The 56,613-nt window shown below is 67.0% G+C and carries 49 protein-coding genes (2 of these 49 running past the window's edge); 27 read left to right on the top strand and 22 right to left on the bottom strand.

The window, feature by feature from the left end; translation table 11 throughout:
* From RZE77_RS27020 to RZE77_RS27005, 4 genes are all read left to right on the top strand, one after another.
* On the top strand, positions 1-910 hold the 3' portion of the coding sequence (locus RZE77_RS27020) for a glycosyltransferase family 4 protein (RefSeq protein WP_405546688.1). The gene continues 323 nt to the left of window position 1, outside the view; 910 of the gene's 1,233 nt are visible here — the last part of the coding sequence; its start codon lies off the left edge, out of view; it ends in the stop codon at positions 908-910.
* A 128-nt stretch (positions 911-1,038) separates the two neighbouring features.
* On the top strand, positions 1,039-1,617 hold the full coding sequence (locus RZE77_RS27015) for a class I SAM-dependent methyltransferase (protein WP_319440034.1): 579 nt from the start codon (positions 1,039-1,041) through the stop codon (positions 1,615-1,617).
* 12 nt (positions 1,618-1,629) lie between these two features.
* A complete protein-coding gene (locus tag RZE77_RS27010; protein WP_319440033.1) occupies positions 1,630-2,793 on the top strand; it encodes a DegT/DnrJ/EryC1/StrS family aminotransferase in 1,164 nt (387 codons plus the stop codon).
* 5 nt (positions 2,794-2,798) lie between these two features.
* The gene (locus RZE77_RS27005; RefSeq protein ID WP_319442420.1) at positions 2,799-3,395 is read left to right on the top strand and encodes a sugar transferase; all 597 of its coding nucleotides are present in this window, start codon (positions 2,799-2,801) and stop codon (positions 3,393-3,395) included.
* A 211-nt stretch (positions 3,396-3,606) separates the two neighbouring features.
* Here RZE77_RS27005 and RZE77_RS27000 read toward each other — a convergent pair whose 3' ends face one another.
* The 7 genes from RZE77_RS27000 to RZE77_RS26970 all read right to left on the bottom strand — a co-directional run bounded on the left by RZE77_RS27000 (position 3,607) and on the right by RZE77_RS26970 (position 11,626).
* The gene (locus tag RZE77_RS27000) at positions 3,607-3,921 is read right to left on the bottom strand and encodes an energy transducer TonB (RefSeq protein WP_319440032.1); all 315 of its coding nucleotides are present in this window, start codon (positions 3,919-3,921) and stop codon (positions 3,607-3,609) included.
* Positions 3,922-4,266: 345 nt separating this feature from the next.
* A complete protein-coding gene (locus RZE77_RS26995) occupies positions 4,267-8,175 on the bottom strand; it encodes a pilus assembly protein (protein WP_319440031.1) in 3,909 nt (1,302 codons plus the stop codon).
* A 42-nt stretch (positions 8,176-8,217) separates the two neighbouring features.
* On the bottom strand, positions 8,218-8,826 hold the full coding sequence (locus tag RZE77_RS26990; RefSeq protein ID WP_124959126.1) for a pilus assembly protein PilX: 609 nt from the start codon (positions 8,824-8,826) through the stop codon (positions 8,218-8,220).
* Positions 8,827-8,925: 99 nt separating this feature from the next.
* The gene (locus RZE77_RS26985; RefSeq protein WP_319440030.1) at positions 8,926-10,065 is read right to left on the bottom strand and encodes a PilW family protein; all 1,140 of its coding nucleotides are present in this window, start codon (positions 10,063-10,065) and stop codon (positions 8,926-8,928) included.
* Position 10,066: 1 nt separating this feature from the next.
* Entirely contained in the window at positions 10,067-10,534 is a 468-nt protein-coding gene (locus tag RZE77_RS26980; RefSeq protein ID WP_319440029.1) for a type IV pilus modification PilV family protein, read from the bottom strand.
* Positions 10,528-11,139 (bottom strand): GspH/FimT family pseudopilin, encoded by a 612-nt coding sequence (locus RZE77_RS26975; protein WP_021013048.1) that lies wholly within the window; start codon positions 11,137-11,139, stop codon positions 10,528-10,530. The genes RZE77_RS26980 and RZE77_RS26975 overlap by 7 nt, the downstream gene beginning before the upstream one ends.
* Positions 11,140-11,146: 7 nt before the next feature.
* The gene (locus RZE77_RS26970) at positions 11,147-11,626 is read right to left on the bottom strand and encodes a type IV pilin protein (protein WP_319440028.1); all 480 of its coding nucleotides are present in this window, start codon (positions 11,624-11,626) and stop codon (positions 11,147-11,149) included.
* A gap of 157 nt (positions 11,627-11,783) precedes the next feature.
* Between RZE77_RS26970 and RZE77_RS26965 the strand changes: the two genes are divergently transcribed.
* Complete coding sequence (locus RZE77_RS26965; protein ID WP_319440027.1) at positions 11,784-13,481, top strand: PglL family O-oligosaccharyltransferase; 1,698 nt, start codon at positions 11,784-11,786, stop codon at positions 13,479-13,481.
* Positions 13,482-13,484: 3 nt separating this feature from the next.
* Here RZE77_RS26965 and moaC read toward each other — a convergent pair whose 3' ends face one another.
* A complete protein-coding gene (gene moaC / locus RZE77_RS26960; RefSeq protein ID WP_319440026.1) occupies positions 13,485-13,970 on the bottom strand; it encodes a cyclic pyranopterin monophosphate synthase MoaC in 486 nt (161 codons plus the stop codon).
* Positions 13,971-14,025: 55 nt separating this feature from the next.
* Between moaC and RZE77_RS26955 the strand changes: the two genes are divergently transcribed.
* The gene (locus RZE77_RS26955) at positions 14,026-15,591 is read left to right on the top strand and encodes a M48 family metalloprotease (RefSeq protein ID WP_319440025.1); all 1,566 of its coding nucleotides are present in this window, start codon (positions 14,026-14,028) and stop codon (positions 15,589-15,591) included.
* Positions 15,592-15,628: 37 nt separating this feature from the next.
* Here the strand turns inward: RZE77_RS26955 and RZE77_RS26950 are convergent, their stop codons facing one another.
* The 3 genes from RZE77_RS26950 to RZE77_RS26940 form a co-directional block, all read right to left on the bottom strand.
* Entirely contained in the window at positions 15,629-15,982 is a 354-nt protein-coding gene (locus RZE77_RS26950; protein WP_125965381.1) for a phage holin family protein, read from the bottom strand.
* Positions 15,983-16,066: 84 nt separating this feature from the next.
* Positions 16,067-16,531, bottom strand: coding sequence for a hypothetical protein (locus RZE77_RS26945; protein ID WP_319440024.1), 465 nt, complete (start codon positions 16,529-16,531; stop codon positions 16,067-16,069).
* Between the two features lie 29 nt (positions 16,532-16,560).
* Positions 16,561-17,310, bottom strand: a complete 750-nt coding sequence (locus tag RZE77_RS26940) for a TerC family protein (RefSeq protein ID WP_319440023.1) — start codon at positions 17,308-17,310, stop codon at positions 16,561-16,563.
* Between the two features lie 490 nt (positions 17,311-17,800).
* Here RZE77_RS26940 and RZE77_RS26935 point away from each other — a divergent pair, with 490 nt between their 5' ends.
* Both RZE77_RS26935 and RZE77_RS26930 read left to right on the top strand, forming a co-directional pair.
* A complete protein-coding gene (locus tag RZE77_RS26935; RefSeq protein ID WP_125965383.1) occupies positions 17,801-18,265 on the top strand; it encodes a DUF3717 domain-containing protein in 465 nt (154 codons plus the stop codon).
* Between the two features lie 13 nt (positions 18,266-18,278).
* Positions 18,279-18,584, top strand: a complete 306-nt coding sequence (locus tag RZE77_RS26930; protein ID WP_015867910.1) for a putative signal transducing protein — start codon at positions 18,279-18,281, stop codon at positions 18,582-18,584.
* A 1-nt stretch (position 18,585) separates the two neighbouring features.
* Here RZE77_RS26930 and RZE77_RS26925 read toward each other — a convergent pair whose 3' ends face one another.
* The 4 genes from RZE77_RS26925 to purB all read right to left on the bottom strand — a co-directional run bounded on the left by RZE77_RS26925 (position 18,586) and on the right by purB (position 24,055).
* Complete coding sequence (locus RZE77_RS26925; protein WP_319440022.1) at positions 18,586-19,146, bottom strand: YaeQ family protein; 561 nt, start codon at positions 19,144-19,146, stop codon at positions 18,586-18,588.
* Positions 19,147-19,180: 34 nt separating this feature from the next.
* Positions 19,181-21,319: a TonB-dependent receptor family protein gene (locus RZE77_RS26920; RefSeq protein WP_319442419.1), complete on the bottom strand. Its 2,139-nt coding sequence runs from the start codon at positions 21,317-21,319 to the stop codon at positions 19,181-19,183.
* 78 nt (positions 21,320-21,397) lie between these two features.
* Entirely contained in the window at positions 21,398-22,540 is a 1,143-nt protein-coding gene (locus tag RZE77_RS26915) for a PepSY-associated TM helix domain-containing protein (protein ID WP_319440021.1), read from the bottom strand.
* Between the two features lie 135 nt (positions 22,541-22,675).
* A complete protein-coding gene (purB, locus tag RZE77_RS26910) occupies positions 22,676-24,055 on the bottom strand; it encodes an adenylosuccinate lyase (RefSeq protein ID WP_319440020.1) in 1,380 nt (459 codons plus the stop codon).
* Positions 24,056-24,176: 121 nt separating this feature from the next.
* Between purB and RZE77_RS26905 the strand changes: the two genes are divergently transcribed.
* The gene (locus tag RZE77_RS26905; protein ID WP_124959114.1) at positions 24,177-24,788 is read left to right on the top strand and encodes a glutathione S-transferase N-terminal domain-containing protein; all 612 of its coding nucleotides are present in this window, start codon (positions 24,177-24,179) and stop codon (positions 24,786-24,788) included.
* 289 nt (positions 24,789-25,077) lie between these two features.
* On the opposite strand, the gene RZE77_RS26900 is transcribed toward RZE77_RS26905, so the two are convergent.
* Positions 25,078-25,683: a glutathione peroxidase gene (locus RZE77_RS26900; protein ID WP_319440019.1), complete on the bottom strand. Its 606-nt coding sequence runs from the start codon at positions 25,681-25,683 to the stop codon at positions 25,078-25,080.
* Positions 25,684-25,813: 130 nt separating this feature from the next.
* Between RZE77_RS26900 and RZE77_RS26895 the strand changes: the two genes are divergently transcribed.
* The 4 genes from RZE77_RS26895 to RZE77_RS26880 all read left to right on the top strand — a co-directional run bounded on the left by RZE77_RS26895 (position 25,814) and on the right by RZE77_RS26880 (position 29,586).
* A complete protein-coding gene (locus RZE77_RS26895) occupies positions 25,814-26,671 on the top strand; it encodes a ferritin family protein (RefSeq protein ID WP_319428196.1) in 858 nt (285 codons plus the stop codon).
* A gap of 39 nt (positions 26,672-26,710) precedes the next feature.
* Entirely contained in the window at positions 26,711-27,592 is an 882-nt protein-coding gene (locus tag RZE77_RS26890) for an RNA polymerase sigma-70 factor (protein WP_319440018.1), read from the top strand.
* A gap of 91 nt (positions 27,593-27,683) precedes the next feature.
* Complete coding sequence (locus tag RZE77_RS26885; RefSeq protein ID WP_319440017.1) at positions 27,684-28,151, top strand: carboxymuconolactone decarboxylase family protein; 468 nt, start codon at positions 27,684-27,686, stop codon at positions 28,149-28,151.
* 82 nt (positions 28,152-28,233) lie between these two features.
* Entirely contained in the window at positions 28,234-29,586 is a 1,353-nt protein-coding gene (locus RZE77_RS26880; RefSeq protein WP_319440016.1) for a HipA domain-containing protein, read from the top strand.
* Here the strand turns inward: RZE77_RS26880 and RZE77_RS26875 are convergent.
* Both RZE77_RS26875 and glnE read right to left on the bottom strand, forming a co-directional pair.
* A complete protein-coding gene (locus RZE77_RS26875; protein WP_319440015.1) occupies positions 29,583-30,752 on the bottom strand; it encodes a septal ring lytic transglycosylase RlpA family protein in 1,170 nt (389 codons plus the stop codon). The genes RZE77_RS26880 and RZE77_RS26875 overlap by 4 nt on opposite strands.
* Positions 30,745-33,540: a bifunctional [glutamate--ammonia ligase]-adenylyl-L-tyrosine phosphorylase/[glutamate--ammonia-ligase] adenylyltransferase gene (gene glnE, locus RZE77_RS26870; protein WP_319440014.1), complete on the bottom strand. Its 2,796-nt coding sequence runs from the start codon at positions 33,538-33,540 to the stop codon at positions 30,745-30,747. The genes RZE77_RS26875 and glnE overlap by 8 nt, the downstream gene beginning before the upstream one ends.
* A gap of 25 nt (positions 33,541-33,565) precedes the next feature.
* On the opposite strand from glnE, the gene RZE77_RS26865 reads away from it, so the two are divergent.
* From RZE77_RS26865 to RZE77_RS26850, 4 genes are read left to right on the top strand one after another with little or no spacing between them, the layout of a single operon-like run.
* Positions 33,566-37,750, top strand: a complete 4,185-nt coding sequence (locus tag RZE77_RS26865; RefSeq protein ID WP_405546679.1) for a YhdP family protein — start codon at positions 33,566-33,568, stop codon at positions 37,748-37,750.
* A 16-nt stretch (positions 37,751-37,766) separates the two neighbouring features.
* Positions 37,767-38,582: a carbon-nitrogen hydrolase family protein gene (locus tag RZE77_RS26860; RefSeq protein WP_319440012.1), complete on the top strand. Its 816-nt coding sequence runs from the start codon at positions 37,767-37,769 to the stop codon at positions 38,580-38,582.
* Positions 38,583-40,637: a two-component system sensor histidine kinase NtrB gene (locus RZE77_RS26855; RefSeq protein WP_319440011.1), complete on the top strand. Its 2,055-nt coding sequence runs from the start codon at positions 38,583-38,585 to the stop codon at positions 40,635-40,637.
* A gap of 42 nt (positions 40,638-40,679) precedes the next feature.
* Positions 40,680-41,306 (top strand): response regulator transcription factor, encoded by a 627-nt coding sequence (locus RZE77_RS26850; RefSeq protein ID WP_319440010.1) that lies wholly within the window; start codon positions 40,680-40,682, stop codon positions 41,304-41,306.
* Between the two features lie 116 nt (positions 41,307-41,422).
* Here the strand turns inward: RZE77_RS26850 and RZE77_RS26845 are convergent, their stop codons facing one another.
* From RZE77_RS26845 to RZE77_RS26835, 3 genes are all read right to left on the bottom strand, one after another.
* Complete coding sequence (locus RZE77_RS26845; protein ID WP_319440009.1) at positions 41,423-41,986, bottom strand: OmpA family protein; 564 nt, start codon at positions 41,984-41,986, stop codon at positions 41,423-41,425.
* Between the two features lie 95 nt (positions 41,987-42,081).
* Entirely contained in the window at positions 42,082-42,741 is a 660-nt protein-coding gene (locus RZE77_RS26840; protein WP_319440008.1) for a YiaD family glycine zipper/OmpA-like lipoprotein, read from the bottom strand.
* A 197-nt stretch (positions 42,742-42,938) separates the two neighbouring features.
* Complete coding sequence (locus RZE77_RS26835) at positions 42,939-43,103, bottom strand: hypothetical protein (protein ID WP_319440007.1); 165 nt, start codon at positions 43,101-43,103, stop codon at positions 42,939-42,941.
* On the opposite strand from RZE77_RS26835, the gene mltA reads away from it, so the two are divergent.
* The gene (gene mltA / locus RZE77_RS26830; protein WP_319440006.1) at positions 43,102-44,238 is read left to right on the top strand and encodes a murein transglycosylase A; all 1,137 of its coding nucleotides are present in this window, start codon (positions 43,102-43,104) and stop codon (positions 44,236-44,238) included. The genes RZE77_RS26835 and mltA overlap by 2 nt on opposite strands.
* A gap of 99 nt (positions 44,239-44,337) precedes the next feature.
* The gene (locus RZE77_RS26825) at positions 44,338-46,587 is read left to right on the top strand and encodes a PhoX family protein (protein WP_319440005.1); all 2,250 of its coding nucleotides are present in this window, start codon (positions 44,338-44,340) and stop codon (positions 46,585-46,587) included.
* Positions 46,588-46,630: 43 nt separating this feature from the next.
* On the opposite strand, the gene RZE77_RS26820 is transcribed toward RZE77_RS26825, so the two are convergent.
* Positions 46,631-47,116, bottom strand: coding sequence for an Lrp/AsnC family transcriptional regulator (locus tag RZE77_RS26820; protein WP_021013018.1), 486 nt, complete (start codon positions 47,114-47,116; stop codon positions 46,631-46,633).
* Between the two features lie 105 nt (positions 47,117-47,221).
* Between RZE77_RS26820 and mdeB the strand changes: the two genes are divergently transcribed.
* The 8 genes from mdeB to otnI all read left to right on the top strand — a co-directional run.
* Positions 47,222-49,888 (top strand): alpha-ketoglutarate dehydrogenase, encoded by a 2,667-nt coding sequence (gene mdeB / locus RZE77_RS26815; RefSeq protein WP_319440004.1) that lies wholly within the window; start codon positions 47,222-47,224, stop codon positions 49,886-49,888.
* A 67-nt stretch (positions 49,889-49,955) separates the two neighbouring features.
* A complete protein-coding gene (locus RZE77_RS26810; RefSeq protein ID WP_319440003.1) occupies positions 49,956-50,732 on the top strand; it encodes a FadR/GntR family transcriptional regulator in 777 nt (258 codons plus the stop codon).
* 175 nt (positions 50,733-50,907) lie between these two features.
* Entirely contained in the window at positions 50,908-52,230 is a 1,323-nt protein-coding gene (locus tag RZE77_RS26805; protein WP_319440002.1) for an MFS transporter, read from the top strand.
* Positions 52,231-52,246: 16 nt separating this feature from the next.
* A complete protein-coding gene (gene ltnD, locus RZE77_RS26800; protein ID WP_319440001.1) occupies positions 52,247-53,170 on the top strand; it encodes an L-threonate dehydrogenase in 924 nt (307 codons plus the stop codon).
* Positions 53,171-53,191: 21 nt separating this feature from the next.
* A complete protein-coding gene (gene denD / locus RZE77_RS26795) occupies positions 53,192-54,220 on the top strand; it encodes a D-erythronate dehydrogenase (protein WP_319440000.1) in 1,029 nt (342 codons plus the stop codon).
* A gap of 3 nt (positions 54,221-54,223) precedes the next feature.
* A complete protein-coding gene (otnK, locus tag RZE77_RS26790; RefSeq protein ID WP_319439999.1) occupies positions 54,224-55,492 on the top strand; it encodes a 3-oxo-tetronate kinase in 1,269 nt (422 codons plus the stop codon).
* A gap of 359 nt (positions 55,493-55,851) precedes the next feature.
* On the top strand, positions 55,852-56,520 hold the full coding sequence (locus RZE77_RS26785) for a class II aldolase/adducin family protein (protein ID WP_319439998.1): 669 nt from the start codon (positions 55,852-55,854) through the stop codon (positions 56,518-56,520).
* Positions 56,521-56,545: 25 nt separating this feature from the next.
* Positions 56,546-56,613: the 5' portion of a 2-oxo-tetronate isomerase gene (gene otnI / locus RZE77_RS26780; RefSeq protein ID WP_319439997.1), read on the top strand. Its footprint extends 751 nt past the window's final position; 68 of the gene's 819 nt are visible here — the first part of the coding sequence; the start codon lies at positions 56,546-56,548; its stop codon lies beyond the right edge, outside the window.

Here is a 56,613-nt window from a genome sequence, read left to right as displayed (position 1 = left end):
GATCGCTTCCAGCACATATCCGATGGATTTTTGGGCCGCTCGTCGCATCGCTCGTTATTGTGGGGCCAAGCTCGTCTACGAGGTGCACGACTTGTGGCCGGCCTCACTGATTGAATTGACCGGCATGTCCGCCTTTCATCCTTTTGCCTTGTTGTGCCAGAAGGCCGAGAACGACGCCTATCGCGATGCCGACGCCGTGGTTTCAATGCTACCGAGGGTCGCCGAGCACATGCAGGCACACGGGCTAGACCTGCGGCGCTTGCATATTGTTCCAAACGGTATCGCCTTGGATGATTGGCAAGACGAAGGTGGCGAGCTCGAGCCAGATTTGTCGGGGCAGTTGCGTGACTTCCAAAAGGCCGGGAAAACCATCGTGGGCTACGCGGGATCTCACGGAATGCCAAATGCGCTAGATACGCTCCTTGATGCAGCTACATTGCTGCGTGACCAGGCGATCGCATTCGTTCTTGTTGGCGATGGCCATGAAAAGCAAAGACTCGCGCAGCGTGTCTTTGATGAGGGCCTGTCCAACGTCGCCTTATTTCCACCGATTGGAAAATCGCAGATTCCTTCCTTTCTTAGGAGGCTCGATATCGCCTATATCGGATGGAAGCGTGTATCGATTTATCGATTCGGCATCTCCCCGAATAAGCTCATGGACTACATGATGGCGGGATGTGCCGTCCTGCATTCTGCGGATGCGGGCAACGACCCAGTAGCAGAGGCAGAGTGCGGGCTGACCGTTGCCCCCGAATCGGCTATCGCCGTTGCCGAAGGAGTCAAGGCGCTTGCCGTATGCTCAGCTGAAGAGCGAGCCGCTATGGGAGCGCGCGGGCGGGCTTTCGTCATTTCCCGGCACAGCTATCGAATGTTGGCGCAGCAGTTTATTAGTGCGGTTCGCTCATCATGATGGATAAGGAGGATCATGATGAGCTGTTGAGCGTTGTGCAACGCTATGCGCGGCGTCTCAGAGTTGATGGCAGGTACAGCATGCTTAAGTCTGATGTGTGGCATACAGTGCACGAACGACAGCGTGCCATGATTGCCCTGTTTTTAACACTCGGATGGTTTGATCTGGAGAGAAGGCGACTGATTGAAGTGGGTAGCGGAAGCGGGGGCAACTTGCTCGAACTCTTGCGCCTGGGTTTCGATCCCTCGAATTTGAGAGGTGTCGAGCTACTGCCTGAACGCCATGCGCAAGCGCGCCGTTTTTTGCCTGAAGCCATCGCATTGCACCTTGGTGATGCCATGAAGCTCCCGGTCGATGCTGAGTCGCATGATGCCGTGCTGGTGTCGACGGTTTTTTCCTCGATCCTGGATGACGTGTTTCAGCAGCAGCTCGCTGACACTCTGTGGGGTTGGGTGAAACCCGGAGGCGGGGTGCTCTGGTACGACTTCACCCTCAACAACCCGCGCAATCCCGATGTACATGGCGTTCCATTGCGCCGCGTGAGGGAACTGTTTCCCCGTGGCCGCGTGGTGTCCCGGCGCGTTACCCTTGCGCCCCCTATTGCGCGCCGTGTTACACGCGTGCACCCCTCCCTCTACACCTTCTTCAACGCCATTCCGTTGCTGCGTACGCACGTATTGGCGTGGATCGAGAAACCTTTACCTTGATCGACCGCATCCATGCCGTCAGAACTTCCTTTCCTGCCTTTTGCATTGCCCGATACTGGTGAAGAAGAAATCGCAGAGGTTTCCGAGGCCATTCGTTCCGGCTGGATCACAACGGGGCCGAAGGCGAAGCGCTTCGAGCGTGACTTCGGCATGTTCCTTGGAGATACCCAGCTGCATTGCATGGCTGTCAATTCTGCAACGGCGGGCCTTCACTTGGCCTTGGAGGCGCTCGGCGTTGGTCCAGGTGACGAAGTCATCACCACAACGCATACCTTTACCGCCACTGCAGAAGTAGTTCGTTATCTCGGTGCCGATGTGGTGCTAGTTGATGTCGACTGTCGCACGCTATGCATCGATGTGCGGCAACTAGAAGCAGCAATCACGACACGCACGAAGGCAGTCATCCCTGTTCACTATGCTGGGCTCTCTGCGGACATGACTACGGTGATGGCAATTGCGCGTAAACACGGACTCAAGGTAGTGGAGGACGCTGCGCATGCACTTCCTACAACATCCGACGGTCGGCTTGTAGGAACACTTGATTCTGATATCACTGTGTTCAGTTTTTATGCCAATAAGACCATCTCTACCGGCGAGGGAGGCATGGTGGTGACTCGGGATACGAGCTTGGCCGAGCGTATCAAAGTCATGCGCCTGCACGGCATCAATAGAGATGCATTCGATCGCTTCCGCTCGACCAAGCCTGCTTGGTACTACGAGGTGATTGCTCCCGGCTTCAAGTACAACATGACGGACATAGCTGCTGGAATGGGAATTGCGCAGCTCGCAAAGCTGCCGCGCTTCGTTGCGCGTCGGCAGTATCTGGCCGAGCGCTATGGCGAACGACTGGCTTCATTGCCGTTGTTGCTTCCTGCCTTACCTCCGCCCGGTGAAATACACGCATGGCATCTGTACGTCATCCGCCTTACGGAGAATGCAACCATATCGCGCGATGCCCTAATCCAAGCCTTGTCGGACAAGGGCATCGGGACCAGCGTGCACTACATACCGCTTCATCGCCAGCCCTACTGGCGCGATCGTTATGGGCTGAATGCGCAGATGTTTCCTCATTCGGAAGCCGCGTATCAGCGGATGCTCAGCATCCCTCTGTTTACCGCCATGGATGATTCAGACCAAGATCGGGTGATCGCAGCGCTGCACGAGCTATTGAGTTGAAGTTGATGGCTAAACGGGCATTCGATATCGGCGTGGCAATGGCGGCTCTGCTGGTCTTATCACCGATTCTCGCAGCCGTAGCTATCTGGATCAAACTCGACTCGCCAGGCCCCGCGCTGTTTCGTCAGGAGCGGGTTGGCTTGGGAGGTAGGTGCTTCCAGATCCTCAAGTTCCGCACTATGCGTCAGGACTCTCAGACCTACGGATCCCTGATCACGGTCGGCGAAGATGCGCGTATTACACGGGCTGGGTCATTCTTGAGGCGATACAAGCTAGACGAGCTTCCGCAGTTTTTTAATGTCTTGCGTGGCGAGATGAGTGTGGTGGGTCCTCGGCCTGAGGTGTCGCGTTATGTCGCACTCTATTCATCGGACGTGAAGAACATCGTCTTGAGTGTTCGGCCCGGCATCACCGATCCGGGATCCTTGGCGTTCAGAGAAGAGTCCTCACTGCTCGCGAAAGCGCCTGATCCGGAATCGCACTACATAAATGTGGTGGTGCCGATCAAACTCGCACATAGCATTCAGTACGTGCGGACGAGAAATCTCTGGAGCGACATCCAAATCATTGGAAGAACACTAGCAGCGATTTTTCGCGGATAGAACGAATCGCAGGGCCTGCGGGGTGGCTTGATCTCGCAGATATGTGTCCTGCATTCGTGTAAGCCTATGGCAGGGCGGATCAAGTGACGCTGCCCACAAGGTCGCGCATACGTATCGATGCACAGTTGCCAAGGGGACATCAATATCGTATTGCGCATCGCTGGCGCGATCAACGCGCCGAAAGGCCCCGCTTGCGAAGCGCAGGCGTGCATCAGGGCGCGTAGTCGAAAACCACTTCGACCCGCTGGTGCGACTTGACGGCACGGCCATCGACTTCGCCAGGAGAAAACTCCGCGGCCATGAAGGCCTCGCGAGCCACTTGCTCGAAAGCGGGAGGGAGTGCCGGCTCCTCGGCATCCACGCGCTGCACGCGACCTTGTTCGTCAATGAAGAGCGACAGAATTCCGACAAGACGGCCGGTCGCTAGCTCGCCGGGCGGCGGTTCGAGGACGATGGCCGTCTTGGCAACAGGCGGCATCGATAGTTGATTGCGTGGCACGTAGCCGTCGCTTTCAACCTCGACCATGACTGCGGGAGGAGACGCAACAGGCGAGGCGTCCGTCGACCGTTCCTCCTCGGACGCGGATGCACGGCCGGACGTATGAACCACTTCGGCCGCCTGAAGGGACTCACGGGTCGGTAAAGGCAAAGGCGGGGGCGGCGCAGGAAGAAGGGGGACCGTTCGCACCCGCATGGAGGAGGCAGCGTCTCCGATCACACCGGTCGGCGCACCTTTCGGGGCGACAGGCGAAATTCGCGACGAAAGCACTGCAGCGTGAAGCGCCAACGAAAGCGCCGCGCTCGCAAGAAGTACGTATCGCATCCTTGTCTGGCCCGGCGCATGCCGGGCCAAGACCGCTTTCATCGAAGTTCAGTCCACCAGCTCGCGCCAGGAGGTTCTATGCACGCTGCCGGAGCCGGACGATGTCGCCACCGGCGGCGTCTCGATCACGTTGTCGCCATTGCTCTTCTGGTAAATGATGCGGGCATTGCCGTTGCTGTCCTGCACCCAGGTCATGCCCATGATCAACCCGTCGGTGCTGAAGAGCCCGCCGGCCGGGTTGGTTGTGACAACGCCGCCATTGGCCACATTGAGGTAGTAGCGCCAGGCCGTGCCGCCCGACGCGCAGGCGTCGCCGTTCGGGATGGCGGTGGCAACCGACAGGGTGCTGAACTGCAGGCCCAGGTTGGTATTCACGCGTTCACGCGAATGCGGCAGGTCGATCCACCAACCGCCCTTGGTCGCCCAGTTGACGGACGTGTTGGATACCGAGGCCGATGTCGCAGTTGCCACAGGACCATTCAACGTGAATGTCTGCCTGACGAAGTTTTCAGTGTCGGCGCGCACGTCGCTCCATCCGGTAGCGATCAGCGTGTCCCTCACCGCATAGATGCTTTGCTGTGTCGAATCCGCAATGTCCGACGAACCCAGGTACCGGCCCGTCGCAACCACGACCACCGGCTTGCCTGAAATCTCCACGGTTTCCGGTTTTGTGGTGATGGGTTGCGGCGTCGAGTCGTTGATCTGGAACTTTGCGAGCCGCATCGCTGCCCGGTTGGGTTGCAGGAGCCCGTCGATGTCGAAGCGCCAGAGGTTGCCTTGCTGATCGCCGCCGTAGAAGCGCTTGGCTGTGTTGTCGCTGGAGCTTTCGATCCAGGCGTTGATCTTTGCAAGGCCGCTCGGGGCGGTGCTGCTGCCGTCGCTGGTGGGAATGTCCAGCAGCAGGGCGCCGGTGTTGGCATTCAGAACGTAGAGGTGACCCTTGCCGTCGCCGCTGGTGTTGTTGTAGCCGGAAGCAAAGGCAACGATCCAGGTGCCGTCGCCGCGCTTTGCAATCACCGGGTTGCCGAAGCTCAGGCCCAGGTTGGGATCGGTGAACTCCCAAAGAGCCTTGGGATCGCTGGGGTCGGTAATGTCCAGTGCGTAGTAACCGCGGCCGCCGCTGTTCAGGCCGCCAACAACAATGGTCTTCCAGGTGGTGCCGACCTTGATGTCGCCCATGACCGGTGCTCCGTCCACGGAGTATTGGTGCTTCGAACCATAGCTCGTGTCAGCCATCTTGTAGAGGTTGGGCATGACGGCGCCTGGAACATAGGCCCAGAGTTCGGTGCCGCCTGCACTGCCGGTGGCGGCCGAGAAGGCGTGCAGCATGCCGTCGTTCGAGCCAACGTACACCACGGGTGCGCGGGTCGATTGTGCCGTAACGAAGTCGGCGTAGCCGGCGTCGGCATAGCGGAAGGGCGGCTTTCCGACATAGACCGGGGCGCCGTTGATGATGTCGCCCAGCACGTGTTCGCGTTTGCGATAGAGCGCGGCAATGCTGTTGTTGGACGTGTCGACGCTGGTCGTTTCGTAGGTGCGTACGCCGCGCAGGTAGTCGACGAGGTTGGCGCCATTGTTGGCCAGGGTCTTGTTGCTGTCAGAAAGCACCGAGCACTGCGCGGCAATCAGGGTCTGGCTGCACAGATTGTCGAAGTAACCCCTTTGCGCAGTGCTCAGGTTGCCGTATTCGAAGCTCCGAAGGGCCGAACCGTCGCTGAAATAGATCCTGCGGTCCGAAGCGCCCGTCGCATCGAGCTTTGCCTGCGCAGACCACGTGGCGGTATTCGCAATGACGCCCGTTGAACCGTTGATTGCAAAGGCCTGCAGATCGCCGGTCCACAGCTGCGTGGTGTAGCTGGCACGGAAGACCAGGTTGTTGTCGCCGGCCACCAGTTGGAGCGAACTGGTCGATGCCGTGGCGCCCGAGCCCGAAACCTGCTGCACCGACGTGACGACGCCGTTGATGGCTTCGCTCAGCGCGCCGGCATTGAGTGCCGAGTAATACTGGCCGCGGCCATTGACGGCCGCATGCCACAGGTCATCCACGTTGGTGGCGTTGCCGCCCTGGCCGTCATTCAGGTCCGCGCCCTCCGGCACGGGCCAGTTCAATCGGCCGCTGGTCAGGTCAACATAGGAGCCGGCGGTCTGGGTCAGGTAGTTCTTGTCATAAGGCAAGGTACCACTCACGCCGAGGCCGATGGTGAACGAATTCATGTGCTGCCATGAAGCCCTGTCGCTCCCCACCGGGCGCACGATGTTGCTGCAAACATCCTGGCTGCTGCCGGAACTGCTCGAAGTGCAGTTGCCGAGCGCACTGGTTCGCAGGTCCGTCGCAAAGTAGTACTGGGCAACGTCGGCCAGCGTATTGCCGGTACCCCCTGAGGTGGACTGCGTTTGGGTTGGCGTGCCTGTAACAGGAGCCTGGGCAACCGGCGTCGAGTTGGTTATGGCTGCCGGTGTAGACCATGCGCCCCAGGTTCCTGCGACTGGAACCGAATAGACCGTTACGTTGTCGCCCTTGGCTGTCTGGTAGGTTGTGTTTGCGGTTCCGGCCGTGAAGCTGCTGCTGGCGGTGGGAGGGCCATTGCTTGTGAGCGACTCGGTCGGTGTCGCGGTACTGATCCAGTTGGAAGTGACTGGCGTGCTGGTGCTTCTGGACGTCTCGACACCGTCGGTTGTCACTACCGTCTCGGCGTAGGACAAGGTTGCGGATTGAGGCGTCGTACGGGTTCGGGTTTGCGTCTCGGTGTAGCTCTGATTTGTACGCGTCGTGACAGGATATCTTCCTCTGTTTGAACCGCTGGTGGCTGGCGTTGAAGAAACAGTGGTGGCGGTACGCGTCCAGGTTCTGGTTTGGGTCTGCGTGGAAACCGAGTTTCTCGTCAGCGCCTGGGTGTAGGGCGTCACGGTTGTGACGATGACCTGGGCGTCGTCCCTCATGGGGCGCGCCTCGGTACCGTCTTGCTGCCCGATCTCACTGGTACCGTTGAGCTTCAGGCCCTTGGTCTTGTTCCAGTAGCCGTCCGTCGAGAGGAGCGCATAGTTGCGTTGGCAGGAGTACTGGACGGGGTCGTAGCTCTGATCAGGAGCCTTGTTCGCAAAATACCGTCCCGCCTTGGACAGGGCCGAGCGCAACGGTGTCCACCCGTTCGGCGAGGCACTGTAGAGGCTGTTGTAGAAGTTGGTTTTTTGCGCCAGATCGAAATCTTTGACATCGCGAAAGTAGTTGTCGCCATCCACCGCGGTTCCATCGCTGATTGTGCTGAAGCCAACGCGGTAGCTCGAGTCGAGCGCCGCGATCGCCCGGCCCATGGCGGTACGCATCAACAGGTAGCGCTTGCGGTAGTACGAATACCAATTGGCGTAGTTTTGAGCTTCGGCGGAAGCGCTGGTGACCCTCACCGGGTGAAAGAGCGTGGTCGTTGAGGTGGTCGCGGTTCTGCATTCGTTATAGAACGTGTTCCGGACAGCTCCCTCGCTTGTGTAGGCCCAGCCCATCTTGGGCTGAGTACCGCTGTAGGTGTAATAGACCTGGTCGTTGAGATCCGTGGTGGGATTGGTGGTGGGGTTCGCTGCTTTGTAGCCATCGTCGCGTGCGGCTGTAAAAACCGCATTGGGATAAGACGTTCCGTCCGCATTGAGCGGTGGCGAATAGGTCATGGTGGGGTCGTAGGCCACGCCATTGCATTGCGCGGAACTGTATCCATACCTGCCGCTGGTCATTTGGTCCGGCATGTAGTCGTTGTCCATACTCCCCGAATCGTCCAGAACGAACAACAGGTTCGGCTTGGCTTGAACGGCAGGCAGCGTGGCCAGCGGCTGATTCGACAGGTCTGTGGAGGCCGCCTCGACAACGGGGGCGAACAAACCCACCAGAAATGCACAGACCATCACCGCGCAGCAGATGGCCTGCCTTTGGGGCTTTCGATCGAGGACAGGAGTGAGTCTATTTTTCATGGTGTTGGGTTTTCCGTCTGGCGCCGGATCGGCGCTCCCTCATCAGAAATGGACAATGGTTTCGGTGAAGCTGGCTGTGTTGCGCGCGCCCAGCACGCGCACCACGATGCGGTAGTACGGTCCGGATGCACCACCGGCAAAAGGCTGCTCGGCGTAGTTCATTTCGCCCTTCTTGGTCACGCTGGCACCGCTGCTCGAAATCGGCTTGGCGCAGCTGATGCTTGCATCCGTGAGGTAGTTGCCTGGTTTGGAGCAGAGCCTGAAGATGACGAAGCGTGCGTTGTTGTTGTTGATGGTGCCGGCATCTGCGGTCGTGACGGTGCAGCCGTTGTATGTGCCCGTCGTGGCGGACTGGCAGGTATTGCCGTCCCAGTCGATCAATTGGCGGTTGTTGCTGGCGGCAAGTTGCCGGCCGGTTACATCGATCGGCGGTTTTGCCGTGACCCCGTCGGCAGCAAGCTCCTGCGTGCTTGCGTAGTAGCCGCTCGAAGCAGCGTCGGTGTTCAGGCTGGCGCTGTTGGCAGTCAGCCAGTCGATGGCCTGGCGCGCGGCCTGGTCTGCGGACGAGGTGGCATCCTGCTTGAAACCCATGTTGCCCAGCAGCAGCGTGCTGGTATCGACCGAACGCACCAGCGCCAATGTTGCAAGCAAAAGCGCGACCAGGGTCAGCAGAGCGAAAAGCAGTGAGACGCCGCGCTGAGGGCTCCGGCGTTGGGAAAGATTCGATGGTCTGATTTGCATGGCGATGGCTCAGGAATTCCAGAGAACGTTGCGCAGCGGCACGATCGTGTCGTAGACCTTGAAGCGGTAGTGCTCCCATTCGGGGACGTGGCTCACCTTCAGCCCAAGGCACTTGCTCGCGCCATGGCAGGTCGCAGTGCCTGCGATGGTGGCGTTGGCACCGACGTCCCACTGAGGCGGCCCTGCTGTGACGGCCTCCTTCTCGTATTGGTTGCTGCGCGCTACTACCGCAATACGAATCGCGAGCACTTGCAGCCAGCCGGCGTTGGTGGTGGGCGTGGAGTTGTCGTAGGTGTCGACAACGCCGTCGCCATTGGTGTCCTTGCCGTACATGGCCTGGACGTTGACGATCTGCGGATAGAGCTCCAGCGGCGGGTTCGTCAGCGCCCCGTTTACAGGGGAGCGTTCGACCATCTGGAGGCTGTTGGCGCTACTGACCGAGTAGCTGCGATAGACCATCGAACCCATGTTCAGCAGATAGCTGCCCGACGCGTATCCACTCGTCGGAAATATGCTGTTCTGGTTCCATTTGCTTGCAGCGGTAGCGGCGTGGGGTACGCGTGTAGGGCCCAGTGTCGTGGCTGGAGATGTCGTGTCGTTGGTCACGCTGAACAGCGTGCACCCCATGCCGGTGCCTTGTATTTTTGGCACGGCGATCATCATGTTGCCGACCACCGCGCCGAATGAGGATGCCACCTCGAAGTAGTTGCTGGACTGCGGGTGGTCTTCCTTGAGAACCATGGGGGCCGAAAAGTTCGTGGTCCGGCCTTGCAAGACAGTGATCGTGTCCGGTGCGTTGGTGTCGGTGTCTGTGCCGTTGGTGATGACGACCGGAGCCAGCGGAAAGACGAACGACGCGCCACCCGCGTCGTACTTCCCCGTCACCGGGCAGCCGAGAGCATCCGGGCTGGCTGCTGCACCGTAGCCCGCCATCTGCACATCGCGCTGAAGCGTGAAGAGCGACAACGCGCCATTGACCTGTGCATCGCTGCCCATGGTGATCGAGCGCTTCTTGCCTTCGGCGAGCGCGAGCACCTGGCTGATGACCAGCACTGTGAGCAGACCCAGGACAAGGCCGACCATGAGCTCGACCAGGGTGAAGCCCCGCTGGGAAGGATGCTTGGAGAGGATGTATTTAGCGGTGCGCATCTCAGTTCGCAGCCTTGGAGACGGTGGTGTGCGTGACGTACTGGTGCGTTTCGCCATTCGGCATCGTCCAGCTGATGGTGACGGCGACATCGCCAGAGCTTGCGTTGACAGTGACGGCGCCGGTTCCACCAGGCAGGCTGCTGCTGACCTTTCTCTGCCATTCGCCGCATCGAGCTTGAGAGGCGCAGCCGGTGCCGTTGTAGCTCGCAAGATTGGTGAGGTCGGACCACATGCGTCCATTCAATTCGCTGGCCAGGTAGGTGGCATCGGCGCGCACCTTGGAATCGGTCTGCGCTCGCGTCATCGACGCCTGCAGGCCGACGAGACCGAGCACGCCGAGCATGAAGATCAGCAGCGCAACGAGCACTTCGATCAATGCGACGCCCCGCGTTTTCAGGGCTTGGCGAGGCGTGCACCGCACATGGCGGATTTGGCCGGACGCGCGCGTGCGATTCACTCGGTTCAGCATTTGCGGGGATCCTTTGCCGTGCTGTCGACGATGGCCGGCTCGCACATGCGCACCGAGCCGGAGGGCGAGACAACGATGCGCAGCGCGCGGGTGCCTGTAGTGGTTCCGGTCACGTCGATCTGGCCAATGGCATCGCTATTGGCAATGCGCCCAAAACCATTGAAGGTGACGCTCGTACCCTCGGTCGATCCGTCAGCGGCTTGAACCGCCGCCACAGTGACTCTTCCGCCGGTGTCGCCGGCGGGACGCCCTGTAACGATCATGGGGGAGCTGGTCGTCGACGGGGCGTCGGCGCAATGCCCGATCGGGGAATTCACGCTCACGATCCACGCGCCGCTGGCACCCGAGAGAGAGCAGTCATCGCTCAGCACTGCCGGGTCATCGAGAGACACCAGCCAGAGCGACACATTCTGATTGCGCCGCACAGCCTCGCCGCGCGCCAGTTGGAGCCCGTTCTGCAGCGAATCGGCAACGTTGCGAATGCGGGTGTTTTCCAGCCAGGTGCCGATGCTCGGCATGACGGCGAAGAGGATCAGCGCCAACACCGCGATGGTGACGATCAGTTCGACCAGAGTGAAGCCGCGTTGCCGCATGGTGATCGACATGGTTCGATCAGCAAGCGCTGCTGCTTGTAAGCCAGCACGATTGGGTTACGGTGCTGCCTTTGAACTGGGTGGTCGCGCGGTCGCCATTGTGGTTGAGGGTGTAGGTGTGTCCGACCGCTTGCCCCGCGCTTCCGGTGGCGGTGATGACATAGTTCTGCTGGCTGTTCGAAGTCGAACAGGTGTAGCTGAAGTACTTGACGTTGGGAGGCGAGAAGGCGGCTGCGGCATTGGCGGCGCAATTGGTTCCGGAAGGACCGTAGTTGCGGTTGTCCTGGTAGTACTGCTCCATCGTCGCCCGGTAAGCGGACAGCGTATTGAATGCCTCCGGCAATTGGCCGCGGCGCACATAGTCGTTGTACGCAGGAATCGCGATCGAGGCCAGGATGCCGATGATCGCCACAACGATCATCACTTCGATCAGCGTGAAGCCGGACGAACCGCGCTGCGCCTGGACGGCGCGACGCAGAGAGCTTGCTTGTTTCTTCAAGAGACACCTTTCGGACCGATTCCGGGCCTTCCGCCGGAGGGCGGGCAACAGTTGTAGACAGTTGTCTAAGAATGTCTCCAAATGTGTTTTTCCGCAAAACCGCTCGTCTCCCACCCGCCGCCATTCGTCGGCCCGGCCGGTCGGCACAATTGGCGGAATGACTTCCCGCGCAGCGCCTGCCGAGGCGGCCGCTCTCTCGCCTAAAGCCGTCGGCGCCGTGCGTGCCGGGCTGGTGGCGTTTCCGTTTCTCTGTCCGCTCGTGGCCGGCCCGTCGGTCCAGGCCTGGCAGCTGCTGGCCACCTGGGTCTGCCTGGCGGCGATGCTTCTGGCCATTCCTGCCGCCGTGCCGGCGCGCGGCATCTGGGCCTGGCTGGGCGCTGGAGCGGCGGCGGTCGTGCTTTTTTCCTCCCCGCACACCGGCGCCGCCGCATGGCTGCCGGCGGTGGTCGTGCTCGCCGCCATGGCGGCCGCGGCCTGCGTGGGCGCGGGCATGGTGCGCGGCGGGCCGGGCACCTCGGGGGTGCTGGCGGTGGGCGTGCTGGTGGCCGGCCTCGTCAGCGCGGTGCTCGGCCTGCTCCAGTACTACGGCTTGGCCGAGCCGCTGGTGCCCTGGACCACCACGCCCGCGCTGGGCCAGGCGTATGGCAACCTGCGCCAGCGCAACCAGTTCGCCACGCTGATCAGCATGGCGCTGGTGGCTGCGCTCTGGATCTACGCTGCGCAGCCCTCGGCGCGCATTCGGCGCTGGCTGGTGGCGGCGGCGCTGCTGCTGCTGGTGGCTGCGGCGGCGTCCACTTCGCGCACGGGCCTGCTCCAGCTGCTGTCGATCGTGGGCGTTGCCGCGTTCATTGCGCGGCGGGAGCGCCGCGGCGTGGCCCCGGATGGCGCCGGTACGCCGCCCTTCAGCCTGCCGCCGCCGCTGGTGCTGCTGGCGATGGTGCCGGTCTACTTCGCCATCGCCTGGCTGCTGCCGCAGCTGGCGGCGGGCGAGGTCGAGGGCATGATGCAGCGGCTGCAAGAGGGCGCGCCGGGCGACCACACGCGGATGATCCTGTGGCGCAATGTGCTCTCGCTGATTGCCGCGCATCCGCTTGCGGGGTGGGGCTGGGGCGAGCTGGCCTTCGCGCACTACAGCACGCTGTACGACGGGCCGCGCTTCCCGGAGATATTGGACAACGCGCACAACCTGCCGCTGCATCTGGCGGTGGAATTGGGCATTCCGGCGTCGGTGCTGATCTGCGGCGGCTTTCTCTGGATGGTGCTGGCGGCCAGGCCCTGGCGCGAGCGCGATCCGGTGCGGCTCATGGCGTGGGGCATGCTGGGCGCGATCGCGCTGCACAGCCTGCTCGAATATCCGCTCTGGTACGGGCCGTTCCAGCTGGTGTTCGGGCTGTGCCTGGGCATGCTGTGGCCGGCGCGGGGTGGCGGCATGGCTTTGCCGCCTGTCTTGTCTTCCATCGCGGCCGCGGTGCTGATGGCGGTGGTCGGCTATGCCACCTGGGACTACATCCGCATCAGCCAGATCTACCTGGCGCGCGACGAGCGCCTGCCGGCCTATGAGGACGGCACGCTCGCCAAGGCCAGGAAATCGTGGCTCTTCTCAAGGCAGGTCGACTTTGCCGAACTCACGCTCACGGCCGTCACGCCGGCCAACGCCGCGGCGATGCATGCATTGGCCGAGCGCACGCTGCATTTCTCACCCGAGCCGCGCGTGATCGTCAAGCTGATCGAGAGCGCCGAGCTGATGGGGCGGAGCGAGGAGGCGCGTGACCAGGCGGAGCGTTTCCGCATCGCCTTTCCGGCGGAGTACGAGCGCTGGCTGAAGGGGCTGCCGGTGGACGGGCAGGCGCCCTAGGCTTTAGGGGGCGGCCAGGTAGCTCCCCGACTTGCCGCCATGCTTTTCCAGCACGTGCACGTCGGTGATGCGCATGCCGCGGTCCACGGCCTTGCACATGTCGTAGATGGTGAGCAGCGCCACCTGCACGGCGGTCAACGCTTCCATCTCGACGCCGGTCGGTCCCACGGTCTCGACCGTGGCGGTGCACACCACCTGCGGCGCGTTGCTTTTTTCGGCCAGCGCAAACGCCAGCGCCACGCGCGTGAGCGCCAGCGGGTGGCACAGCGGGATCAGGTCGCTGGTCTTCTTGGCGGCCTGGATGCCCGCGATGCGGGCGATGCCGAGCACGTCGCCCTTCTTGGCGGTGCCCGATTCGATCAGCGCCAGCGTGGCGGGCTGCATCTCGATGCGGCCCGTGGCCACGGCCACGCGATGGGTGGCGGGCTTGGCCGCGACGTCGACCATGTGGGCCTGGCCCTGGGCATCGAAATGGGTGAGGGAACTCATGTGTGAACGTTCGGGTGTAGAGGTGCATCATACGAGCCCGAGCCATGGACGAGGAATGCCGCGCTTGACTCCCTTTGCCACCAAAAAGACTTCCGCCGCGCCCACACTGCGGTCGCTCTGTGCTACCGTTTTGATAGCGTGCCAGGTGCTGCTGCCGGTACCGGCCCGCGCCCAGATGCAGGTGCTGCCGGGCTTGGGCGACGGCGGCGAAATGACCGCCAGCGCCGAGCGCCAGCTGGGCGACCAGATTGCGCGCGAGCTCTACCGCGACACCGACTACATCGACGACCCGGTGGTCGCCGCCTACGTGCAGGACATCTGGCAGCGCCTGCTGGCCGCCGCCCGCCAGCGCGGCGAGCTCACGCCCGAGCTCGACGAGCGCTTTGCTTGGACCATCCTGCTGGGGCGCGACCGCAACATCAATGCCTTTGCGCTGCCGGGCGGCTACCTGGGCCTGAACATGGGCCTGATTGCCACGGTGGGCAGCCGCGACGAACTGGCCACGGTGCTCGGGCACGAGCTGTCGCACGTCACGCAGCGCCACATCTCGCGCATCATGAACCAGCAGGGCAAGCAGATGCCGCTGATGCTGGCGGGCCTGATCCTCGGCATGATCGCGGCCAGCAAGAGCCGCAACGCCGATGCGGGCCAGGCCGTGATGATGGGCAGCCAGGTGCTGTTCATGCAGAACCAGCTGAGCTTCTCGCGCGACATGGAGCGTGAGGCCGACCGCGTCGGCTTTGGCGTGATGACGCAGGCGGGCTTCGCGCCGCAGGGCGCGGCCGCCATGTTCGAAAAGCTGCAGTACGCCTCGCGCCTGAACGACAACGGCTCCTACCCCTACCTGCGCAGCCATCCGCTCACGTCGGAGCGCATCTCGGACATGCAGGGGCGCTTCCAGTTCCGCCCCGATACCGCCCCGGCCATGCCGCTGGCCATGGACCACGCCATGATCGCCGCGCGCGCCCGCGTGCTCACGCGGCCGGGCGTCGACGTGCTGCGGCTGTGGGTGGATGCGGCCTCCAGCGGCGAATTCGCCAAGAGCAGCGCGGCCCAGCAGGCCGGCACGCTCTACGCGGCCGCGCTGTCGGCCAAGGAACTGCGCGACTTCCGCGCCGCGCGAGCCATGGCCGAGCGGCTGACGGCGCGCACGGCCGACGACGCCTCGGCCGCCAAGCTGGCGCGCTGGCTCCATGCCGAGATCGAGCTGGCCGGCGGCGGCGCCCCCAAGGCCGCCAGCCTGCTCGACGCCAAGTCGAAGGAACGTCCGGAGATGCTGCTCGCGGCCGATGCCGCCGTGGCCACGCGCCAGCCCGGGCCCATGGTGCCGGTGCTGCGCGACTGGGTGGCCACGAATCCGCGCGACGCCACCGTCTGGCGGGCCCTGGCCAACCTGTATGGCGCGCAGAACGATTCGGTGCGCGCGGTGCGCGCCGATGCCGAGGCCAACGTGGCCATCCTCGACTACCCGGCCGCACGCGACCGCCTCAAGGCCGCGCAGGAGCTGATCCGCAAGCCCGGCGTGCCCGTCGACCACTACGAGGCGTCGATCATCGACACCCGCGCGCGGGCCGTGGAGGTGCTGGTGAAGCGGCAGGCCGAGGAGCCGCCGCTGAGGTGAAGCCGGGCAGCGCGAAAGCGCCGCCCGCCCTGGCGGCTCAGCCCTTGGAGAGCAGGCCGCCCAGCGCGGCCTCGATGACCAGGCCCAGCAGCGAATAGATCAGCGAGCCGATCAGCGCCGCCACGAAGCCGCTGACCTGGAAGCCGGACAAAAGGCCCGACGCGGCCCAGAACAGCAGCGCGTTGATCACGAACAGGAACAGCCCGAGCGTGACGATGGTGACCGGCAGCGTCAGCACCACCAGCACCGGCCGCACGACCATGTTGAGCAGGCCGATGACGGCCGCGGCAATCAGCGCGGAGCCGAAGCTGTTGACCTGGACACCGCTGTAGAGATAAGCCACCGCCAGCAGCGCGACAGCGCTGAGCAGCCATTTGATGATGATGCGCATGCGGCGCAGGATACCCCAGAGCCCCCAAAACAACGAGCCCCGGAGCGTTGCCGCGCCGGGGCTCGTCAGGGAGAGGTTGCGTCCTTATTCGGCCAGTTCGTTCGCCAGCACCAGCAGCGCACCCATGCCCATCACGGCGCCCGGAAAGGCCCAGCCCGACTGGCGCGCAGGCGCCTGGTCGAGCGTGACCGGCTCCAGGTCGACGCCGATCTTGGGGCGGCGCGCATCGACCACCAGCGTGGCCGCATGCTCGCGCTTGAGCTGCTGCGTCAGTTCGGCCAGCGGGCCCTTCGCCAGCACCGGCGTCACCTGTCCGCCATTGCGCTCGAGCAGCGGCAGCAATTGCGCCTGCACCTTGCTGAACCACTTGGCGCGCCAGTTCTCGCGCGCGCTGTGGCTCACCCACTTGCTGATGCGGTGCGTCATGCGCGGAGCGCAGGCCACCAGTACCCAATGGCGTGCCACGACGCTGTTGGCGTCCGGAGCAAGCTCGGCGAACTGCTCGGCCGCGTAGCCGGCGTCGTCGACGTACAGAATGACCTTTTCCATGGGTGCTCCTTCAAGTGGTTAGGCGGCCGTCAGCTCGACGACGTGGCGGCTTCGGCCGGCTTCTGGCGAGCCTGGCGCACGGCCACCCACTTGCCGACGGCCAGCACCAGCAGCGCGCCGGCAATGCCTGCGGCGTACCTGATGGTGTCGGTCTGAGGGAGCTTCGGCACCCAGGTCCAGGCCGCGGTGTTCGCCAGCGCGGGGTCGGACACAGCCATGGTGCCGGCAATCCAGCCCAGCAGCATGCCGCCGAGCGTGATGATGATCGGGAAGCGGTCCATCAGCTTGATGACCAGCTGGCTGCCCCAGACGATGATCGGAATGCTCACCAGCAGGCCGAAGATCACCAGCGGCATCTGATGGGCCTGGCCGGCGCCTTGCGCGGCACCGGCAATGGCAATCACGTTGTCCACGCTCATCACCAGGTCGGCCACGATCACGGTCTTGACCGCGCCCCACAGCTTGTCGCTGCTCTGGATGTTGCCGTGCGCGTCGTCATGGTCGGGTGCCAGCAGCTTGATGCCGATCCACACCAGCAGTGCGGCACCGACCAGTTTCAGGAACGGAATGGCCAGCAGCGTGAGCGCGAAGAAGATCAATATGACCCGCAGCACGATGGCACCGGCCGTGCCCCAAAGGATGCCCTTGGTGCGCTGCGCGGGCGGCAGCTTGCGGCACGCCAGGGCAATGACGACGGCGTTGTCGCCACCGAGCAGGATGTCGATCATGATGATCTGACCGACCGCGACCCAGAATTCCGGGGTCATGAACTGTTCCATAGATTCCTCTTGTCTTCGCGCGGTCCGTCCATCCTAGGCTGGATGGCGGCGGTCCGGCGCATGCGTTGCATTTCGATCCATCCCGTGCAGGAATGTCGAAGCGATGGCGAAGACCGGGCAATGAAGACCGGGGATTTCTGGAACGCTTCGACCAAACCTGCGCAGGTTCAAATCGAAGGTCTTGCTCGACAGCGCGCACCCCGGAGGGCACGTGTTGCCCGACAGGCCGGAAGTGTTGTGCTTCGTATTGACGACCTGTCGATTTCCGCCGTTGTGCGCGGCGGTCGGGAGCTACTCCCCTTCGTGGGCGGGATTAGAGCATCGCGGCCCCTGTTCTGGCAACCTGAAAATTTTTGGGCCTCAAAAAGAATGCTCTCGAAGGCCGTATGAACAGGGGCTGCGGCGCTATGGGTTTTGTAGCTCCTATAACCTTCGGCTGACGTGGGACATTGCCGGACTATGATCGCCGCTCGCTGATTTTTCTCTCTTCATGGCCGCCATTCACATCACCGACATCGAGGCCGCCATCAACCATTGGCGGGAGAAAAGCCCCTCGCCCGACGGCATCACGCTGGCGCCCGAATTGCGCGCGCTGGCCGAGGTCTACGCGCTCATGGTGTTCCACCACGAGGACGAGGTCGACGAGTTCGGCTTTCCCGAAAAGGCCTGGGCCGCCTGGCTCGACTGGTACCACAGCACGCCCGACACCCCCTGCATCGCGATCTGCTCCACCAGCCAGGGCGACGACCAGTGCAAGGGCTGCGGGCGCAGCTTCGACGAGGTGCAGCACTGGCCCGCCATGACGCCGGCCGAAAAGCGCGTGACCTGGCGCCGCATCACCATGGAAGACTCGGCCTGGCGCTTCAACAAGTACGCGGAGCGTGCACGCGAGGCCGAGCCGCCGCAGTGGCCCGACGATCCCGCCGAACCCCTCGGCCCCGACGACACCCCCTGAAAGAGGCCGCCCCATGCGCCGCCTTGCCCAGGCTCCGAACCTCGCGATCGCCGCCCTGTGGGTGCATGCGCTGCGGGAGGAGGGCGTGGAGGCGACGGTGCAGCGCGAATACCTGGGCGCCGTCATGGGCCAGCTGCCGCCCGACCAGTGCCTGCCCGAGATCTGGATCGACGACGAAACGCAGTTCGAGCGCGCGCAGCAGGTGCTGCATGCGGCCCAGCATCGGCCGCAGCGCAATTGGCAGTGCGCCTGCGGCGAGCGCATCGAAGGCGGCTTCGAGCAGTGCTGGCACTGCGGCGCGATGATGCCGGTGGCCTGAGCTACTTCCAGCGCAGCAGTTCGACGTCGATGCTGTTCGTGCCGTCGCCCAGCGTCAGCGTGTTCTCCTGGATCGTCGCCTGCAGCTGCATGCTGCGCTGCGCGAGCGCTGCCAGCGCCTGCGAGGCTTCCGTCGGCACCCGGTAGACCTGCAGGTTCTGCGGCCGCGAGAGCTTGTTCTCGATGCCGCGCCACCAGATCTCGGCGGCATGGTTGAAGCAGTAGACGATCACCTCGTCCGCCTTGCCGCAGGCCTTGATGACGGGCTTGTCCTCGGGCTGGCCGACCTCGATCCACAGCTTGGTCTCGCCGGTGAAGTCGCGCAGCCAGACATCGGGCTCGTCCACGTTCGACAGGCCCGCGCCGAAGGCCAGCGTGCCGTCGCCGTTGCACACGTCCTGCAGCTTGTGCGCGTTGAGCGCGAGCGCGACGAGCCGGATCATCATCCGCTCGTCGGTCTCGCTCGGGTGGCGCGCCAGGGTCAGCGCATGGTCGGCGTAGTAGCCGTGGTCGATGTCGGCCACCGCGAGGGCGGCCTTGAAGATGGTGGATTTGAGGGCCATGGGTGCGCGAGTGTATGCGCCCCCACGGGCCGCGTCAGAACGCCACCGAGGCCTGCAGGTACACCGTGCGCGGCTGGCCCACGTACTTGCCGCCGTTGTTGTCGACCGAGCGGTTGTAGTAGCGGCGGTCGAACAGGTTCTTGACGCCGACGGCCAGCTTCAGGTGGCTCATCGAGGGGCCGAAGTCGTACGCGGCGCGCAGGTTCATGGTGGCGTAGCCCGGGATGTTGCCGAGCCGGCCGGTCGAGTCTTCCAGCGTGATGTACTGCGCACCGTCGTCGGGCGAGCCCGGCGAGCGCTGCTTCGACTGCGCGTACACGTCGGCATTGAAGGTCCACGGCCCGCGCTCGTAGCGCGCGCCGAGCGTGGCCACCTGGCGCGAGTAGAAGGGCAGGTCGCGGCCGGCAAAGGCCCCGGCCTTGGCGATGGCCTGCGTGTAGGTGTAGGTCGCCGACACCGACAGGCCCTTGAGCGAGTCGCTCAGGCTGCCGAGCTGGTAGCGCAGGGCCGACTCCAGGCCGCGGTGCCGCGTGGCGCCCAGGTCGGTCCACTGCCCGACGTCGCCGGTGATGGAGCGGGCCAGCAGCAGTTCCTTGTCGAAGTTGATGTTGAACAGCGTGAGCTCGCCGCTCCAGGCCTCGCCCTTGTAGTGCGTGCCGATCTCATAGGTCTTGGCCTTCTCGGGGTGCAGGCCGCTGGTGGACTGCGCGAGCTGCGCGTACTGCTGCGGCCCGAACGACACGCCGGCGTTCGCGAACACCGACCAGCGCTCGTTCATGCGGTAGAGCACCGACAGCGTCGGCAGCACTTCGTTGGAGTCGATCTTCGGGTAGTTCGCGCCGGTGACCCGGCCGTTCGCGAGCGTGAAGACGTCGTTGTGCGAGCGGATCGATTCGTAGCGCACGCCGGGCGTGACCGTCCAGTTGCCGAAGTCGATGCGGTCGTCGATGTAGAACGCATGGGCGGTGGTGCCGCCCTTGCTCGACTGGTAGGCGCGCTGGGCCAGCGTGTAGGCGTCGAAACCCGGGCTCGGCCGGTAGTAGCCACTGCGCGTCGCCACCTCGGAGGCCTCTTCCTTGAGGTAGCGCGCGCCGACGCTGATCTCCTGCACCACGCTGCCCGAATCGATCAGGCGCGAGTAGCGGGGCTCGAAGGCGTAGGTCTTGTAATTGCGTGGCGCCGAGGTCAGGCGCCGCTGGCCGGCGTTGGCGCCGGTGCCTTCCTGCTCGAGGTAGCTGCTGCGGTAGGAGTCCGTGTAGTAGCTCAGCATCTCGAACTTGTTCACGCCGTCGTCGTGCGTGTACTTGACCGAGCCGTCGGTGCGGCGTCCCGAGAATTCATCGAACGGACGGTCCGACTGGAACGGGTCGGCCGCGAACTGCGCGGTGGTCAGCCCGCCCGGCATGCGGCCCTTGCCCTCGAAGTGATGCAGCGTCACCGCGATGTCGTCGGTCTTCGACAGGCGGTAGGCGCCCTTGAGCATCAGGTCGTCGATGCTGGTGTGGTCGTTGCTCCGGCGAAAACCGTCGCCATGCGTGCCCGAATAGAGCAGCGCCAGGCCCAGGCCGTTCTCGTTGGTGCCGCCGATGAACAGGCTGGGCGTGGTCTTGGTGCCGCCGCCGTGGCCCGCGCTTTCCACGCCCACGCTCACTTCGCCCGCGAACTGCTTGGGAATCGGGCGCGTCACGAAGTTGATGATGCCGCCCACGTTCTGCGGGCCGTAGCGCACCGAGCCCGCGCCGCGCACCACGTCGACCGCTTCCAGGCTGCCGAGCGACAGCGGCGCCAGCGACAGCTGCGGCTGGCCGTAGGGCGCATAGGCCAGCGGCACGCCGTCCAGCAGGATGGTCGAGCGCGGCGACAGCCGCGAGGTGAGGCCGCGCACGCCCACGTTGAGCGAGATGTCGCTGCCGCCCGTGCCGTTGCTCTCCTGCACCTGCACGCCGGGAACCTGGCGCAGCGCCTCGCGCACGCTGGTGGCGCCGCTTTCCTGGATCTGCGTGCGCTCGATGATGCTGCGCGCGCCCGGGTGCTCGAGCACCTTGGTCTCGCTGGGCGTGCCGAGCCAGTCACCGGTGACGGTCACCGCCTCCAGCGACTTCGCGCCGGACGCGGAACCGGCCGGCTCGGCTTCGGCCGCCAGGCTCTGGAAGCTGATGGGGAACAGCGCCATGACCAGCGCGGCGCACTTCTTTTGTTTGAACAAGGCTTCTCCTCGGATATCAGTAAATCGAAAGCCGCGACGTCCCGCTCAGGAGCTCGTGCGGTTGTTGGCAAGGGCGATGTCGCGGGCCGCAGCGGCCACCGCACGGCGCCGCCACCAGAGCCAGATGCCGCTCAGGCCAAGGCCGCCGAGCGCCAGGCCGAGCAGCACGGTGATGGCCTGGTGCACCAGCCCGCCCAGCTCGCCCGTGTGCAGCGGATAGATCACCACCACCGCGCCGCTGCCGGCGTCCAGGTCCTGCCAGCGGCGCACCGCCAGCACCTCGCCCGTGAGCGGATGCAGCCACACCGAGCCGATGCCGTTCGGATGCGGATCGTCGGGCAGCCGGAAGCGCACGCGCATCGGGCGGTCCGGCTTGGCGGGCACCTGGGCATAGCCGATCGGCTGGCCCGGAAACACCTGCTGGGCGCGGGCGACGAGCTCGTCGAGCGAGAGCCGCGGAAGACCTGTTGCGGGGCCCTTCGGAACTACGGGCGGCTTGACCAGCTCCTGGCCCATGGCGGTGGAAATGAAGCCGCCGAGCGGCCGCCAGGCCATGTAGGCGCCCGAGAAGATCGACACCGCGATCACCAGCCCGAGCACCGCGCCGCCGATGCGGTGCAGGTCGAACAGCCCGCGCAGCAGGCCGCGGTTCAGCACGATGCGCAGCGACGGCGGCCAGCGCGTGGGCCACCAGAGCACCAGGCCGGTGACCAGCAGGAAGAGGTAGGCCAGCGCCACGAAGGCCAGGATGCCCTTGCCCGTGTCTTCCAGCAGCAGGCTGCTGTGCAGCTCGAAGAGCAGGTTGTAGGCGCCCTCGTGCGAGCCGCGCCGGCCTTGCTCCGCGCCGGTGGCGGGGTCGAGATAGAGCGTGCCGTCCCAGGGTCCGCGCACATACACCCAGAGCGTCTCGCGCGGGGTGCGCGGCGGGCGCAGCGTGAAGCTGGTGCCGGGGCCGAACTCGGCCAGGATGCGCTGGCGCAGCGGCTCGAGCGGCAGCGCGGCCGTTGTCGTTCCCGCATCGGCCGCGCTTCGCGCGACGAAGAGCGCGGGATGCGCATAGCGGTCGATCGGCAAGGCCACCACCAGCACGGCGCCAAGCAGCGCTGTGAGGGCCAGGACCGGACCGAGCGAAAGGCCGATCCAGCGGTGAATCTTGAGCCAGAGGCGTCTCAGGGGGGCGCGCAGCATGGACAAAAGGGACTTCGAAAAAGCCCCGTCTGGTTGTTGGCTGGCGCGCCGCAGGGGGCGCGTTGGCTGAAAAGGGGGCGTGGCACGACGAAAACAGCCGCCCTCGGGCGGCTGCGGCATCGGCGTGCGGGGAGGCTAGATTCTACTGGCGAGCTCCGCTGCCTTGCCCACGTAGCTCGCGGGCGTCATGGCAAGCAGGCGTTCCTTTTCCGCTTCGGGAATGTCGAGCGAGCGGATCAGGCCGTGCAGCGCCTCGGCCGTCACGGTCTTGCCGCGCGTCACTTCCTTGAGCTGCTCGTAGGCGCCCTGCACGCCGAAGCGGCGCATCACCGTCTGGATCGGCTCGGCCAGCACTTCCCACGAGGCGTCGAGGTCTTCGGCCAGCGCTTCTTCGTTGAGCTCCAGCTTGCCCAGGCCCGTGGCCAGGCTCGCGTAGGCCAGCGTGGCATAGCCGAAGGCCACGCCGATGTTGCGCAGCACCGTGCTGTCGGTCAGGTCGCGCTGCCAGCGGCTGATCGGCAGCTTCTCGCTCAGGTGGCGCAGCACCGCGTTGGCCAGGCCCAGGTTGCCCTCGGCATTCTCGAAGTCGATCGGGTTGACCTTGTGCGGCATGGTCGAGGAGCCGATCTCGCCCTTCTTGAGCCGCTGCTTGAAGTAGCCCAGGCTCACGTAGCCCCAGATGTCGCGCGAGAAGTCGACCAGGATGGTGTTGGCGCGCGCCACCGCGTCGAACAGCTCGGCCATGTAGTCGTGCGGCTCGATCTGGATGCTGTAGGGCTGGAAGTTCAGGCCCAGGCCGAGCGGCGCCGGCGTTTCGATCACCTTGCGGCTGAACGCCTCCCAGTCGAAGTCGGGCCAGGCCGCCAGGTGGGCGTTGTAGTTGCCCACGGCGCCGTTCATCTTGCCGAGCAGCTGCACCGAGGCAATCTGCGCGCGCGCCTTCGAGAGCCGCACCGCCACGTTGGCGATTTCCTTGCCCACGGTGGTCGGGCTGGCGGTCTGGCCGTGCGTGCGCGACAGCATCGAGACGCCGGCGAACTGGTGCGCCATTTCGCGCAGCTTGGCAATCAGCCCGTCGATGGCGGGCAGCATGACTTTTTCGCGTGCGGCCTGGATCTGGAGCGCGTGGCTGGTGTTGTTGATGTCTTCGCTGGTGCAGGCAAAGTGCACGAACTCGGCGGCGGCCAGCAGCTCGGGCCGGGCTTCGAACTTGGACTTGATCCAGTACTCGACCGCCTTCACGTCGTGGTTGGTGGTCTTCTCGATGTCCTTGATGGCCAGCGCGTCGGCCTCCGAGAAGTGGGAAACCAAGCCCAGCAGGTACTTGCGGGCGCCGCCCGTGAGCGGCTTGAATTCGGCAAAGCCGCAGTCCGACAGCGCGATGAACCACGCCACTTCGACCTGCACGCGCCGGTGCATGTAGCCCTGTTCGCTCATCAGCGGGCGCAAGGCCGCGAGTTTGGCCGCATAGCGGCCGTCAAGTGGGGAGAGGGCGGAAACGGTGGAGAAGCTCATTCCCCGAATTTTAGGTGGCTTGCCGCCGATGCACGTTTGCCACGGATCGGGGCCCGCTCCTTGGCCCTTCCCCTAAAATGATCATGAACAAACGTAATCAAAGCAAGGGGAGAGAGCTTTCATGAAACTGATCGGATCGGCCGCCAGCCCTTATGTGCGCAAGGTGCGCGTGGTGCTGGCCGAGAAGCGTCTCGACTACCAGTTCGTGATCGAGGACGTCTGGGCGGCCGACACCACCATCGCGCACTCCAACCCCCTGGGGAAGGTGCCTTGCCTCATCATGGAAGGCGGCGACGCGATGTTCGATTCGCGCGTGATCGTCGAATACCTCGACACCCTGTCCCCCGTGGGCAAGCTGATTCCCCAGCAGGGCCGCGAGCGCGCCGAGGTCAAGACCTGGGAAGCGCTGGCCGACGGCGTCATGGACGCCGGCGTTCTCTGGCGCCTGGAAGCCACCTGGTCCGGCCGCAGCGACGGCGAGCGCAGCGCCGCCTGGATCGAGCGCCAGCGCGCCAAGGTCGAAGGCGGCATCGCCGCCATGGCCAAGGGGCTGGCCGACAAGCCCTTTTGCAGCGGCATCCACCTGAGCCTCTCGGACATCGCCGTGGGCTGCGCGCTGGGCTGGCTGGGGCTGCGCTTTCCCGAGATCGACTGGCGCAACCGCCACTCCAACCTCGCAAAGCTGTACGACAAGCTGATGCTGCGGCCCAGCTTCATCGACACCCAACCATGAAAAAAGGCGCCAGAGGCGCCTTTTTCGTTTCAGGGCGCCGGTGTCTGCCGCGCCCCGCCCGTGCGGGAAATACAAAAATGCTGCGAGGCGCCCCGACGCGAAGGAGGGAGGGAGGGAGGAGGAGAAGAATCGCCTCGGGATTTCGACCAGACAAGACGCCTGGAAGACCTCGCAACATGAAAACTGGAAGGCATTTGCTGCCCTCGTCCGATATGAGCACAGTGTGCCAGCCCGGTTCCCCCTCCAGTGGTAAACGTTTGTGACCGTTAGTTCACAGCGGGCAAGGCCCTCAGCCCCCCGCCGCGAGTTGGCTCTCGATGACCTTGACGAAGGCGCTCTCGTCGGGCGCCGTCATGCTCGACCAGGCCTGCACCACCTTGCCGTCCCGCCCGATCAGGTATTTGTAGAAATTCCACTTCGGCGTGGTGCCGGAGGCCAGCGCCAGCTGCTTGAACAGCGGGTTGGCATTGGCGCCGCGCACCGAGGACTTCGCGAACATCGGAAACTTCACGCCGAAGGTGCTTTCGCAGAAGTCGGCAATTTCCTTGTTCGAGCCCGATTCCTGCGAGAAATCGTTGGACGGGAAGCCCAGCACCACCAGCCCGCGCGAGCGGTATTTGCTGTCCAGCGCCTCCAGCCCCTTGTATTGCGGGGTAAAGCCGCAGAAGCTCGCGGTGTTCACCACCAGCACCACCTTGCCCGCGTACTGGCACAGCGATTGTGGTTTTTCGTCCTGCAGCCGCGGGAAGGTGTGTTGCAGGGTGGGCGGGCAGGCCGCAGCGGCGGCGCCGTCGGCCGGGGCGGATGGCGCTGCAGAGGGTGTGGGAGAGGGTGCCTGGGCGACCGCCGTGCCAGCGGCAAGGAGGCATGCGGCCAGGGCGGCAGGGATTCGCATAAGGGGGCTCCTGAAGACAAAAAGGTGTGCATTTCGCGTCATAAGACCGCGCTTATCCACACATCATCGCGCGTCTGTCATGGGTGCGCCAAACGAGCCGACTAAAATCGACGGCCTTAGAAAGACTTTGATGCTTTATCCGGAACTCTTCAGACAACTCGAATCTGTCCGCTGGGACATGGACAAGGACATTCCCTGGCAGTCGTTCGATGCTTCGCTGCTGTCCGAAGAGCAGGCGCAGACCATCAAGATGAACGCCATCACCGAGTGGGCGGCGCTGCCGGCCACCGAGATGTTCCTGCGCGACAACCGCCACGATAGCGATTTTTCCGCTTTCATGTCGATCTGGTTCTTCGAGGAGCAGAAGCACTCGCTGGTGCTCATGGAGTACCTGAAGCGCTTCAGCCCCCAGCATGCGCCCACCGAGCAGGAACTGCACGAAGTGCGCTTCGACTTCGACCCGGCCCCGCCGCTCGAAACCCTGATGCTGCATTTCTGCGGCGAGATCCGCCTCAACCACTGGTACCGCCGTGCCGCCCAGTGGCACACCGAGCCGGTCATCAAGCACATCTACACCACGCTGAGCCAGGACGAGGCCCGCCACGGCGGCGCCTACCTGCGCTACATGAAGCGCGCCATGGAAAAGTTCGGCGACGAGGCGCGTGCCGCCTTCACCAAGGTGGGCGTGCTGATGGCCAGCGCGCGCCGCACCGCGCAGGCGCTGCACCCGACCAACCTGCACGTCAACAAGGCGCTGTTCCCCAACGACACCATCCAGAGCCGCATGCCCGACCCCGACTGGCTCGAGCACTGGCTCGACAAGCAGATCAAGTTCGACGCGGTCTGGGAAAGCAAGGTCGGCGAACGCATCCTGCACAACCTGAGCCTCTTGATGAACCGCAGCTTCAAGACCGTGCAGGAGCTCAACCGCTACCGCAAGGAAGTGGCCGCCACGCTCGGCCCCAAGGCCGAATACCAGGGCGCATAAAGCCTGTCACAAACCCGGTGGGTCGCCCGTCTTGTGAGCATGGACGATCCCACCCTCGCCTTCGACAGCCACCGCCGCCGCCTGCAGGGCATCGCCTACCGCATGCTCGGCTCCGTCGCGGAGGCCGAAGAGGTCGTGCAGGACGCCTGGCTGCGCTGGCACGAGGCCGACAAGGCCGCCCTGGGCAGTGCCGAGGCCTGGCTGGTCACCGTCGTCACGCGCCTTTCGATCGACCGGCTGCGCGCCGCGAAGGTCCAGCGCGAGCACTACATCGGCGCCTGGATGCCCGAGCCCACGCTGACCGGCGGGCCGGACACCCCGGAGCAACTGCTCGAACGCGCCGACAACATCTCCGTTGCCTTCCTGGCCGTGCTCGAGCGCCTGGCGCCCGAGGCGCGTGCGGCCTTCCTGCTGCGCGAAGTGTTCGATGCCGACTACGACGAGGTGGCCCGCACGCTCGGCAAGAGCGAAGCCGCCTGCCGGCAGCTGGTGCATCGCGCCAAGGCGCAGGTGCAGGAAGCCCGCCCGCGCTTCCAGGTGCCGCGCGAAACCCACCAGCGCCTGCTGCGCGCCTTTGCCGAGGCGGCCGCGCGCGGCAGCCTGCAGGACCTGAAGGCGCTGATGGCGGAAGACGTGGAGCTCATCGGCGATGGCGGCGGCAAGGTGCAGAGCTTCAGCAAGGTCCTGCGCGGCAGCCAGCGGCTCGCGCAGCTGTACTTCGCGCTGTGGCGCCGCATGGGCGCGGCGGTGCGCATGGAACTGGTGGAGATCAACGGCGAGCCCGGGCTGTTGCGCTTCCTGGACGGCCAGCTCGAATCGGCCCAGACCTTCGAGATCGAGGGCGAGCGCATCGTGCGCGTCCGCGTGCAGCGCAACCCCGACAAGCTCGCGCGCATCGCGCAGCTCTATTCGCCGCAATAATTTTCCGGCGGTGTGTCACAGGGCCGATGGCTGGCCCGTCTTCAACAGGTAGCAAGCAGATTTTTCATCTCGACCACCTGGAGTACACGCCATGAGCAACACCACCACCCCCCGCCTCGCCTGGTTCAAGATCGCCCCCAAGGCCTTCCAGGCCATGATCGCCGTCAATGGCGCGATCGAATCGTCCAGCCTCGGCAAGGTGCTGATCGACCTTGTCTTTGCCCGCGTCTCGCAGATCAACGGCTGCGCCTATTGCCTCGACATGCACGTGCGCGACCTGCGCCAACAGGGCGAAGACTGGCAGCGCATCAACAGCCTGGCCACCTGGCGCGAAGTGAGCTTCTTCAGCGAGCGCGAGCGGGCGGCGCTGGACTGGGCCGAAACGCTGACGCGCCTGCCCGACCATCACGAAGCCCGCGACGCCGAGTTCGAAGCGCTCCAGGCGCATTTCAGCGAACTCGAGATCGTCGAACTCTCGATCGCGATTGCGCAGATCAACGCGTGGAACCGCATGGGCGTGGGCATGCGCCTGCCGGTGGCGGCCAAGGCGATGCCCTGAGGCCTCGCGGCCCCCGGGGCCCGCCTCGGCTTTCGAGAGGAAGTCCGCATAGAATGCGTCGAACTATTCATCGATGCATTCAATGAACGCCGCATCCAAGTCTGCGGGAGCCGGGGAATCCGAGAGGGCAGTCCTTGTCCGGCAGGCGCTCGCCCTGGGACCAAGGCCCGTTGCCGAACTGCTGGCCGGCCTCCAGGTAAGCCAAGCAACTTTCTCTCGAACTATTCAGGAATTCGGCCGCGAGGTGATCCGGTTCAGGGAGCCCGGCGTGCGCACACCGCGGTATGCGCTCGTGCGAAGCGAGCCCGTCCCTTCCCCCCAGCCCATCTTTCGAATTGGCGAAGACGGTCGGGTCACCGAGGTGGGCGCCGTCACCTTCCTGCGCGGCGGCACCTGGGTCGATCTGGGCGGACCGGACAGCCGCTTTCACGAGGGGCTGCCGCCCGCAATGGCGTTCGCGGCACCGTCCGGCTACCTTGGAGCGCGCATTGCGAAGGCCGTGGCCGCGGAGATCGGCGTGCCGTCCTCGCTTCGTGACTGGTCCGACGACCACCGGGTGAAGTTCCTGTGCTCGGTCGGTTCGGACGTGGCGGGTTCGCTGATGTGGGGTGCGAGCTCTTTCGCCGCCCACATGGCATCTCGGCAGGTCGCGCCGATCGCGGCCGCCGATATCCCCGCAGCCTACCAGGACCTGGCGAACGCCACCAGCCAGACGGTTGCCGGCAGCAGCGCGGGCGGCGAACAGCCCAAGTTCACCTGCGAGACCGAAGCCCGAGGGCATCTGATCGTGAAGTTCGCCCGCGCCGGGACCCGGTCCTCGGAGATGCTCGCCCTGGAAGAACTGGCATTGCGCGCGCTCGACGATGCCGGGGTCGAGGCAGCGCCAGCGCGTTATTTGGAGATCGGCGGGTGTGCCTTCCTCGAAGTCGAGCGCTTCGATCGCGTGGGGCGGTTCGGCCGGCGGGGAATGATTTCCGCCGGCGCGATCGACGACGAGCTGTTCGGGATGCGGGACAACTGGCCGTCGTTCGCGCAGCGCTGCGAGGAGGCTGGAATGCTCGGGCCGGAGTCCGTGCGGCAGGTCCTCGTCCTGACCGCTTTTTCGGAACTGATTGGAAATGGGGACCGCCACTTCGAGAATCTCTCGCTGATGACCGACGAGCGCGGGCGGCCCGTTGGCGTGGCACCCGCCTACGACATGCTCCCCATGATGTACGCGCCTGTGGGCGGTGGCATCGAGCCGGAGTTGCGGCTCGTCACCCCTTCGTTCCAGTCGCTGGGTGCCAGGCCCGAGGTCTGGGAGCCGGCGTTCCAGGCCGCGCACGCCTTCTGGACGAAGGCGGCCGGGGATGACCGGCTGTCCAGGGCGATGCGCGAGATCAGCGCCGGCAACGCTCGGCAGGTGGCCGAGGTGGTTGCGCCGCTGCTTCGCTAACGGCGCTCGACCACCATCGGCGCGATGCGCAGGCTCTCGCGCAGCTGCGTGACGGCCTCGCCGGCTTCGCTGCGCGAGGCGAACGGCCCGGCCTGCAGGCGGTGCGTGCCAGCTTCGCTGAACACGCGCAGCTGCGGCGCCAGGGTGGGCAGGCCGCGCGCGGCCTGGCTGCGCAGGCTCTCGGCGCCATCGCGCTCGCGGAAGGCGCCGAGTTGTACCCAGAAGCCCGCGGCCGCGGCCGAAGGCGAGGAGGGCGCAGGGTCCTGCGGTGCGGCCCGGGGCGCGGGCGGCGGTGCGGTGAGCGGCGCCAGCGGCGGGAGGTCGGTGACCATGATCGGCTGGCGGGGCGATGCGGCCTCCGGCTCGGGCGCTGGCGCGGCTTGCGCGATCCGCTCGGCCGGGGCCATCTGCGTGGTCGGCGTTTGCGGCACGACTGGCATCGCCGAGGCCGATGGTGCAGCGTTCATCGCCACCGGCGCCACCCAGGCCGAGGGCACGGCCACCGGCGCAGCCGCGGTGCGCTGAGGCTGCGGCGGCGCGGGCACCTGCGAGGCCGAGGCATACGCCGTCCCCGCATCGCGCCGCCACGCCCCGGTGCGGATGTCCTCGTTCGTGATGCGCTCGATCTCCACCGGCGCCACGCCGCGCAGCAGGTCGAGCTTGAGCGCCGCCGTGTAGCTCAGGTCGATGATGCGGCCGTCGACAAAAGGCCCGCGGTCGTTCACCCGCACGATCACCTCGCGCCCGTTGGCCGGGTTGCGCACCCGCACATAGCTGGGCAGCGGCAGCGTCTTGTGCGCGGCCGTCATGGCGTACATGTCGTAGGGCTCGCCGCTCGCAGTCGATGCGCTGTGGAACTTGCGGCCGTACCACGAGGCGATGCCCGATTCGCGGAACGGCCGGTCGTCGGTGATCGGCTGGTAGGCCCGGCCCAGCACGGTGTAGGGCTTGCTGGTGCCGCCGCTGTTGCGGATGGCTTCGACGCGGGGCTCGGCATCGGGCACGCGGTCCAGGTCGGACGGGATGTTGCTGCCCGGGCCGTCGCGGCCGCTCAGTGCACCGCCGCCGCTGCGCGTGCCGCTCGCGCAGCCGGCGAGGAGGACGGCGATCGCCACCGCGCAGGCGGCCAGCGCGGGGGTGGCGAGGGAGCGGGCGCGGTCAGCCAAATACAGCCTTCCACAAGGCCAGCATGGCGTCGCGTTCGGCGGCCAGTGCGGGCGGGGTGACCTGGGTCGGTTCTTCGTTGAGGCGCGCGCGATGCTGCACGCGCCGCAGTTCGCGATAGGCCGCGGCGGCGTTGCGGCCGACGCCGGCGGGCAGCAGGCCGGCTTCTTCCGCGCGCACCAGCAGCGCGATGTTGCCGACGTTGGGAATCAGTTCCGGATGCTCGCCCGAGGCCGACAGCACCAGGAACTGCACTGCGAATTCAGCATCGACCATGCCGCCGGGGCTGTGCTTGACGTCGAAGCGATCGGCCTTGACCGGCCGCGCGCCGCGCAGCTTGTTGCGCATTGCGATGATCTCGGCCTTGAGTGCCTCGCGATCGCGCGGCGCCACCAGCACGGCCTCGCGCACCTGGTCGAAGCGGGTGCCGAGCTCGGCGCTGCCGAGCACGAAGCGCGCGCGGGTCATGGCCTGGTGTTCCCAGGTCCACGCCGTGTTGCTGCCGCGGCCCAATTGGTAGCGCTCGTAGGCTTCGAAGCTGGTGGTCAGCAGGCCCGAGTTGCCGTTCGGCCTCAAGGCGGTGTCGATCTCGAAAAGGTCGCCCTCGCGCGTCTTCACGGTGAGCCAGTTGATCAGCTTGCGCACATAGGCCGCGTAGACCTCTCCCGCGCGCTCGTCGTCATCGTCGTAGACGAACACGATGTCGAGGTCGCTGCCGTAGCCCAGCTCCTTTCCGCCGAGCTTGCCGTAGCCGATGATCGCGAACTGCGGCAGCTCGCGGTGCCTGTTGCGCACATGCGGCCAGCACCAGTGGGCGGTCACGCGCAGCGTGGTGTCGGCCAGCGCGCTCAGGTCGTCGGCCACCTGCTCCACCGTGAGCCGCCCGTCCACGTCGCGCGCCAGCGTGCGGAACACCTCGGCGTGGTGGGCGTGGCGCAGCAGGTTCAGCAGGCGTTCCTCGTCGGCTTCGCCGGTGCGGCTGAGCGAGGCGTGGCGCGCCTCGAGCTCGCGCTCGAACTCGGCCGCCATGAAGCGGCCCGAGAGCATTTCGTCGCTCGCGAGCTCGTCGATCACGCCCGGGTGCTGCATCAGGTAGCGCGCGGGCCACTTCGCGGCGCCCAGGAGCCGCAGCAGCCGTTCCTGCACCGCGGGCCGCTCGACCAGCAGCGCCAGGTAGCTCTCGCGCCGCAGCAGCGGCTCGATCCAGTCGGCCCAGCGCAGGGCGGCGTCCACATGGCGCGGCGTCTGGCCGGGGCCGTCGCCGTCGGGCTCCTTCAGCCATTGCCCGGTGCGCTGCACCAGCTGGCGCAGCCGTGCGCGCGTTTCCTCGCGCAGCGCCAGCACGCGGGGCTGCTCGCACCAGTTGCGGATGCGGTCGGCAAAGGCCGGCGGCAGCTCCTCGAGCAGGTCGGCCAGGTCGGTGGGGGCGGCCGCCTTCTTGCCGTTGCACTTGCCGTTGCAGGGCTTCTCGCCGCCGAGCAGCTTGTCGAACTCCTGCGCCACGAACTCGCGATGCGTGTCGAGCTGCTCGAGGAACGCGCAACAGCCGGCGTAGCCCATGGTCTGCGCGACCCAGCGCAGGTCGTCGTCGGCCACCGGCAGCACGTGGGTCTGCTGGTCGTCCAGGTACTGGATGCGATGCTCCACGCGGCGCAGGAACTCGTAGGCCGCGGCCAGCGTGTCGGCGGTTTCCTGCGGCATCAGGCCGGCGCGCGCGAGCCGCTGCAGTGCGTCGAGCGTGGGGCGGGTGCGCAGTTCGGGGAACTGTCCGCCGCGTACCACCTGCAGCAGCTGCACGGTGAATTCGATTTCGCGGATGCCGCCGCGCGAGAGCTTGACGTCGTTGGCGCGCTCGGGCCGCCCCGCGCTGCGGCGGGCCGACTGCTCGCGGATCTGCCGGTGCAGCGTGCGCAGCGAATCGAACACGCTGTAGTCCAGGTAGCGGCGGAACACGAAGGGCAGCACGGTGGCGCGCAGGCCCTGCGCAAGGCCTTCCGCCACGATGTCGCGCGGCGCGACCACCCGGCTCTTCATCCAGGCAAAGCGCTCCCACTCGCGGCCCTGCACCTGGAAATATTCTTCGAGCGCGTCGAGCGACACCACGCTGGGCCCGGAGTTGCCGTTCGGCCGCAGCGCAAGGTCGACGCGGAACACGAAGCCGTGCTCGGTGATGTCGCCCACCAGCGCATAGATGCGCTTCACGGCGCGCGAGAAATACTCCTGGTTGGAGAGGCGGCCGCGGCCGTCGGCGTCGCCGCGGGTCTCGCCGTCCAGGTCGTAGAGGTAGATCAGGTCGATGTCGCTCGACACGTTGAGCTCGCGCGCGCCGAGCTTGCCCATGCCCACCACCCAGAGCTGCGCGCGCTGGCCTTCGGGGCCGAGCGGCGCGCCATGCACCGCGTCGAGTTCCTGGCAGGCGTCGCGGCAGGCGACGTCGAGCGCGAATTCCGCGAGTTCGGTCACGGCGGTGGTCACCACGGCCAGCGGCGCCTGGGCATCGCAATCGAGGGTGACAAGGCGCTCCATCACGAGCTGCCGCACAATGCGCAGCGCATCGCCGACGCCGTCCCCGCGTTCGCGCAGTGCCTCGTAGGCCTTCGACATCGACTCGCGCCGCGGCGCGCCAGGGGAAAGCAATGCAAGCTCGGCCGCATACCTGCGGCGCAGGCGCTGGACGAAGCGCGAATAGGAAGAGAGCGCGACCTCGGTCGCGGCTGTCGATGGCGTGGCTGGCAACTGGTTCACACTGGTGTTGGTTTCCGTGGAACCCCTCTGAATGCTGGCGGTCATAATTCCGGACACAGCGCGATCCTCAATGAACGACACGGCGTCTTCCCCTTCACGTCTGCTCAAGATCACCGCTGCGACGGCGCGCTGGCTGCTGGGTTTACTGATCGCTGCATGGCTTCTGCTGGCACTGTCAGTGGTTGTCCTACACGCGTGGATTGTGCCGCGAATCGGCGATTACCGTGGCGCGCTCGAGGCACAAGCCAGCAAGGCCATCGGGGTACCCGTGCGCATCGGGTCGATCACCGCGCGTTCCGATAGTCTGTTTCCCGTCTTCGAACTGCGCGACGTGGTGCTGCACGATGCCCAGAAGCGAGAAGCCCTGCGCCTCGTGCGGGTGGTGGCCAGCGTGTCGCCGCGCTCGCTGTGGCGCCTCAATTTCGAGCAGCTCTACATCGAGGGGCCGCAGCTCGATGTGCGGCGCGATGCGCTCGGCAAGCTGCACGTGGCGGGCCTGCACATGGACACCGACACCACCGGAGAGACCCGCGCCGCCGACTGGTTTTTCGCGCAGCGCGAGTTCGTCATCGAAGGCGGCACCGTGCGCTGGACCGACGAGCAGCGCCAGGCCGAGCCGCTGCTCTTGACCGACGTGCGCTTTGTGGCGCGCAACACGGCCCGGCGCCACGGCCTGCGGCTCGACGCCACGCCGCCGGTCGGCTGGGGCGAGCGCTTCACGCTGCGCGGGCAGTTCCGCCAGCCGCTGCTGTCGGTGCGCTCGGGCCGCTGGCAAACCTGGGATGGCCAGATCTACGCCGACCTGCCCTACATGGATGTCACGCGCCTGGGCCGCCATGTCTCCATCGACGCCCGCATCCGCGAAGGCAGCGGCGCGCTGCGCCTCTGGGCCGACGTGAAGAGGGGCCAGATCGTGGGCGGCGCGGCGGACCTCGGGCTCAACCGCATCGACGCCTCGCTGGGCCGGGGCCTGCAGCCGCTGGTGCTGCGCGCGGTGACCGGACGGCTGGCCGGCCAGCTGGACGACGAAAAGCTCGAGTTCTCGACCGCCGCCCTGCAGTTCGACACCGCGGACGGCATGCGCTGGCCCGGCGGCAACCTGTGGCTGCAGCACTCCCCGGCGCGGGGCCGCACGCCGGAGCAGGGCGCCTTGCGCGCCGACCGGCTCGACCTGGCCGCGCTGGCCCTCATTGCCGACCGGCTGCCGCTGGGCGATGCCACGCACCGCGTGCTCGATGCCTACGCGCCGCGCGGGCTGGTCGAGCGCATCGACCTGAACTGGCAAGGCTCGCTGGGCGCGCCCGAGCGCTACCAGGCCAAGGGGCGGGTCAGCGGACTGCGCGTCGCGTCGCAGGCGGCGGCCGCGCCTGAAACCACCCCCGTCCCGCCGGCCACCGCGGCCCGACCCGGCGGCGCCGCTCCGGCGGCCCAGCGGCCGCATGCCGGCTCCCCGGGCCTGAGCGGTGCCACCGTCGAGTTCGACGCCACCCAGGCCGGCGGCAGCGCCGCACTGTCGATGGCGCAGGGCACGCTCGAATTCCCGGGCGTGTTCGAGGAGCCGGTCATTCCCATCAACCGGCTCGCGGCCCAATTGCAGTGGAAGCTCGACAAGGGCCATGCGCAATTGCAGGTCTCCAAGCTGCGCTTCGCCAATGCCGATGCCGACGGCGAGGCCGAAGCCAGCTGGCGCACCAGCGATCCCGCCGTGTCCCGCGGGCAGTCGCTCTATCCCGGCGTGCTCGACCTGCAGGGCAAGCTGACCCGCGCCGACGGCACGCGCGTATTCCGCTACCTGCCGCTCGAGATTCCCCAGCACACGCGCGACTACGTGCGCGATGCGGTCACCAAGGGCACGGCCAGCAGCGTCGACTTCCGCGTGCGCGGCGACCTGCACGACATGCCGTTCATGGACCCGAAGCACGGCGAGTTCCGCATCGTGGCCAAGGTGGCCGACGTCAACTACGCCTATGTGCCGCCGGCCTCGGCCATTGCCGCGTCGACGGCATCGAAGGCGCCGGCCTCCGCGGCCCGCGCCGGCGCGCCGGTGCCGGTCTGGCCCGCGCTCACGGGGCTCTCGGGCGAACTGGTGTTCGAGCGCGCGGGCATGCTGGTGCGCAATGCACGCGGGCGGCTGGCCGGCGCCACCGGCATCGAGGTGACCAAGGCCGAGGCGCAGATTGCCGACATGTCGCACCATGCCTCGCTGCTGCGCGTCGATGCCCAGGCCAAGGGCCCGCTCGCCGAACTGCTGCGTGTGGGCGCGCCGCTGGCCGGGGAGACCGGCGAGGTGCTGTCCCGCGTGCGCGCCACCGGCACGGCCGACTACCGCCTGCATCTCGAACTGCCGCTTGCCGCACTGGAGGCGGCCAAGGTCCAGGCCAGCATCGCGCTCACCGACAGCGAGCTGCAGCTGGTGCCCGAGGCGCCGTCCTTCATTCATGCGAAGGGCGTCGTCGGCTTCACCGAAACGGGCTTTTCGCTGGCCGGCGTCAGCGCCAGGCTGCTCGGCGGCGACGTCCGGGTCGAAGGCCGCGGCCGTTTCGCCGGGCCCAACCGCGAGGTGGCTTTGAAGGCGCAAGGCACCGCAACGGCCGAGGGCCTGCGCGCGGCGCGCGAGGCCGAGTGGCTCACGCGCATCGCGGCCAAGGCGAGCGGCAGCACGCCCTATGCGGCCACCTTCTCGATGCGCGATGGCGCGCCGGAGTTCTTGCTCACCAGCACGCTGCAGGGCCTGGCGCTGCAGCTGCCCGCACCGCTCGTGAAGACGGCGGACGAACAGATGCCGCTGCGCATCGAGAAGAAGGTGCTGCAGCGCGAGACCCGGGCGGGCGCCGCCGTCGCCGTGCAGGACCAGCTCTCGATGGAGCTCGGCCGCATCGGCACCGCCCACTATGTGCGCGACATCTCCGGCGCCGAGGCGCGCGTGCTGCGCGGCAGCATCGGCATCGGCCTGGCCGCGGGCGAGACCGCCCCCGTGCCCGACAGGGGCGTGCTGGCCAACGTCAACGTCGCGAAGCTCGACATGCCCGCATGGCAGGCGCTGGTCGGCGACACCGCAAGCAGCGCGCCCGAGGCGGCGGGCGGTGCCGAGCGGCCCGAAGACGCAGCCACGGGCTACCTGCCCACGCGCATCGCGGTGCGGGCGCAGGAGCTCGGCATCGCGGGGCGCACGCTGCACAACGTGGTGCTCGGCGGCACGCGCGACGGCGAGCTCTGGCGCGCCAACATCGACGCCACCGAGCTCAGCGGCTATGCCGAGTACCGCCACACCCAGGCCGGACGGCTCTATGCGCGGCTCGCGCGGCTCAAGATTGCGCCCACCGAGGCCAGGCAGGTCGAAACCCTGCTCGACGAGCAGCCGGGCACGCTGCCCGCGCTCGACATCGTCATCGACGACTTCGAGCTGCTGGGCAAGCGCCTGGGCCGCGCCGAGATCGATGCCGTCAACCGCGGCGGCGCGGGCCGCGAATGGATGCTCAACAAGTTGAGCTTCACCATGCCCGAGGCCAGTTTCTCGGCCAAGGGCACCTGGGCCGCCGCGCCGGGCGGCACCCCCGGGCGCGCAGAGCAGCGCCGCACGGCCATGACCTTCAGGCTGGACATCGCGGACGCCGGCGACCTGCTCACGCGCTTCGGCATGTCCGGCGTGTTGCGGCGCGGCAGCGGGCGGCTCGAAGGCGACGTCAACTGGCGCGGCTCGCCGTTCTCGCTCGACTATCCGAGCCTGGGCGGGCAGCTCCAGGTCAATGTCGAATCGGGCCAGTTCCTCAAGGCCGACCCCGGGCTGGCCAAGCTGCTGGGCGTGCTGAGCCTGCAGGCGCTGCCGCGCCGGCTCACGCTGGATTTCCGCGATGTCTTCAGCCAGGGCTTCGCCTTCGACTTCATCCGCGGCGACGCAAAAATACACAACGGCATCGCGAGCACCAACAACCTGCAGATGAAGGGCGTGAACGCGGGCGCGCTGATGGACGGCTCGGCCGACATCGTGCGCGAAACGCAGGACCTGCGCGTGGTGGTGGTGCCCGAGATCAATGCCGGAACGGCCGCGCTGGTGGCCACCGCGATCAATCCAGCGATCGGCCTGGGCACCTTCCTCGCGCAGTGGGTGCTGAGCAAGCCGCTCGCGGCCGCCGCCACGCAGGAGTTCCATATCGAAGGCACCTGGACCGACCCCAAAATAGCCAAGGTGCCACGATCCATCCTGCCGAACGCACCCGGCGCTGCCGCGGCGCCGTCCGGCGGGCAGGGCAAGTGAAAACGGAGACCACGCAATGAAAGTCGCAGCCATCCAGATGGTGTCGGCCATCGCCCGCGAAGCCAACCTCGCCCGCGCCCACGGCCTGCTCGCGCAAGCCGCCGCAGCCGGCGCCGAGCTCGCGGTGCTGCCCGAGTATTTCTGCATGATGGGCGCGCGCGACACCGACAAGCTGGGCCTGCGCGAGACCGCCGGTGCGGGCGCCGTGCAGGGCTTTCTGGCCGATGCGGCGCGCGAGTTCGGGCTCTGGATCGTGGGCGGCACGCTGCCCATCGAAAGCGGCGACGCCGAGCACGTGTTCAACAGCTCGCTGTGCTATTCGCCCGACGGCCAGTGCGTGGCGCGCTACGACAAGATCCATCTCTTCTTCTTCGACAACGGCAGCGAGCGCTACGACGAGCGCCGCGTCATCGCGCCGGGCGCCGAGCCCGTGGTGTTCGAGCTGCCCTCGCGCGACGGCCACCGCTGGCGCGTGGGCATGAGCGTCTGCTACGACCTGCGCTTTCCCGAGCTGTACCGCGCGCTCGCCAAACGAGGCGCCGAGCTGCTGCTGGTGCCCAGCGCCTTCACCCGCACCACGGGCGCCGCGCACTGGGAAGTGCTGCTGCGCGCGCGGGCCATCGAGAACCTGGCCTGGGTGGTGGCTCCCGCGCAGGGCGGCACGCACGAGAACGGCCGCCACACCTGGGGCCAGTCGATGGTGGTCGACCCCTGGGGCACGGTGGTGGCGCAGCAGGCGAGCGAGGAGGGCGTGGTGCTGTTCGACCTCGATGCCGGGCAGATCGAGCGCGTGCGCACCCAGCTGCCAGTCCTCTCGCACTGCGTGCTCTAGATGGAGGAAGCCGCTTTGGCTGTCGCACCGCCGCGGTGGGCGCTGTCGGCGTTCGCGCGGCTGCGCTCGCTGTGGCAGCGCTGGTTCCTCTGGCTGATCCTGGCCGTGCTGGTGTCGGCGCTGCTGGTCACCGTGGTGTGGCTCGCGGGCCGGCACGAGGTCGAGCAGGTGCAGGCGAACCTCGACCGCGACACCGCCGACGCGGTTTCGGACCTTCGCATCGGCCTGCAGCGCAACGCGCAGAGCCTGCGCGCCACCCAGGCCTCGGGCCTGGATCGCACGCATTGGCCCGAAGCCGCCGCCTCCCTGCTGCGCGAGCACCGCGAGTGGCTCCGGCTCGAATGGCGCGATGCCGCGCTGCGTCCGCTCGAAGCGGTGAACACCCCCTACCGCATGCGGCTGATCGCTGACGAGAGCCGCGGCGCCGACCAGTCGGACGTGGGGCTCGCCTGCGCGGCCGCGCGCAAGCTCGGCGCGCCGGCCTATTCGCCGAGCCACTACGTGCCGATCCTCGGCGGAGGCGGCGTCGAGGTGATGGAACTGTGCGTGCCGATCGACGCGGGCGGCTTCCTGGTGGCGAGCTACTCGCTGCGCGACACGCTCATCGAGCTGGTCGGCCCCACGCTCACGCGCGGCCAGGAAGTGGCCTTTACCGAGGCCGACGGCACGCGCCTGGTGGCGCTCGGCACCTCGCGCCGCACCGGAACGCGCGTCTTCACCTCGCAGCAGCTGATCGACCTGCCCGGCGCCGCGCTGATGCTGCGGGTCGACGGCTGGCGCGCCGCGCCCGATCTTTTTCCGAACGTGCTGACGGCGCTGGTCACGGCGATTTCGATCGCGCTGGTGTCGGTGCTGGTGCTGCTGGCGCGCGACACGCGCCGCCGGCTGCGCGCCGAACGCGACCTGGCCGATGCGCTGGCCTTCCGCAAGGCGATGGAAGACTCGGTCATCACCGGCCTGCGCGCGCGCGACCTGCAGGGGCGCATCACCTACGTGAACCCCGCGTTCTGCGAAATGGTCGGCTTCAGTCCCGAAGAGCTGATGGCCGGCAGCGGCGAAGCCATCGAGGCGCCCTACTGGCCGACCGAGCTGGCGCACGAATACCAGCAGCGGCAGGCCCGCCGGCTGGCCGGCGGCATGCCGCCGCGCGAGGGCTTCGAGTCGGTCTTCATGCGCAAGGACGGCACGCGCTTTCCGGTGCTCATCTTCGAGGCCCCGCTGATCAACGCGCAGCGCGTGCAGACCGGCTGGATGAGCGCCTTCATCGACATCAGCGAGCAGCGCCGCATCGAGGAGCTCTCGCGCGCCAGCCAGGAACGGCTGCAGGCCAGCGCGCGGCTTGCCACGGTGGGCGAAATGGCCTCGCTGCTGAGCCACGAGCTCACGCAGCCGCTGGCCGCCATCGCCAGCTATGCGACCGGTTCGCTCAACATGCTTGGGCCCCACGCCAAGGGCGAGCAGGCCGAGGTGGCCATGGCGGTGCGGCGCATTGCCGAGCAGGCCGACCGCGCCGGCCAGGTGATCCGCAGCGTGCACGATTTCGTGCGCCGCCGTGACCGCACGCGCGAGGCGGTGGCGCCGCAGGCGCTGATCGATGCGGTGCTGCCGCTGGTGCGGCTGCAGGCGCGCAAGCTCGGCGTGAGCATCGAGGTGGTGTTCGAAGACCGCCTGCCTGCGGCCGTGTGCGACCGCACGCTGGTCGAGCAGGTGCTGCTGAACCTCGCGCGCAATGCCATGCAGGCCATGGACACGCCGGAGCACGTGGGCGAGCGCGTGCTGCGGCTGCGCGTGTCGCGCGTCGTCGCGGTCGGCGGCCCGGCAGGGACCGAGGACGCGCGGCGCTGGCTGGAATTCTCGGTGGCCGACCTCGGCTGCGGCATCAGCGAAGAGGTGGCGGGCCGCCTCTTCACGCCTTTCTTCACCACGCGGGCCGACGGCATGGGCCTGGGCCTGAGCCTGTGCCGCACCGTGGTGGAGCAGCATGGCGGGGTGCTCGTGTTCGAGCCCAACCGCCCACGCGGCACCGTGTTCCGGTTTACCCTGCCGAGCACATGATCTACTCCCAGGCTTTTGCGCCCGTTTCTGGAATCGACTGACATGCAACCGCTGATCGACGGCCTGATCTTCATCGTGGACGACGACGGCAGCGTGCGCGAGGCGCTGGCCTGGCTGCTGCGCTCGCGCCGCCTCGAGAGCGAGCACTTCGCGAGCGCCGAGGCCTTCGAGCTGCGCCTGGCCGAAGGCCCGCTGCCCGATCAGCCGCTGTGCCTGCTGTTGGACGTGCGCATGCCCGGCACCAGCGGGCTGGTGCTGTTCGACCGGCTCGCCGAGCGCGGCCTGCTGGACGCCATGCCGGTGATCTTCCTGACCGGCCATGCCGACGTGCCCACGGCCGTGGACGCAGTGAAGCGCGGTGCCTTCGATTTCTGCGAGAAGCCGTTCTCCGACAACGCCCTGGTCGACCGCATCGAGCACGCGCTGGGCGCTTCGCTGCGGGCGCTGGAGGTGCGGCGCGTGCGGCGCGGCCTCGTGGGCCGCATCGCCGAACTGACCGACCGCGAGCGCGACGTGATGCGGCTCGTGGTCGAGGGCCTGCCGAACAAGCTGATCGCCGATCAGCTGGCGATCAGCGTGCGCACGGTGGAGGTCCACCGCGCACGCGTGTTCGACAAGATGGAAGTGAAATCGGCGGTCGAGCTGGCCAACCGCCTGCGAGACCTCTAGCTGTCACGAGCTTCGGTCTTTCGTGTGAACACCGCGGAACCGGCTTTGCCGGGCCGCTGGTGTTGCCCCCTGGAAGGGGGTTGGCGAAGCGACACGAAGTGCGCGAAGACTGGGGGTCAGCTTTTCTCCGCGACGAAGATTTCGACGCGGCGGTTTTGGGCGCGGCCTGCCGGCGTGGCGTTGTCGGCCAGCGGTTCGCGCGAGCCGCGGCCGTCGGTGGTGATGGCCGTGGTCGAGACGCCGCGGCTCACCAGGTGGTTGCGCACGCTGTCGGCGCGGCTCACCGAGAGGCGCTCGTTGCCTTCCTCGCTGCCGGTGTTGTCGGTGTGTCCCACCACGCGCACGCTGGCCGCGGCCGCGCTGCGCAGGCCTTCGGCCACCTTGTCGAGCACCTGGGCCAGGTTGCGCTTGACGTTGGCGCGGCCCACGTCGAACGACAGTTCGTTGGGAACCACGAGATGCAGCTGGTTGTCCGCGGTCTGCTCGATCACCACGCCCGTGCCCTTGGTGGAGTTTTCCAGCTCGGTCTTGAGCGCCGCGAGGCGCGCAGTCCAGCTGTTGGCCGGCGCAGCCGCCTGGGCGGCCGGCGCGGCGGCCGATCCCGGCGCGGGCGATTGCGAGGCGCACCCCGCAACGAACAATGCGGCCGCAGCCGCACCCGAAACAACAAGCTTCCTCATGAGTTTTTCCCTCTTTGTGAACATGAAACGATGACGATGGGCGCCGGCCGCTCCCGCACGGCCGGCTTTGTTTTTATTTATATCAGCCGATCCGGTCAGCCTCGCGGCGCGCGCTCGCCCACGTAGATCTCGACGCGGCGGTTCTGCGCCCGGCCGGCATCGCTGTTGTTGTTGGCCACCGGCTCGTGCGAGCCGCGTCCTTCGATGCGGAAGGCCGCGGCGCTCACGCCGCGCGCCACCAGGTAGTCGCGCGTGCTGGCGGCGCGGTCGACCGACAGCGGGTTGTTGATGGCGTCCGAGCCGGTGTTGTCGGTGTGGCCGATGATGCGCACCTCGGCGTTCGGGTTGTTGCGCAGGCCGCTCGCGAACTGGTCGAGCACCGGTGCGAAGTTGGGCTTGATGTTGGCGCGGCCCACGTCGAAGGAAACGTCGCTCGGGATCTGCAGCTTGAGCTCGTTGTTCGGCGTTTGCGTCACGGCCACGCCGGTGCCCTGGGTGGCGGCTTCCATCTGGCGCTTCTGGTTTTCCATGCGCTGCGACCAGAGGTAGCCGCCGAGCGCGCCGGCTGCGGCACCGACCACGGCACCCGTGCCGATGGCGCCGCGGTTGCCGCCGGTGGCCGAGCCGATGGCCGCGCCGCCCAGTGCGCCAATGCCGGCGCCGATGCCGGTGTTGCGCTGGGTCTCGGTCATGCCGCCGGCACAGCCGGACAGGACGAGGGCGGCAGCGGTGGTGGCGAGTACAAACTTTTTCATGGCAATCCCTTTCAAGGTTGAATCAGGCGGGCCACAGCTTAGCCTCGGCGAACGTGCGATGGTACGGCCTTCCCAACGTGCAGGAAAGAAGAAAACTTTCTGCAAAGGCCCGTGAATGCTGCGATGATTGCTACTAAAGTAATAGCTGACGGCCTGTTCTCCGACATTCCGCTGCGGCGCTCGGCTACGCAAGGAATTCACGCTTCGGGCGGGGGATTCTTTTTCTCTTCGGCGCCATGGCCATCGGCGGCTTCGTCGTCGTCGTGCAGCTCGCCTTTTTTTCGACCGGAAAACATGGTCCACCAGACGATCAATATGAACACGAGCCCGGCCCCGAGGGCTTCAAGCAAAATCAAACCCATGAGAAATGGACTCCAGTGGCTGGTTGGGCTCGCGATCGTAGCAACGCTGGCCGGCTGCTCGATCGCCCCGCGCACGCCCGACGCCCCGGCCCGGCCGGCCGCCACGCCGCCGCGCGACCTCGGACCGCTGACCGGTTCGCTCGCGCACCCCAAGAGCCGGTGGGTGCCGGTCGGCTGGTCGGAGCTGCCGGGTTTCGGCGACGACCCGCTGCACGAAGCCTGGATTGCGCTGCTGGCCAATTGCGCGCGGCCCAACGCCGCCTTTGCGCCGCTGTGCCGCGACGTGCGCCAGCTGGCCATCGCCACGTCCGAGGAGCAGCGCCAGTGGATGACCGACAGGCTGCAGCCCTACCGCGTCGAGTCGCTCGCGGGATCGAGCGAAGGCAAGCTCACGAGCTACTACGAGCCGGTGTACGAGGCGTCGCGCGTGCCCACCGCCACCTTCAGCGTTCCGATCTACCAGGCACCCGACGGGCTGGTGCCGCGCCGCCCCTGGTACACCCGCCAGGAAATCGAGACCCTGCCCGAAGCCCAGGCCGCGCTGCGCGGCCGCGAGATCGCCTGGATAGCCGACCCCATCGACGCGCTGATGCTGCACATCCAGGGCTCGGGGCGCCTTCGCATCACCGAGGCCAACGGCATCCAGCGCACCGTGCGCGTGGCGTACTCGGCCACCAACGAGCAGCCCTACAAGAGCGTGCAGCAATGGCTGATCGGCCAGGGCGTGGCCAAGGTCGGCAAATGGCCCGACGACACCAAGGCATGGGCCGCGCAGAACCCGCAGCGGGTGACGCAGCTCCTGTGGAGCAATCCGCGCTACGTGTTCTTCCGCGAGGAGACCATGAGCGAGCTCGATGCGGCCTTCGGCCCGCGCGGCGCGCAGGGCGTGCCGCTGACGGCCGGGCGCTCCATCGCGGTCGATCGCGACAGCATCCCGTACGGCACGCCGGTCTGGCTCGCATCGAGCGGGCCGGCGGCGCAGCTGCAGAAGCTGGTGGTGGCGCAGGACACCGGCAGCGCCATCGTCGGCGCGGTGCGCGCGGACTACTTTGCCGGCACCGGCGCCGACGCGGGGCGGCTGGCCGCCAGCATGAACCAGCCGCTGCGGCTGTGGGCGCTGTGGCCCAAGCAGTAAGACTTAGGCAGTAAGCAGACTGTCATTTCGTATTCACGGCGATGTCATGGGCGGTTTCTAGCATGAGGTGTTTTTTTCCAACACCCCACGAGATCCTCCATGTCAGACCGCATCGATTTCAACGACGAAGACTCCAACCGATCCGCCAATCCCACATTCGACAGCGTGCTGACCAGCCGCCTCAACCGGCGTGGCCTGCTGCTGGGCGGCGTCGGCTCTGCCGTGCTGACTGCCTGCGGCGGCGGCAGTGGCGGCGGCGTGGCATTTCCCATCATTCCCCCGGCACCTGCGCCCGCACCTGCACCAGCGCCCGGTCCTGCGCCGGGACCGACCGAGAAGCTGCTGGGCTTCGGCGCCGTGCCCAAGAGCCTGGCCGACAGCGTGCTCATTCCCGCCGGCTACAGCGCCAGCGTCTTGTATGCCCTGGGCGATCCCTTGACTGGCGCCACGCCGGCCTACGCCAACGACGGCTCCGACACCAGCTTCGAGAATCGCGGCGGCGACCACCATGACGGCATGGAGTGGTTCGGCCTGGGCGCCGATGGCAAGCGCTCCGACTCGAGCATCGATCGCGGCCTGCTCGCGGTGAACCATGAGGCAACCACCGACGAAACGCTTTCCTCGTTCTTCCTGCATGCCAACGGCGGCACCACCACGCTGCCCCGCCCGGCGGCCGAGGTGGACAAGGAAACCGCCATCCACGGCATCGCGGTCCTCGAAGTGCGCAAGGACGGCGCCGGCAAGTGGAGCTACGTCCAGGACTCGGCCTTCAACCGCCGCGTCACGCCCCTGACCGAGATCGACATCGCCGGCCCCGCGAAGGGCGACGCGCTGATGAAGACCAAGTACTCGCCCACCGGCGTGAAGACGCGCGGCACGCTCAACAACTGCGGCACCGGCAAGACGCCGTGGGGCACCTTCCTCACGGGCGAGGAAAACTGGGTGAACTACTTCACCCGCGCCGCCGGCGACGATGCTGCGCGCGGCAACGACAAGAGCGTGACCTCGCTCAAGCGCTACGGCCGTGCCGCGGGCGCGACCAGCCGCCACGGCTGGGAAACCGGCGGCGCTGACGACAAGTACCAGCGCTGGATCATCAGCAAGACCGGCGCTTCCGTCGACGGCACGGACGACTACCGCAACGAGATGAACGGCATGGGCTTCGTCGTCGAGTTCGACCCGTACAACAAGTCGAAGCTGGGCGTCAAGCGCACCGCGCTGGGCCGCTACGCGCACGAGAGCATCGCCTTCAGCAAGCCGGTCGCGGGCCAGAAGGTGGCCTGCTACATGGGCGACGATGCACGCAACGAGTACTTCTACAAGTTCGTTTCCGACGCGGTCTGGTCCGAGGCCGATGCCAACCCGGCCGATCCGCTCGCCACCGGCGCCAAGTACCTCGACCAGGGCACGCTCTACGTGGCGCGCTTCGAGGCTGACGGCGCGGGCACCTGGCAGGAGCTGTCGCTGTCGAACCCGGCAGTGGCAGGCTTTGCCGGCTATTCGTTCGCGAACCTGGCCGACGTGGTGGTCAACGCACGCCTCGCCGCCGACGCCGCGGGTGCCACCAAGATGGACCGCCCCGAGTGGTGCGCGACCAACCCGGTCAACGGCGAGGTCTACCTCACGCTGACCAACAACAGCAACCGGCGCATCGAGCCCACCTCGTCCTCGCAGCTGGCTCCCGATCCGGCCAATCCGCGCGTCTACACCGACATGAAGGGCGCGACCACGCAACTCGGCAATCCGAACGGGCACATCCTGCGCATGGCCGATGCCGGCGGCAATCCGGCGAGCACCAGCTTCCGCTGGGACGTCTACGCCTTCGGCGCCGAGTCGGGCGCGAATGCCGACACGGTCAATCTCTCGAAGCTCACCGCCGACCAGGACTTCTCCAGCCCCGACGGCCTGGTGTTCAGCCGCTCGACCGGCATCTGCTGGATCCAGACCGACGACGGCGCCTACACCGACGTGACCAACTGCATGATGCTGGCCGCGCTGCCAGGCCAGGTCGGCGACGGCGCCAAGAAGACCCTGACCTACCAGCGCGCGGACAGCACGCAGTACACGGTCGACACCATGATCGGCAAGCAGCCGACGGCGGACACGCTCAAGCGCTTCCTGGTCGGTCCTTCGGGCTGCGAACTCACCGGCCTCTGCGAAACGCCGGACGGCAAGGCGATCTTCGTCAACATCCAGCACCCGGGCGAAAGCACCAAGCAAGCCGACCTGGCGGATCCGTCGAAGTACACCAGCCAGTGGCCTTCCAATGCGGGCTACGGTGCGGGCAAGCGCCCGCGCTCGGCAACCATCGTCATCACCAAGGATGACGGCGGACGCGTCGGCAGCTGACGACGACCGGCGACGAGCCAGGCCGCCCCCGCGGGTGGCCGGCTCACCCTTTGAACTGAAGCGGCGCTCCCGGCAGCGGCAGCGCCGTTTTGTACCTGACCTGCTTGAGCGCAAAGCTCGAGCGGATCTTCTCGATGCCCGGAATCGGCGTGAGCTGTTCCAGGATGAATTTCTCCAGCGCCGCCATGTCGGCCACGGCGATGCGGATCAGGTAGTCGCTGTCGCCCGTCATCAGGTAGCACTCCATCACCTCGTCGTGCTCGGCAATGCGCTGTTCGAAGTCGGCGAGCGACTGCTTGCTCTGCGTCGTCAGGCTGATCGAGATGAACACGTTGAGCCCGAGGCCCAGCGCCTTGGCGCTCGCGAGCGCCACGTAGCGGTCGATCACGCCATTCGCCTCGAGCATCTTCACGCGCGCTAGGCACGGCGAGGGCGACAGGTGCACGCGCCGCGCCAGCTCCACGTTCGAGAGCGCGCCGTCGCGCTGCAGTTCGTCGAGGATGCGCAGGTCGATCGTGTCCAGTTGCATGAAATGCCGCCAAATAAAGAATTACCGGAATTTTATGCTGCGAAGCCCGCATGGGATTGGCTGCACCGGTAGCTAATTTGCCGCATGGCGGCCTAAAGTGCCGGCATGAATGCCCCGATTTCCGCCGACCAGATGCGCGCGTTGCTGCTCGACACGCCGCTCGCGCACGACCCCGACCCTGCCGAGACCGCCGAATGGCGCGATGCTTTCCTGGCGCTGGCCCAGGCGCACGGGCCCCAGCGCGCGCGGCAGATGCTGGCGGAGCTCGCCCGCCTCGCGCGGCAGCAGCGCATCGGCTGGCAGCCCGAACTTGCGACGCCGTATGTCAACACCATCGCGGTGGAAGACCAGCCGCCGTTCCCGGGCGACCTGGCCGTCGAGGAGCGGCTGGCCTCGCTGATGCGCTGGAACGCGCTCGCGATGGTGGCGCGCGCCAACCAGGCCTATGGCGAACTCGGCGGCCACATCGCGAGCTATGCGAGCGCGGCCGACTTGTTCGAGACCGGGTTCAACCATTTCTTCCATGCGCGCAAGGACTCGGGCGAAGGTGCGCACCGCGGCGACCTCGTGTTCTTCCAGCCGCACAGCGCACCGGGCGTCTATGCGCGCGCCTACCTCGAAGGCCGCCTCGGCGAAGAAGACCTCAAGCACTATCGCCAGGAACTCACCGCCCCCGCGTTCACCGAAGGCCGCGGCGCGCGCGGCCTCAGCAGCTACCCGCATCCCTACCTGATGCCGGACTTCTGGCAGTTTCCGACCGGCTCGATGGGCATCGGCCCGATCAGCTCGATCTACCACGCGCGCTTCATGCGCTATCTCACGCACCGCAACCTGCTCGACTGCGAAGGCCGGAAAGTGTGGGGCGTGTTCGGCGACGGCGAGATGGACGAGCCCGAATCGATGAGCGCCCTCACGCTGGCCGCGCGCGAGAAGCTCGACAACCTCGTGTGGGTCGTCAACTGCAACCTGCAGCGCCTGGACGGCCCGGTGCGCGGCAACGGCCGCATCATCGACGAGCTCGAAAAGCTCTTTGCCGGCGCGGGCTGGAACGTCATCAAGCTCGTGTGGGGCAGCGACTGGGACGGCCTCTTTGCGCAGGATGCGAGCGGGGCGCTGGCGCGCGTCTTCGCCGAAACCGTCGACGGCCAGATGCAGACCTTCGCGGCCAAGGACGGCCGCTTCAACCGCGACAACTTCTTCGGCCAGAACCCCGAGCTCGCGCGCCTGGCCGAAGGCATGACCGACGAGCAGATCGACCGCCTGAAGCGCGGCGGCCACGACCTCGTGAAGATCCATGCGGCCTATGCCGCCGCGGCCGCGCACAAGGGCCGGCCCACCGTGATCCTCGCCCACACCAAGAAGGGCTACGGCATGGGCAGCGCCGCGCAGGGCAAGATGACCACGCACTCGCACAAGAAGATGGGCGACGTCGACCTGCTCGAATTCCGCGACCGCTTCAGCCTGCCGCTGACCGATGCACAGGCGATTGCGATGGACTTCTACCGCCCGCCCGAAGACAGCGCCGAGATGCAGTACCTGCGCAGCCACCGCCAAGCGCTCGGCGGCGCCATGCCGCGCCGCGAGACCGCCTGCGAGGTGGTGCCCAAGCCCGAGATCGCGAGCTACGCCCAGTTTGCGACGGCGGCCGCCGGCAAGGAAATGAGCACCACCATGGCCTTCGTGCGCATGCTCGGCAACCTGCTGAAGGACAAGGCCCTGGGCCCGCGCATCGTGCCGATCGTGGCCGACGAGGCGCGCACCTTCGGCATGGCCAACCTGTTCAAGCAGGTCGGCATCTATTCGAGCGTGGGCCAGCGCTATGCGCCCGAGGACATCGGCTCGGTGCTGAGCTACCGCGAAGCCACGGACGGCCAGATCCTCGAGGAGGGCATCAGCGAAGCCGGCGCCATCGCGAGCTGGACGGCAGCGGCCACCAGCTACAGCGTGCACGGCCTCGCGATGCTGCCCTTCTACATCTACTACTCGATGTTCGGCTTCCAGCGCGTGGGCGATGCCATCTGGGCCGCGGCCGACCAGCGCGCGCGCGGTTTCCTGCTGGGCGCCACCTCGGGCCGCACCACGCTCGGCGGCGAAGGCCTGCAGCACCAGGACGGCAGCAGCCACCTCGTGGCCGCGACCATTCCCAACTGCAAGGCCTACGACCCGGCCTTCGCGGGCGAGATGGCGGTGATCGTCGATGCCGGCATCCGCGAGATGATGGTCGAGCAGAAGGACGTGTTCTATTACGTCACGCTCATGAACGAAAACTACGCGCAGCCCGATGTGCCGCCAGGCGCGGAGGCCGGCATCCTGCGCGGCTGCTATCGCTTCGGCGTGTATGCGCCAACCTCGGGCAAGGCGAAAAAGAAGGTCACGCTGATGGGATCGGGCGCCATCCTCACCGAGGTGGTCAAGGCCGCGCAGCTGCTGGCCGGCGAAGGCATCGAGGCCGAGGTGTTCAGCGTCACGAGCTGGAGCGAGCTCGCGCGCGACGGCCTGGCTTGCGAGCAGCGCGCGATCGCGGGTGAGAAGGAAGCCGGCGTGCCCTTCATCGCGCAGCAGCTCGGCGCCGGCAAGGGCCCGATCATCGCCGCCACCGACTACGTGCGCGCCGTGCCCGAGAGCGTGCGTGCCTTCCTGCCCGAGGGCCGCCGCTACCTCACGCTGGGCACCGACGGCTTCGGCCGCAGCGACACGCGCGCTGCGCTGCGCAGCTTCTTCGGGGTGGATGCGGCGAGCATCGCGAACGCCGCGCGCCACGCACTCGGCTGAGTCTTCCGGGCGGCGCCTGGCCGTGCGGGCCTGCGTTAGAGTCGCAGGCCCCCTCCCTTTCGCGCCCATGACCGCCCGCTTCCAATCCATCGCTCCCGGTGCCCGCCTCGCCGACCAGGTGGCCGACGCCTTGGCCGCCGAAGTGCGCAGCGGACGCCTGTCCGAGGGCGACCGCCTGCCGACCGAGAGCGCGCTGGCCGAGCAGTTCGGCGTGAGCCGCACGGTGGTTCGCGAGGCGGTGTCGCGGCTCAAGTCGCTGGGGCTGCTCGATTCGCGCCAGGGCAGCGGCGTGTACGTGCGCGCCGCGGGCGTGGAGCCGCTGCGCTTCGAGATGCCGCACGTGGCTTCGCGCGAAGCGGTGATCCAGATGGTCGAACTGCGCCGTGCGCTGGAGGCCGAGGTGGCCGCGCTCGCGGCCGAGCGCCGCACGCCCGACGATGTGCAGCGCATCCGCGATGCCATCGACGCGCTGCATGCGGCCGTGGCCGCGGGCGGCAACGGCGCCGAGGAAGACGTGCGCTTTCACCGCGCCATTGCCGAGGCCGCGCGCAATCCCTTCCTGATCGGCACGCTGCAGTACCTGCGGCAGTTCCTGCACGGCGCCACGCGCGTCACGCGCGCCAACGAGGCGCGGCGCGCCGATTTCGCGCGCGAGGTGGCGCAGGAGCACGCCCGCATCGTCGAGGCCATCGAGGCCGGCGATGCGCTGCGGGCGCGCGAGGCGGCCAAGTCCCACATGGACAACGCGATCCGCCGCATCGAGCAGGCCGACCCCGCGTTCTGGCAGCAGGAGGGCGCGCAGCTCGCGCGGCCGCTGGTCGAAGGCTGGCCGATCGGCAGCTGAGCGGCTGCGACACACAAGCTCACCAAAAAGGCGCTGCGGACGGCAGCGTCTTCGGGTTTACCCGAGGCAAGGCTCCGAAATCAAATTTGTATGATGACCTGACAAATAAAGCGACGGCCGCGCGAGCCAGCGGCGGCAAGGCCTCTTTCTCATCCAAAGCGGGACAACCCTTTTCATGACTTCCTCCACCCTTCCGGTCGGCGCACTGCCCGTGTCCGCCGACGCCGCGCTCGAAAAGCGCGCCTATGCCAAGGTGTTCTGGCGCCTGGTTCCCTTTCTGATGCTGTGCTACGTGGTCGCGTATCTCGACCGCGTGAACGTGGGCTTTGCCAAGCTGCAGATGGGGCAGGACCTGGGCTTCAGCGAAACGGTGTTCGGCCTGGGCGCGGGCATCTTCTTCCTCGGCTACTTCCTGTTCGAGGTGCCGAGCAACCTGCTGCTCAACCGGGTGGGCGCGCGCATCTGGATCGCGCGGATCATGATCACCTGGGGCGTGCTGTCGGCCTGCTTCGTGTTCGTGGAAACGCCGACCAGCTTCTACATCCTGCGTTTCCTGCTGGGCGTGGCGGAGGCGGGCTTCTATCCCGGCGTGATCCTCTACCTCACCCACTGGTACCCGGCGCACCGGCGCGCGCGGATCATCGCGGTGTTCATGTCGGCCATTCCGGTGGCGGGCATCTTCGGCAATCCGCTGTCGGGCTGGATCATGGACGCCTTCCACGGCGTGTCCTCGATGCAGGGCTGGCAGTGGATGTTCATCATCGAAGCCATTCCGGCCGTGCTCGTGGGCGTGATGGTGCTGCTCTACCTGGACAACGGCATCCAGCATGCGCGCTGGCTCTCGCCCGAGGAAAAGAGCCTGCTGCTGCGCGAGGTCGCGCGCGACCAGGCGCATGGCGCCAAGGGCCCGCACTCGGTGGGGGCCATGTTCCGCGACATGCGCGTGTGGTGGATGGCGCTCATCTACTTCGCCTTCGTGATGGGCCAGTACGCGCTGACCTTCTGGCTGCCCACGCTGGTCAAGGCCACGGGCGTGAAGGGCAACCTGCACATCGGCCTCCTGAGCGCCATTCCGTTCATCTGCGCGATCGTCGCGATGAACCTCTTCGGCCGCAGCGCCGACCGCCGGCAGGAGCGCCGCTGGCACCTGATCGTGCCCGCGCTGATGGGCGCGGTGGGTTTCACGGTGGCCGCGTCGTACACGCAGAACACGGTCGTGTCGCTCGCCTTCCTCTCGCTCGCGGCGGCCGGCGTGCTGACCTGCGCGCCGCTCTTCTGGTCGCTGCCCACCGCCTTTCTCTCGGGCACGGCGGCGGCGGCCGGCATTGCGGCCATCAATTCGGTGGGTAATCTTGCGGGGTTCGCGAGCCCCTACCTCATCGGCTACCTGAAGGACCTGACGGGCAGCACGCAGATCGGTATGTACGTGCTGGCCGCTGCGCTGGTGCTCGGGGCCATCGGCGTGTGGCTCACGCCCAAGCAACTCGTCAACAGATGATCGAAAGAACCCTCACATGATTTCCAACACCAGCACACCCGTCGTCGGCGTCGTGGGCCTCGGCGCCATGGGCAGCGGCATGGCGCAGTCGCTGCGCCGCGCGGGCTACGAGCCGCATGTGTTCGACGTGCGCCTGGACGTGGCCCACGCCTTTGCGCGCGACGGCGGCGTGGCCTGCGACACGCTGGCCGCGCTCGGCGCGCAGTGCGACATCGTGGTTTCCGTGGTGGTCAACGCGGCGCAGACCGAGTCGGTGCTGTTCGGCGATGGCACCACGCCCGGCTGCGCGGCGTCGATGAAGCCCGGCAGCCTGTTCGTGATGTGCTCCACCGTGGACCCGAACTGGTCGGTCGCGCTCGAGGCGCGCCTGGCCGCGCAGGGCATCCTGTACCTCGACGCGCCGATCTCCGGTGGCGCCGCCAAGGCCGCGAGCGGCCAGATGACGATGATGACCGCGGGCACCCCCGCAGCCTATGAAAAGGCCGGCGCCGTGCTCGACGCGATGGCGGCCAAGGTTTATCGTCTGGGCGACCGCGCGGGGGCGGGCAGCAAGGTCAAGGTCATCAACCAGCTGCTGGCCGGCGTGCACATTGCCGCGGCGGCCGAGGCCATGGCGCTGGGCCTGCGCGAAGGCGTGGACCCGGCCGCGCTGTACGAGGTCATCACGCACAGCGCGGGCAACAGCTGGATGTTCGAGAACCGCATGGCGCACGTGCTGGCGGGCGACTACACGCCGCTGTCGGCCGTCGACATCTTCGTGAAGGACCTGGGCTTGGTGCTCGACGTGGCGCGCGCCAGCAAGTTTCCGCTGCCGCTGTCGTCCACCGCGCACCAGATGTTCATGCAGGCCTCGACCGCGGGCTTCGCGCGCGAGGACGACAGCGCGGTCATCAAGATTTTCCCCGGCATCGAACTGCCGGCTGCCGACAAGAAAGCCTGAAGTCAAAGGAAGACAAGCACCATGAACATTCTCATCACCGGAGGTTGCGGTTTCGTTGGCGCGCGGCTCGCGCGCACGCTGCTCGCAGGCGGCCCGCTCGCACTGGCCGGCGGCGCGGCCCAGCCCGTCTCGCGCATCACCCTGGCCGACCGCGTGGCGCCGCCCGCCGATCTGCAGGCCGATGCGCGCGTGCACTTCGTGCAGGGTGACCTGTACGAGCAGGCGACCGGCGGCGCGCTGCCGCTGGCCGACACCCATGCCGTGTTCCACCTGGCTGCGGCCGTGAGCGGCGAATGCGAGGCCGACTTCGACCTGGGCATGCGCAGCAACCTCGACACCACGCGCGCGCTGCTCGACGCCTGCCGCCGCGCGGGCCATGCGCCGGTGTTCGTGTTCTCCAGCTCGGTGGCGGTGTTCGGCGATTCGCCCGAGCAGCGCCTGCCCGCGGTGATCGAGGACACCACGCTGCCGACGCCGCAGAACAGCTACGGCATCCAGAAGTTCATCGGCGAGCAGCTGGTGGCCGACTTCACGCGCAAGGGTTTCGTGCAGGGCCGCAACGTGCGGCTCATGACCGTGTCGGTGCGCCCGGGCCGGCCCAACGGCGCGGCCTCCAGCTTCCTGAGCGGCATGCTGCGCGAGCCGCTGGCGGGCGAGCGCGCGCGCTGCCCCGTGGCGCCCGAGACGGCGGTTGCGCTCGCATCGCCCGGCAACACCGTCGCGGGCATCGTGCGCGCGGCCACGGCCAGTGCCGCCGAATGGGGCGCACGCACCGCCGTCAACCTGCCCGCGCTGACCACCACCGTGCGCGAAATGGCCGATGCGCTCGAACGCATCGCCGGCAAGGAGGCCACCGGGCTGATCGACTGGGAGCCCGATGCAGCCATTGCGAAGATCGTGACCAGCTGGCCCAGCCGCATCCACGCCGCGCGCGCCGAGGCGCTGGGCCTGAAGGCCGACGCGAGCTTCGACGCCATCCTGCGCGACTACGTGCGCGAGAACCCGCAGGCGGTGAAGCTGCCTGTACGGCCTGCTGCCACCAAGGACTGAGCCATGGCCAAGTTGCTGCTCGGCTGTATCGCCGACGATTTCACCGGTGCGACGGACCTCGCCAACAACCTCGTGCGCGCCGGCATGCGCGTGGTGCAGGCGATCGGAGTTCCTGCCACGCCGCTCGATGCCGACGTGGATGCCGTCGTCGTCGCGCTCAAGTCGCGCACCATCGCGCCGGCCGAGGCCATCGCGCAATCGCTCGATGCACTGCGCTGGCTGCAGGCGCAGGGTGCGCAGCAGGTCTACTTCAAGTACTGCTCCACCTTCGACAGCACGCCGCAGGGCAACATCGGCCCGGTGACCGAGGCGCTGATGGAGGCGCTGAAGTGCGATTTCACCATCGCCACGCCCGCCTTCCCCGACAACAAGCGCACCGTGTTCAAGGGCTATCTGTTCGCGGGCGAGGTGCTGCTGAGCGAGAGCGGCATGCAGAACCATCCGCTCACGCCCATGACCGACCCGAACCTCGTGCGCGTGCTGCAGGCGCAGTGCACGCGCAAGGTCGGGCTGATCGACCATGCGGTGGTGGCGCGCGGCGCGGCGGCCGTCACGGAGCGCATCGAGCAACTCAAAGCCGAGGGCGTGTCGATCGCCATCGTCGATGCGGTGTCGAACGACGACCTGCTGCGCCTCGGCCCGGCGCTCGCGAAGATGCCGCTGGTCACGGCGGGCTCGGGCGTGGCCATCGGGTTACCGGCCAACTTCGGCCTTGCGCCGTCGTCGCAGGCCAGTGCGCTGCCGGCGGCCGGCGGATTGCGCGCCGTGGTGTCGGGCAGCTGCTCGCTCGCGACCAACCGGCAGGTGCTCGACTTCATCCAGCGCGGCGGCGCGGCGCTGGCCGTGGATCCGCTGCGCATTGCCGCGGGCGTGGATGTCGCGGCCGAGGCATTGGCATGGGCTGCGCCGCTGGTCGAGGAGCAGCCGGTGCTGGTCTATTCCACGGCCGAGGCCGGTGCCGTCAAATCGGTGCAGGGCAAGCTCGGCGTCGAGGAAGCCGGCGCGATGGTCGAGCGCACCATTGCCGCGATTGCGCGCGGCCTGGTCGAGCGGGGTGTGCGCCAGCTGGTGGTGGCGGGCGGCGAAACCTCCGGTGCCTGCGTGCAGGCGCTGGGCATCGCGCAGATGCAGATCGGTCCGCAGATCGATCCCGGGGTGCCGTGGTGCCATGCGCGCACGGATGTCGAAGGCTCGCCGGTGCACATTGCGCTGAAGTCCGGCAACTTCGGGGGGGATGATTTTTTCACCAAGGCCTTTACAGTGCTTGGATGATGTTCATGCTCGGTGTCTTTTCAGGGCACGCGCTCCCGCCGACTTCAGGGCGCGCTCCCGCCGACGGGGTACCTTGCTCCGCGAATGTCCTCCGGCCTTCGGCCTCCCCCTTGATTTCGCTGCGCAAGGCACCCCATCAGCGGGAGCGTTATGCGGAGCAGTCATTGATCAGCTGTGCACCCAGAGCGTGCCTTGTGCCCAGGGCATCGGGTGCTCCCCGCAGCGAAATAAAGGAGGAGGCCGAAGGCCGGGGGACATTCGCGGAGGGGAGTACCCGGTGGCCTGGGCACGCGCCCTGAACAACAGCGCCCTGAACAACAGCACTCAAATACAGCACCCGTCGCGAAGTTAAAAAAGACATGAAAGAAACCCAAGCCCGAGAAGAAATCTGCCGCGTCGGCCGCAGCCTGTTCGAGCGCGGCTACGTGCATGCCACCGCCGGCAACATCAGCGTGCGGCTGGACGACGGTTTTCTCATCACGCCGACCGATGCCTGCCTGGGTTTTCTCGACCCCGCGCGTCTCGCCAAACTCGACGCGCAAGGCCAGCAGACCGGCGGCGACCGCGCCAGCAAGACCATCGCGCTGCACACGCGCATCTACGCCGCGGCGCGCCGCTTCGATGCGGACACGGCCTGCGTGATCCACACGCACAGCACGCACTGCGTCGCGCTCACGCTGGCGAACACGCCGGGCGACGAGCTGCTGCCCGCGCTCACGCCGTACTTCGTCATGAAGGTCGGCCACGTGCCGCTCATTCCGTACCACCGCCCCGGCGCGCCCGAGGCGGCCGAACTCGTGGCGCAGGCCATCGAGCGTCACGGTGCGGCCGGCACGCCGATTCGCGCCGTGATGCTCGAACGCCTCGGCCCCAACGTGTGGCACGAGACTCCCGCCGCCGCCATGGCCGTGCTTGAGGAACTCGAGGAAACCGCAAGGCTCCAGCTGCTTGCCGGCCCCGCCAGGCCCGAGCCGCTCGGCAGCGAACAGATCGATGAACTGCGCCGCATCTTCGGTGCGCGCTGGTAGCCACCAGTAGTAGTAAAAACACGCCATGCCCCAATTCGCAGCCAACCTCTCGATGCTCTATCCGGAGCACGACTTCCTCGACCGCTTCGAAGC

The organism is Variovorax sp. SPNA7 (assembly GCF_033807855.1).
GTDB classification, from domain to species: domain Bacteria; phylum Pseudomonadota; class Gammaproteobacteria; order Burkholderiales; family Burkholderiaceae_C; genus Variovorax; species Variovorax beijingensis.
The sequence above is the reverse complement of the archived record's forward strand: the minus strand, read 5'-3'. Positions and strand labels throughout refer to the sequence as shown.

What these genes read in the sequence shown, in the direction of transcription:
- RZE77_RS26835 (WP_319440007.1), bottom strand. Translation starts at nt 43,103, where the DNA reads ATGGGTTTGATTTTGCTTGAAGCCCTCGGGGCCGGGCTCGTGTTCATA.
- mltA (WP_319440006.1), top strand. Translation starts at nt 43,102, where the DNA reads ATGAGAAATGGACTCCAGTGGCTGGTTGGGCTCGCGATCGTAGCAACG.
- RZE77_RS26955 (WP_319440025.1), top strand. Translation starts at nt 14,026, where the DNA reads ATGCCGCGCTTGACTCCCTTTGCCACCAAAAAGACTTCCGCCGCGCCC.
- RZE77_RS26895 (WP_319428196.1), top strand. Translation starts at nt 25,814, where the DNA reads ATGCTTTATCCGGAACTCTTCAGACAACTCGAATCTGTCCGCTGGGAC.
- RZE77_RS26935 (WP_125965383.1), top strand. Translation starts at nt 17,801, where the DNA reads ATGGCCGCCATTCACATCACCGACATCGAGGCCGCCATCAACCATTGG.
- RZE77_RS26855 (WP_319440011.1), top strand. Translation starts at nt 38,583, where the DNA reads ATGGAGGAAGCCGCTTTGGCTGTCGCACCGCCGCGGTGGGCGCTGTCG.
- RZE77_RS26840 (WP_319440008.1), bottom strand. Translation starts at nt 42,741, where the DNA reads ATGAAAAAGTTTGTACTCGCCACCACCGCTGCCGCCCTCGTCCTGTCC.
- RZE77_RS26810 (WP_319440003.1), top strand. Translation starts at nt 49,956, where the DNA reads ATGACCGCCCGCTTCCAATCCATCGCTCCCGGTGCCCGCCTCGCCGAC.
- RZE77_RS27015 (WP_319440034.1), top strand. Translation starts at nt 1,039, where the DNA reads ATGATTGCCCTGTTTTTAACACTCGGATGGTTTGATCTGGAGAGAAGG.
- RZE77_RS26925 (WP_319440022.1), bottom strand. Translation starts at nt 19,146, where the DNA reads ATGGCCCTCAAATCCACCATCTTCAAGGCCGCCCTCGCGGTGGCCGAC.
- RZE77_RS26945 (WP_319440024.1), bottom strand. Translation starts at nt 16,531, where the DNA reads ATGGAAAAGGTCATTCTGTACGTCGACGACGCCGGCTACGCGGCCGAG.
- RZE77_RS26785 (WP_319439998.1), top strand. Translation starts at nt 55,852, where the DNA reads ATGAAAGAAACCCAAGCCCGAGAAGAAATCTGCCGCGTCGGCCGCAGC.
- RZE77_RS27005 (WP_319442420.1), top strand. Translation starts at nt 2,799, where the DNA reads ATGGCTAAACGGGCATTCGATATCGGCGTGGCAATGGCGGCTCTGCTG.
- RZE77_RS26825 (WP_319440005.1), top strand. Translation starts at nt 44,338, where the DNA reads ATGTCAGACCGCATCGATTTCAACGACGAAGACTCCAACCGATCCGCC.
- RZE77_RS26850 (WP_319440010.1), top strand. Translation starts at nt 40,680, where the DNA reads ATGCAACCGCTGATCGACGGCCTGATCTTCATCGTGGACGACGACGGC.
- RZE77_RS26880 (WP_319440016.1), top strand. Translation starts at nt 28,234, where the DNA reads ATGAACGCCGCATCCAAGTCTGCGGGAGCCGGGGAATCCGAGAGGGCA.
- RZE77_RS26865 (WP_405546679.1), top strand. Translation starts at nt 33,566, where the DNA reads ATGAACGACACGGCGTCTTCCCCTTCACGTCTGCTCAAGATCACCGCT.
- ltnD (WP_319440001.1), top strand. Translation starts at nt 52,247, where the DNA reads ATGATTTCCAACACCAGCACACCCGTCGTCGGCGTCGTGGGCCTCGGC.
- RZE77_RS26940 (WP_319440023.1), bottom strand. Translation starts at nt 17,310, where the DNA reads ATGGAACAGTTCATGACCCCGGAATTCTGGGTCGCGGTCGGTCAGATC.
- otnK (WP_319439999.1), top strand. Translation starts at nt 54,224, where the DNA reads ATGGCCAAGTTGCTGCTCGGCTGTATCGCCGACGATTTCACCGGTGCG.
- RZE77_RS27010 (WP_319440033.1), top strand. Translation starts at nt 1,630, where the DNA reads ATGCCGTCAGAACTTCCTTTCCTGCCTTTTGCATTGCCCGATACTGGT.
- denD (WP_319440000.1), top strand. Translation starts at nt 53,192, where the DNA reads ATGAACATTCTCATCACCGGAGGTTGCGGTTTCGTTGGCGCGCGGCTC.
- RZE77_RS26915 (WP_319440021.1), bottom strand. Translation starts at nt 22,540, where the DNA reads ATGCTGCGCGCCCCCCTGAGACGCCTCTGGCTCAAGATTCACCGCTGG.
- RZE77_RS26985 (WP_319440030.1), bottom strand. Translation starts at nt 10,065, where the DNA reads ATGCGCACCGCTAAATACATCCTCTCCAAGCATCCTTCCCAGCGGGGC.
- purB (WP_319440020.1), bottom strand. Translation starts at nt 24,055, where the DNA reads ATGAGCTTCTCCACCGTTTCCGCCCTCTCCCCACTTGACGGCCGCTAT.
- RZE77_RS26900 (WP_319440019.1), bottom strand. Translation starts at nt 25,683, where the DNA reads ATGCGAATCCCTGCCGCCCTGGCCGCATGCCTCCTTGCCGCTGGCACG.
- RZE77_RS26845 (WP_319440009.1), bottom strand. Translation starts at nt 41,986, where the DNA reads ATGAGGAAGCTTGTTGTTTCGGGTGCGGCTGCGGCCGCATTGTTCGTT.
- RZE77_RS26995 (WP_319440031.1), bottom strand. Translation starts at nt 8,175, where the DNA reads ATGAAAAATAGACTCACTCCTGTCCTCGATCGAAAGCCCCAAAGGCAG.
- glnE (WP_319440014.1), bottom strand. Translation starts at nt 33,540, where the DNA reads ATGACCGCCAGCATTCAGAGGGGTTCCACGGAAACCAACACCAGTGTG.
- moaC (WP_319440026.1), bottom strand. Translation starts at nt 13,970, where the DNA reads ATGAGTTCCCTCACCCATTTCGATGCCCAGGGCCAGGCCCACATGGTC.
- RZE77_RS26860 (WP_319440012.1), top strand. Translation starts at nt 37,767, where the DNA reads ATGAAAGTCGCAGCCATCCAGATGGTGTCGGCCATCGCCCGCGAAGCC.
- RZE77_RS26820 (WP_021013018.1), bottom strand. Translation starts at nt 47,116, where the DNA reads ATGCAACTGGACACGATCGACCTGCGCATCCTCGACGAACTGCAGCGC.
- RZE77_RS26930 (WP_015867910.1), top strand. Translation starts at nt 18,279, where the DNA reads ATGCGCCGCCTTGCCCAGGCTCCGAACCTCGCGATCGCCGCCCTGTGG.
- RZE77_RS26980 (WP_319440029.1), bottom strand. Translation starts at nt 10,534, where the DNA reads ATGCTGAACCGAGTGAATCGCACGCGCGCGTCCGGCCAAATCCGCCAT.
- RZE77_RS26920 (WP_319442419.1), bottom strand. Translation starts at nt 21,319, where the DNA reads ATGGCGCTGTTCCCCATCAGCTTCCAGAGCCTGGCGGCCGAAGCCGAG.
- RZE77_RS26950 (WP_125965381.1), bottom strand. Translation starts at nt 15,982, where the DNA reads ATGCGCATCATCATCAAATGGCTGCTCAGCGCTGTCGCGCTGCTGGCG.
- mdeB (WP_319440004.1), top strand. Translation starts at nt 47,222, where the DNA reads ATGAATGCCCCGATTTCCGCCGACCAGATGCGCGCGTTGCTGCTCGAC.
- RZE77_RS26975 (WP_021013048.1), bottom strand. Translation starts at nt 11,139, where the DNA reads ATGTCGATCACCATGCGGCAACGCGGCTTCACTCTGGTCGAACTGATC.
- RZE77_RS27000 (WP_319440032.1), bottom strand. Translation starts at nt 3,921, where the DNA reads ATGGTCGAGGTTGAAAGCGACGGCTACGTGCCACGCAATCAACTATCG.
- RZE77_RS26965 (WP_319440027.1), top strand. Translation starts at nt 11,784, where the DNA reads ATGACTTCCCGCGCAGCGCCTGCCGAGGCGGCCGCTCTCTCGCCTAAA.
- RZE77_RS26905 (WP_124959114.1), top strand. Translation starts at nt 24,177, where the DNA reads ATGAAACTGATCGGATCGGCCGCCAGCCCTTATGTGCGCAAGGTGCGC.
- RZE77_RS26885 (WP_319440017.1), top strand. Translation starts at nt 27,684, where the DNA reads ATGAGCAACACCACCACCCCCCGCCTCGCCTGGTTCAAGATCGCCCCC.
- RZE77_RS26890 (WP_319440018.1), top strand. Translation starts at nt 26,711, where the DNA reads ATGGACGATCCCACCCTCGCCTTCGACAGCCACCGCCGCCGCCTGCAG.
- RZE77_RS26805 (WP_319440002.1), top strand. Translation starts at nt 50,908, where the DNA reads ATGACTTCCTCCACCCTTCCGGTCGGCGCACTGCCCGTGTCCGCCGAC.